Source organism: Streptomyces sp. NPDC001744 (assembly GCF_042892575.1).
In the GTDB taxonomy this organism is placed as follows: domain Bacteria; phylum Actinomycetota; class Actinomycetes; order Streptomycetales; family Streptomycetaceae; genus Streptomyces.
Genome location: NZ_JBIAUG010000004.1, coordinates 266,772 through 320,219 on the forward strand (window position 1 = coordinate 266,772; position 53,448 = coordinate 320,219).

56 protein-coding genes, 1 tRNA gene, 1 pseudogene and 2 riboswitches (1 of these 60 cut by a window edge) are annotated in these 53,448 nt (G+C 72.7%); of the genes and pseudogenes, 22 read left to right on the top strand and 36 right to left on the bottom strand.

The features are described 5' to 3' along the window. Positions 1-1,011, top strand: partial view of a DrmB family protein gene (drmB, locus tag ACFYZY_RS07365; protein WP_388690317.1) — the 3' portion only. The gene continues 852 nt to the left of window position 1, outside the view; only the last 1,011 of its 1,863 coding nucleotides appear in the window; the start codon falls outside the window, past its left edge; it ends in the stop codon at positions 1,009-1,011. A gap of 96 nt (positions 1,012-1,107) precedes the next feature. Here drmB and ACFYZY_RS07370 read toward each other — a convergent pair. Further along, positions 1,108-1,203, bottom strand: a pseudogene (locus tag ACFYZY_RS07370) (NUDIX hydrolase); the annotation flags it as partial. Positions 1,204-1,411: 208 nt separating this feature from the next. Here ACFYZY_RS07370 and ACFYZY_RS07375 point away from each other — a divergent pair. Both ACFYZY_RS07375 and ACFYZY_RS07380 read left to right on the top strand, forming a co-directional pair. Further along, positions 1,412-1,735 carry a hypothetical protein gene (locus tag ACFYZY_RS07375; protein ID WP_388690319.1) on the top strand — a complete coding sequence of 108 codons (324 nt, stop codon included), beginning with the start codon at positions 1,412-1,414 and terminating at the stop codon, positions 1,733-1,735. 49 nt (positions 1,736-1,784) lie between these two features. Beyond that, positions 1,785-2,270 (top strand): TrmO family methyltransferase, encoded by a 486-nt coding sequence (locus tag ACFYZY_RS07380; protein WP_388690321.1) that lies wholly within the window; start codon positions 1,785-1,787, stop codon positions 2,268-2,270. Positions 2,271-2,309: 39 nt separating this feature from the next. Here ACFYZY_RS07380 and ACFYZY_RS07385 read toward each other — a convergent pair whose 3' ends face one another. Beyond that, a complete protein-coding gene (locus ACFYZY_RS07385) occupies positions 2,310-2,954 on the bottom strand; it encodes a LysE family translocator (RefSeq protein ID WP_388690626.1) in 645 nt (214 codons plus the stop codon). Positions 2,955-3,300: 346 nt separating this feature from the next. Between ACFYZY_RS07385 and ACFYZY_RS07390 the strand changes: the two genes are divergently transcribed. From ACFYZY_RS07390 to ACFYZY_RS07400, 3 genes are all read left to right on the top strand, one after another. Next, positions 3,301-4,377, top strand: a complete 1,077-nt coding sequence (locus ACFYZY_RS07390; protein ID WP_388690323.1) for a hypothetical protein — start codon at positions 3,301-3,303, stop codon at positions 4,375-4,377. A gap of 70 nt (positions 4,378-4,447) precedes the next feature. Beyond that, positions 4,448-4,750 (top strand): hypothetical protein, encoded by a 303-nt coding sequence (locus ACFYZY_RS07395; protein WP_388690325.1) that lies wholly within the window; start codon positions 4,448-4,450, stop codon positions 4,748-4,750. 153 nt (positions 4,751-4,903) lie between these two features. Further along, positions 4,904-6,109, top strand: a complete 1,206-nt coding sequence (locus ACFYZY_RS07400) for a PQQ-binding-like beta-propeller repeat protein (protein ID WP_388690327.1) — start codon at positions 4,904-4,906, stop codon at positions 6,107-6,109. Positions 6,110-6,140: 31 nt separating this feature from the next. Here ACFYZY_RS07400 and ACFYZY_RS07405 read toward each other — a convergent pair whose 3' ends face one another. From ACFYZY_RS07405 to ACFYZY_RS07420, 4 genes are all read right to left on the bottom strand, one after another. After that, complete coding sequence (locus tag ACFYZY_RS07405) at positions 6,141-7,409, bottom strand: DUF445 domain-containing protein (protein ID WP_388690329.1); 1,269 nt, start codon at positions 7,407-7,409, stop codon at positions 6,141-6,143. A gap of 10 nt (positions 7,410-7,419) precedes the next feature. Continuing rightward, positions 7,420-8,409 carry an ATP-binding cassette domain-containing protein gene (locus tag ACFYZY_RS07410; RefSeq protein WP_388690331.1) on the bottom strand — a complete coding sequence of 330 codons (990 nt, stop codon included), beginning with the start codon at positions 8,407-8,409 and terminating at the stop codon, positions 7,420-7,422. A gap of 4 nt (positions 8,410-8,413) precedes the next feature. After that, on the bottom strand, positions 8,414-9,178 hold the full coding sequence (locus ACFYZY_RS07415) for an ABC transporter permease (RefSeq protein ID WP_388690333.1): 765 nt from the start codon (positions 9,176-9,178) through the stop codon (positions 8,414-8,416). A gap of 142 nt (positions 9,179-9,320) precedes the next feature. Next, entirely contained in the window at positions 9,321-10,121 is an 801-nt protein-coding gene (locus tag ACFYZY_RS07420) for an ABC transporter permease (protein ID WP_388690629.1), read from the bottom strand. Between the two features lie 187 nt (positions 10,122-10,308). On the opposite strand from ACFYZY_RS07420, the gene ACFYZY_RS07425 reads away from it, so the two are divergent. Continuing rightward, the gene (locus tag ACFYZY_RS07425) at positions 10,309-12,801 is read left to right on the top strand and encodes a transglycosylase domain-containing protein (protein ID WP_388690335.1); all 2,493 of its coding nucleotides are present in this window, start codon (positions 10,309-10,311) and stop codon (positions 12,799-12,801) included. Here ACFYZY_RS07425 and ACFYZY_RS07430 read toward each other — a convergent pair. The 3 genes from ACFYZY_RS07430 to ACFYZY_RS07440 form a co-directional block, all read right to left on the bottom strand. Beyond that, entirely contained in the window at positions 12,795-13,115 is a 321-nt protein-coding gene (locus ACFYZY_RS07430) for a DMT family transporter (RefSeq protein ID WP_388690337.1), read from the bottom strand. The two genes, ACFYZY_RS07425 and ACFYZY_RS07430, sit on opposite strands and share 7 nt — an antisense overlap. Before the next feature lie 33 nt (positions 13,116-13,148). Then, positions 13,149-13,215, bottom strand: a riboswitch (guanidine-III (ykkC-III) riboswitch). Positions 13,216-13,265: 50 nt separating this feature from the next. Beyond that, the gene (locus ACFYZY_RS07435; protein ID WP_030222196.1) at positions 13,266-13,604 is read right to left on the bottom strand and encodes a co-chaperone GroES; all 339 of its coding nucleotides are present in this window, start codon (positions 13,602-13,604) and stop codon (positions 13,266-13,268) included. A gap of 46 nt (positions 13,605-13,650) precedes the next feature. Next, entirely contained in the window at positions 13,651-13,968 is a 318-nt protein-coding gene (locus tag ACFYZY_RS07440; protein WP_388690341.1) for a DUF3618 domain-containing protein, read from the bottom strand. A 123-nt stretch (positions 13,969-14,091) separates the two neighbouring features. Here ACFYZY_RS07440 and bcp point away from each other — a divergent pair, with 123 nt between their 5' ends. From bcp to ACFYZY_RS07455, 3 genes are all read left to right on the top strand, one after another. Continuing rightward, complete coding sequence (gene bcp, locus ACFYZY_RS07445; RefSeq protein ID WP_388690344.1) at positions 14,092-14,565, top strand: thioredoxin-dependent thiol peroxidase; 474 nt, start codon at positions 14,092-14,094, stop codon at positions 14,563-14,565. 113 nt (positions 14,566-14,678) lie between these two features. Next, complete coding sequence (gene proP / locus ACFYZY_RS07450) at positions 14,679-16,175, top strand: glycine betaine/L-proline transporter ProP (protein ID WP_388690347.1); 1,497 nt, start codon at positions 14,679-14,681, stop codon at positions 16,173-16,175. A 133-nt stretch (positions 16,176-16,308) separates the two neighbouring features. Beyond that, positions 16,309-16,391 (top strand) — tRNA-Leu (locus tag ACFYZY_RS07455). Positions 16,392-16,435: 44 nt separating this feature from the next. Here the strand turns inward: ACFYZY_RS07455 and rdgB are convergent. From rdgB to ACFYZY_RS07475, 4 genes are all read right to left on the bottom strand, one after another. After that, positions 16,436-17,038, bottom strand: coding sequence for an RdgB/HAM1 family non-canonical purine NTP pyrophosphatase (rdgB, locus tag ACFYZY_RS07460; protein ID WP_388690350.1), 603 nt, complete (start codon positions 17,036-17,038; stop codon positions 16,436-16,438). Between the two features lie 50 nt (positions 17,039-17,088). Continuing rightward, a complete protein-coding gene (locus ACFYZY_RS07465) occupies positions 17,089-17,469 on the bottom strand; it encodes a hypothetical protein (RefSeq protein WP_388690353.1) in 381 nt (126 codons plus the stop codon). Between the two features lie 99 nt (positions 17,470-17,568). After that, positions 17,569-18,300, bottom strand: a complete 732-nt coding sequence (gene rph, locus ACFYZY_RS07470) for a ribonuclease PH (RefSeq protein WP_388690356.1) — start codon at positions 18,298-18,300, stop codon at positions 17,569-17,571. Between the two features lie 75 nt (positions 18,301-18,375). Next, positions 18,376-18,648: a glucose PTS transporter subunit EIIB gene (locus tag ACFYZY_RS07475; protein ID WP_388690632.1), complete on the bottom strand. Its 273-nt coding sequence runs from the start codon at positions 18,646-18,648 to the stop codon at positions 18,376-18,378. 196 nt (positions 18,649-18,844) lie between these two features. Between ACFYZY_RS07475 and ACFYZY_RS07480 the strand changes: the two genes are divergently transcribed. After that, positions 18,845-20,143 (top strand): PTS transporter subunit EIIC, encoded by a 1,299-nt coding sequence (locus tag ACFYZY_RS07480; RefSeq protein ID WP_388690359.1) that lies wholly within the window; start codon positions 18,845-18,847, stop codon positions 20,141-20,143. A 267-nt stretch (positions 20,144-20,410) separates the two neighbouring features. Continuing rightward, positions 20,411-21,664: a PTS transporter subunit EIIC gene (locus tag ACFYZY_RS07485; protein WP_388690362.1), complete on the top strand. Its 1,254-nt coding sequence runs from the start codon at positions 20,411-20,413 to the stop codon at positions 21,662-21,664. Between the two features lie 78 nt (positions 21,665-21,742). Here the strand turns inward: ACFYZY_RS07485 and ACFYZY_RS07490 are convergent, their stop codons facing one another. After that, positions 21,743-22,495 carry an MBL fold metallo-hydrolase gene (locus ACFYZY_RS07490; RefSeq protein ID WP_388690365.1) on the bottom strand — a complete coding sequence of 251 codons (753 nt, stop codon included), beginning with the start codon at positions 22,493-22,495 and terminating at the stop codon, positions 21,743-21,745. Positions 22,496-22,697: 202 nt separating this feature from the next. Between ACFYZY_RS07490 and ACFYZY_RS07495 the strand changes: the two genes are divergently transcribed. Continuing rightward, positions 22,698-23,186, top strand: a complete 489-nt coding sequence (locus ACFYZY_RS07495; RefSeq protein WP_388690368.1) for a type II toxin-antitoxin system PemK/MazF family toxin — start codon at positions 22,698-22,700, stop codon at positions 23,184-23,186. Between the two features lie 22 nt (positions 23,187-23,208). Here ACFYZY_RS07495 and ACFYZY_RS07500 read toward each other — a convergent pair whose 3' ends face one another. From ACFYZY_RS07500 to clpS, 10 genes are all read right to left on the bottom strand, one after another. Further along, positions 23,209-24,159: a PLP-dependent cysteine synthase family protein gene (locus ACFYZY_RS07500; RefSeq protein ID WP_388690371.1), complete on the bottom strand. Its 951-nt coding sequence runs from the start codon at positions 24,157-24,159 to the stop codon at positions 23,209-23,211. Positions 24,160-24,164: 5 nt separating this feature from the next. Next, entirely contained in the window at positions 24,165-24,443 is a 279-nt protein-coding gene (locus ACFYZY_RS07505; RefSeq protein WP_388690374.1) for a MoaD/ThiS family protein, read from the bottom strand. Between the two features lie 90 nt (positions 24,444-24,533). Next, the gene (locus tag ACFYZY_RS07510) at positions 24,534-24,671 is read right to left on the bottom strand and encodes a putative leader peptide (protein ID WP_388690377.1); all 138 of its coding nucleotides are present in this window, start codon (positions 24,669-24,671) and stop codon (positions 24,534-24,536) included. 44 nt (positions 24,672-24,715) lie between these two features. After that, positions 24,716-25,501, bottom strand: coding sequence for an ABC transporter ATP-binding protein (locus ACFYZY_RS07515; protein ID WP_388690380.1), 786 nt, complete (start codon positions 25,499-25,501; stop codon positions 24,716-24,718). Then, entirely contained in the window at positions 25,498-26,505 is a 1,008-nt protein-coding gene (locus tag ACFYZY_RS07520; protein WP_388690634.1) for a FecCD family ABC transporter permease, read from the bottom strand. Before ACFYZY_RS07520 ends, ACFYZY_RS07515 begins: the two co-directional genes overlap by 4 nt. Before the next feature lie 86 nt (positions 26,506-26,591). Continuing rightward, on the bottom strand, positions 26,592-27,569 hold the full coding sequence (locus tag ACFYZY_RS07525) for an ABC transporter substrate-binding protein (RefSeq protein WP_388690383.1): 978 nt from the start codon (positions 27,567-27,569) through the stop codon (positions 26,592-26,594). A gap of 60 nt (positions 27,570-27,629) precedes the next feature. After that, positions 27,630-27,701: riboswitch (cobalamin riboswitch) on the bottom strand. A 45-nt stretch (positions 27,702-27,746) separates the two neighbouring features. Next, positions 27,747-28,172 (bottom strand): Mov34/MPN/PAD-1 family protein, encoded by a 426-nt coding sequence (locus ACFYZY_RS07530; RefSeq protein WP_388690386.1) that lies wholly within the window; start codon positions 28,170-28,172, stop codon positions 27,747-27,749. Positions 28,173-28,248: 76 nt separating this feature from the next. Next, complete coding sequence (locus ACFYZY_RS07535; RefSeq protein ID WP_388690389.1) at positions 28,249-29,667, bottom strand: amino acid permease; 1,419 nt, start codon at positions 29,665-29,667, stop codon at positions 28,249-28,251. A gap of 327 nt (positions 29,668-29,994) precedes the next feature. Next, entirely contained in the window at positions 29,995-30,579 is a 585-nt protein-coding gene (locus tag ACFYZY_RS07540; protein ID WP_388690392.1) for a DUF2017 domain-containing protein, read from the bottom strand. Next, the gene (gene clpS, locus ACFYZY_RS07545) at positions 30,579-30,884 is read right to left on the bottom strand and encodes an ATP-dependent Clp protease adapter ClpS (protein ID WP_388690395.1); all 306 of its coding nucleotides are present in this window, start codon (positions 30,882-30,884) and stop codon (positions 30,579-30,581) included. Before clpS ends, ACFYZY_RS07540 begins: the two co-directional genes overlap by 1 nt. Before the next feature lie 101 nt (positions 30,885-30,985). Here clpS and ACFYZY_RS07550 point away from each other — a divergent pair, with 101 nt between their 5' ends. Beyond that, positions 30,986-32,314, top strand: coding sequence for a nicotinate phosphoribosyltransferase (locus ACFYZY_RS07550; protein ID WP_388690398.1), 1,329 nt, complete (start codon positions 30,986-30,988; stop codon positions 32,312-32,314). Positions 32,315-32,569: 255 nt separating this feature from the next. Next, entirely contained in the window at positions 32,570-33,166 is a 597-nt protein-coding gene (locus tag ACFYZY_RS07555; protein ID WP_388690401.1) for an isochorismatase family protein, read from the top strand. A 58-nt stretch (positions 33,167-33,224) separates the two neighbouring features. Here ACFYZY_RS07555 and ACFYZY_RS07560 read toward each other — a convergent pair whose 3' ends face one another. Beyond that, on the bottom strand, positions 33,225-33,536 hold the full coding sequence (locus ACFYZY_RS07560; protein ID WP_388690404.1) for a hypothetical protein: 312 nt from the start codon (positions 33,534-33,536) through the stop codon (positions 33,225-33,227). A 121-nt stretch (positions 33,537-33,657) separates the two neighbouring features. After that, entirely contained in the window at positions 33,658-36,102 is a 2,445-nt protein-coding gene (locus ACFYZY_RS07565; protein ID WP_388690407.1) for an immune inhibitor A domain-containing protein, read from the bottom strand. Positions 36,103-36,453: 351 nt separating this feature from the next. On the opposite strand from ACFYZY_RS07565, the gene ACFYZY_RS07570 reads away from it, so the two are divergent. Next, complete coding sequence (locus tag ACFYZY_RS07570) at positions 36,454-36,732, top strand: hypothetical protein (protein ID WP_388690410.1); 279 nt, start codon at positions 36,454-36,456, stop codon at positions 36,730-36,732. 37 nt (positions 36,733-36,769) lie between these two features. Here the strand turns inward: ACFYZY_RS07570 and ACFYZY_RS07575 are convergent, their stop codons facing one another. Then, positions 36,770-37,507 carry an RDD family protein gene (locus tag ACFYZY_RS07575; protein WP_388690413.1) on the bottom strand — a complete coding sequence of 246 codons (738 nt, stop codon included), beginning with the start codon at positions 37,505-37,507 and terminating at the stop codon, positions 36,770-36,772. Positions 37,508-37,599: 92 nt separating this feature from the next. Continuing rightward, positions 37,600-39,021 carry an RDD family protein gene (locus ACFYZY_RS07580; protein WP_388690416.1) on the bottom strand — a complete coding sequence of 474 codons (1,422 nt, stop codon included), beginning with the start codon at positions 39,019-39,021 and terminating at the stop codon, positions 37,600-37,602. A gap of 344 nt (positions 39,022-39,365) precedes the next feature. Here ACFYZY_RS07580 and ACFYZY_RS07585 point away from each other — a divergent pair, with 344 nt between their 5' ends. Further along, positions 39,366-39,857 carry an SsgA family sporulation/cell division regulator gene (locus ACFYZY_RS07585; RefSeq protein WP_388690419.1) on the top strand — a complete coding sequence of 164 codons (492 nt, stop codon included), beginning with the start codon at positions 39,366-39,368 and terminating at the stop codon, positions 39,855-39,857. 28 nt (positions 39,858-39,885) lie between these two features. On the opposite strand, the gene ACFYZY_RS07590 is transcribed toward ACFYZY_RS07585, so the two are convergent. After that, positions 39,886-41,289: an FAD-binding oxidoreductase gene (locus tag ACFYZY_RS07590; RefSeq protein ID WP_388690421.1), complete on the bottom strand. Its 1,404-nt coding sequence runs from the start codon at positions 41,287-41,289 to the stop codon at positions 39,886-39,888. Positions 41,290-41,387: 98 nt separating this feature from the next. Here ACFYZY_RS07590 and ACFYZY_RS07595 point away from each other — a divergent pair, with 98 nt between their 5' ends. Further along, positions 41,388-42,746, top strand: coding sequence for a hypothetical protein (locus tag ACFYZY_RS07595; protein WP_388690424.1), 1,359 nt, complete (start codon positions 41,388-41,390; stop codon positions 42,744-42,746). Positions 42,747-43,086: 340 nt separating this feature from the next. Here ACFYZY_RS07595 and hppD read toward each other — a convergent pair whose 3' ends face one another. After that, positions 43,087-44,232, bottom strand: coding sequence for a 4-hydroxyphenylpyruvate dioxygenase (gene hppD / locus ACFYZY_RS07600; protein WP_388690427.1), 1,146 nt, complete (start codon positions 44,230-44,232; stop codon positions 43,087-43,089). Between the two features lie 121 nt (positions 44,233-44,353). Between hppD and ACFYZY_RS07605 the strand changes: the two genes are divergently transcribed. From ACFYZY_RS07605 to ACFYZY_RS07620, 4 genes are all read left to right on the top strand, one after another. After that, the gene (locus ACFYZY_RS07605; RefSeq protein WP_388690430.1) at positions 44,354-44,821 is read left to right on the top strand and encodes an Lrp/AsnC family transcriptional regulator; all 468 of its coding nucleotides are present in this window, start codon (positions 44,354-44,356) and stop codon (positions 44,819-44,821) included. Between the two features lie 104 nt (positions 44,822-44,925). After that, positions 44,926-45,507: an ArsR/SmtB family transcription factor gene (locus ACFYZY_RS07610; protein ID WP_388690433.1), complete on the top strand. Its 582-nt coding sequence runs from the start codon at positions 44,926-44,928 to the stop codon at positions 45,505-45,507. A 118-nt stretch (positions 45,508-45,625) separates the two neighbouring features. Next, on the top strand, positions 45,626-45,814 hold the full coding sequence (locus tag ACFYZY_RS07615; protein ID WP_388690436.1) for a hypothetical protein: 189 nt from the start codon (positions 45,626-45,628) through the stop codon (positions 45,812-45,814). Positions 45,815-45,849: 35 nt separating this feature from the next. After that, positions 45,850-47,169, top strand: a complete 1,320-nt coding sequence (locus ACFYZY_RS07620) for an MFS transporter (RefSeq protein ID WP_388690438.1) — start codon at positions 45,850-45,852, stop codon at positions 47,167-47,169. Here the strand turns inward: ACFYZY_RS07620 and ACFYZY_RS07625 are convergent. From ACFYZY_RS07625 to ACFYZY_RS07650, 6 genes are all read right to left on the bottom strand, one after another. Then, positions 47,123-47,917 (bottom strand): S16 family serine protease, encoded by a 795-nt coding sequence (locus ACFYZY_RS07625; protein WP_388690441.1) that lies wholly within the window; start codon positions 47,915-47,917, stop codon positions 47,123-47,125. The genes ACFYZY_RS07620 and ACFYZY_RS07625 overlap by 47 nt on opposite strands. Before the next feature lie 191 nt (positions 47,918-48,108). After that, positions 48,109-48,750 (bottom strand): IclR family transcriptional regulator, encoded by a 642-nt coding sequence (locus ACFYZY_RS07630; protein ID WP_053648453.1) that lies wholly within the window; start codon positions 48,748-48,750, stop codon positions 48,109-48,111. A 495-nt stretch (positions 48,751-49,245) separates the two neighbouring features. Then, on the bottom strand, positions 49,246-51,042 hold the full coding sequence (locus ACFYZY_RS07635; protein WP_388690636.1) for a DEAD/DEAH box helicase: 1,797 nt from the start codon (positions 51,040-51,042) through the stop codon (positions 49,246-49,248). Positions 51,043-51,172: 130 nt separating this feature from the next. After that, a complete protein-coding gene (locus ACFYZY_RS07640; protein WP_388690445.1) occupies positions 51,173-51,544 on the bottom strand; it encodes a type II toxin-antitoxin system death-on-curing family toxin in 372 nt (123 codons plus the stop codon). Further along, on the bottom strand, positions 51,541-51,738 hold the full coding sequence (locus ACFYZY_RS07645) for an Arc family DNA-binding protein (RefSeq protein WP_388690448.1): 198 nt from the start codon (positions 51,736-51,738) through the stop codon (positions 51,541-51,543). Before ACFYZY_RS07645 ends, ACFYZY_RS07640 begins: the two co-directional genes overlap by 4 nt. A 32-nt stretch (positions 51,739-51,770) precedes the next feature. Further along, on the bottom strand, positions 51,771-53,279 hold the full coding sequence (locus ACFYZY_RS07650; RefSeq protein ID WP_388690451.1) for an MFS transporter: 1,509 nt from the start codon (positions 53,277-53,279) through the stop codon (positions 51,771-51,773). Between the last annotated feature and the right edge of the window lie 169 nt (positions 53,280-53,448).

A 53,448-nucleotide genomic window follows, 5' to 3' on the forward strand; every position in this document is an offset into this window, starting at 1 on the left:
AACGGGCGCAACGAGATCGAGATGTGTCTCAAGTTCGTCTTCGACGGTGAGTGCCCGGTACCCATCGACGAGGTCATGGCCCTTCTGGACGCCGAACGCGCGGAGGACCCCGAGAGCGAGGAGGCCCCGAGCTTCGACCACCGGTACCGCGCCCTGCGCCACAAGGAGTACGAGCGCCTCCGCGCCGGCAACGACGAGGGCGCCCGTTCCCACGACGAGCAGTTCGTCTGCGAGTCCCCGCTCAGTGACTCCACGGAGCTACGCCCGTTGGGGATCGCCGGTCCCATGCTGGTGAAGAAACTCCGAGAGGTCCGTGCACTCAAGGCGTTCACCCGGCTCGCCGAGCCCGACATGACGACCGAGGGCAGGGAGGCCGCGCTCTCCACGTCGAAATTGACCTGGCTGCCCGCCATGGAGGTCCGCGGCGAGGGCGTCTTCCTCCGTCTCGACCACACACGGCTCGACGAGTGGTCGCGCTCGACCGCCGTGGCGGCGCGTGCCGAGCGGATGCGCGCCGCGCACGAGAGGCTCATGGGGCAGCGCGCCGCCGATCCGTCCCTGCTTCCGCCGTCCCCGGCGTCCCCCCGCATGGTGCTGCTCCACACGCTGGCCCATGTCCTCATCAATGAATGGAGCCTCGACGCCGGTTACCCCGCCGCCGCGCTGCGCGAGCGCCTTTATGCCGATGCCGATATGGCGGGAATCCTCGTCTACACGGCGACGAGCGACTCCGCAGGGAGTCTCGGGGGCCTCGTGGCCCAGGGCGAACCGGACAGTCTCGCCCGCACGATCCGTTCCGCCGTCCGCCGCGCGGAGTGGTGTTCCTCCGACCCGCTCTGCGTCGAGACCGAGGCGTCCGGCACCGGCGGCACCAACCTCGCCGCCTGCCACGCCTGTGTGATGCTCCCGGAGACGAGCTGCGAGCACAACAACATCCTCCTGGACCGTGCGCTGCTCGTGGGCACGCCGGAGGACCCCGAGGTCGGTTTCTTCTCGCACCTGCTGCACTGATGCGAGGCCGTGGGCGGACGTGCGTCGGAATCGGACGCCCGCCCACGACCTCGACTTGTGGTCCGCCGAGGGCTGTGGAGGTGCGTCGGCGTCTCGGCCGAGGTAGGGGGAGGTGCCGGCGAGGTAGTCACCGATCTGCCGGCGCATGCTGGGGTGGATGTCGTACTGGTCGAGGACGGCGGGTTGGAAAAGAAGATCGCCACGTGTGTCGTCGCTCGGCCCTACCGCACTGCGGGGTTCGGCGACTTCCCATGGTTCCGCCAGTAGCCACGGGGGAGTCGACGGCCGGACCGCTCTTCATCAATACATCGTCGATGACGTCGCCAGGTACGTCGGCGGGGTTTTCCGCAGCGAGGAAGTACGGCGCTCGCTGTACTCGGCTGCGGCCGAAGCGGTGTACGTGGCCGGGTGGATGGGCTTCGACGCCTCCCGGCACGAGGCCGCACGACGCCACTTCACCCTCGCGCTCAAGCCGGCCGCCGAAGCCGACGACGCTCCCCTCGCCGGCTACATGGGCACGGTCCAGGCCGGGCAGGGCGATGTCGACGCGGCCTGCCGGACGTGGTCCCGTGCCCTGGACGCCATGGACGGTGTCCAGTCCGGCAGGGCGCGGGAGGCGGTCGTCACCATGCGTACGGTCCTGCCCCCGTTCCGCCACCGCGGCATCCCCTCCGCCTCGGCGGTGGACGCACGGGCCCGAGCCGTGCTCCAGCGAGTAATCTGACGTCGCCGCATCCCCAAGTGGCCCCGCCGAGAAGGAAGAAGGTCCGACCGTGACCGCGGAGTTCGTTCAGGTGCCGGTCATCGCCGACGTCGTCGGGGGGCACGCCGGGAAGCGTGACGACTTCAAGGGCGGAGTGGAGTCGGTCATCCGTCTGCGGCCGGAGTTTCCCGTCGAGACGCTGCGGGGCATCGAGGAGTTCTCCCACCTCCAGGTCACGTGGTTCTTCAACCTCGGCTCCCCGGACGACGTCGCCCTGCACGCGCGCAGTCCCCGCGACAATCCCGCCTGGCCGGCGACCGGGACCTTCGTGCACCACAACCACCGGCGCCCGGCCCGGCTCGCGACCTCTTTCCCCAGGCTCCTCAAGGTCGACGGACTCGACCTGCACGTCACGGACCTCGACGCCGACGAGGGGACCCAAGTCGTTGACCTCGTGGCCGTGTTCCGGGAGATGCTTCCCCGGGGCCCCGTCACCCAGCCGGCGTGGCCGGGCGAGATGCTGGCGGACTACTGGCGGGACGCCTCCGAGCGCTGAGGCGAGGGGGCACCGGTCTCACCGGTGCGCGTGCGCGCCTCAGGCCGAGGCAGGGGTACGGGACAGGGCCGTGCGCAGCGCGAAGACGCCGAGCAAGCCGCCTGCCGCGTACCGCTGGGCGGCCATCACGCGGGGCCGAGTGGCCAGGAACCCCGACACCCGTGCCGCGCTCAGCATGATCAGGGCGTTCACGGAGAGCCCCACGACGATCTGCACACTGCCGAGTTGCAGCAGTTGCGCCCAGGACGGGCCCGCCTGCGGGTCCATGAACTGGGGCAGGAGAGCGGCGTACAGGAGAGCGATCTTCGGGTTGAGCAGATTGGTCAGGAGACCCATCGAGAAGAGGCGGGCGTCGGAGACGGGAGGCAGGTCTCCGGCCGGAGCGAAGGGGGAGCGGCCACCGGGCCTGAGCATGTCCCAGGCCAGGTAGGCGAGGTAGGCGGCCCCCGCGAGTTTGACCACCGTGTACGCGAGCGGCACGGCGGCGAACAGCGCGGACAGGCCGGCGGCCGCGGCCACCAGGTAGCACAGGAATCCCACGGCGGTCCCGCTCAGGCTGACGAGGCCCGCCCTGCGGCCCTGGGTGATCGCGCGTGAGGCGAGGTGGATCATGTTGGGTCCCGGGGTCAGGGCCATGCCCAGTTCGACCAGGGCCACTCCCCCCACTGCGGCCAGGCTGATCACTGCCAACTCCCCATCGTCTGCCGGGAACCCGATGCCCGGCGTGGACGGCTGCGCCGCACCGGACGTGCCCGCGTTGCCCGGCTCAGGATACGGCGCTGCCGTTCGGTTCCCCCGTGCGCCCTCGCTCCAGCCCGGCCGGATGCTTCCGGGCGCCGGGCCGAGGGGCGCGTGGGCGTCCCGGTGAGGCCGGCGGCTGCGGCACGGCCCTGGTGATCACCCACATAGGTGATCTTCACTCCGTGTGTCCTACTTGACACGTTGCGTGCTGTACGGTCGTGCAAAACGGCCCTCGCCGATGACGCCAACCATCGACGAGGGCCTGAACCACTAGTGGAAGCAACCCACCGTGATCTACCGCCACGTTATCGTGCCCTCCCGCGCCTTCGGCCAGTACTCGCACGAGATCATCCGGCACCCCCGCCTCAACTCCGATGCCGTGCGCCTCCTGACCTGGCAGCTTTCGCTCCCCCGGGACGCCCGTGAATCACTCTCCCGGAGCGCCGAACGTGCCCGGATCGGAGCATGCGCGTTCACCCGCGCCAAGCGGCAGCTCAAGGCGGAGGGGTTCGTACACGAGCGGCGGGTCCAGGGGGCCGGAGGACTCTGGATCACCCAACAGCTCGTCTCCAGCTCCCCCCTGACAACCGGTGAGGCCGCCAAGATCCTCGCCCGGACACCCCTCTCCGACGGCTCGGACGAGGTGTCCCCGCAGCTCGCACCGAGTCCTCGGAAACGAGCCGTCGGTGTCCCGGCCGCCGGTGCTCCGGAGGCCCCGTCGACCGGCGGTCATCCAGAGAAAGACCTTGGGGAAGACACCTCCCACCTTCCGTCGGCCGCCGGTGAACCGACCGGCGAACCCGACGACGAACCGGCCGACGACCCCGCCGACGAGCCGACCGACGACCCCGCCGGGCCCGGCCGCCGAACCGCGCCCGCCCCCCTCCCCGCCGACGAGGCGTCCACCGGCCCGCGACAGGAGGAAGCCCGCGCCCTCGTCGGCGCGCTGCCGCTCCTCTCCCCCGCCCTGCGTCACATCCCGCCCGGCATGCGCGACGAACTCGTCCGCCTCGCCGCCCGCTGGCTCGACGCCGGGCACACCTCCGCCGACGTCCACGAGCACGTCCTGCGCGGCCTTCCCGGTGCCGGGACGCCCGTCCACCGGCCCGGCGGGCTGGTCCGGTACCTGCTCCGCGACGTGCCGCCCCGCGCGCTTCCCCGGGCGGCCCCGCCGTCCGGGCTCCGGCTGTCCCCGCGCCTCGAAGGCACGCGCGAGTGCTCCGGCGACCACGTCCAGCCGATGCTGTTCCGGCCCGTCGGGGACGAGACGCTGTGCGCCCGGTGCGCCTCCCGCGTCCCCGGCGGGTCCTCGCCGTCGCCCGGCCGGGAAGCCTCCGGCGGCACCCGCGCCCCCGCCGGACCCTGACCCCGCGCGAAGGCCCCGTACGCACCTCGTACGCTCGGAGGACGACCCGTCCGACCCGAAAGGCCCCGCCATGCCCCGCATCCCCTCCCCCGCCGTAGCCGCCGCCGGACTCGTCGGCGGGTACGCCGTCGCCCGGTGGACCGGGAAGCGACCGCTCGGCGGTGCCGTGCTCGCCGTGGCCGGCGGGGTGGCCGCGCGGGAGTGGCAGCGGACGGGCGGGACGAAGGCATCCGTGGGGCTGACCACCGCCTACGCCGCCGCGTTCGCCGGGTCGCACCCGCTCGCGAAGAGGATCGGGGCCTGGCCCGCCGTGTTCTCCGTGGCCGGGGCCGTCGCCGCCGCCTCCTGGGCCGTCACCCGCGACAAGGGCTGAGCCGCCGGGATGCCCGTCCCTCGCCGCCGTTGATCACCGACCCCTACTCTGTAGGCCATCCGAGTGGCCGGACCAGGAGTGGGGATCCGTATGGAGGAGCGAGTGGGCGGCGTGCGGAGAGACGGTGCGGCGGCTCCGCGTACATGGCGGTCCGTGCTCGGCTTCCTGGCCGCCGTCGGTGTTCTGCTGGGGATCGTCGTCGGGCTCGGCGGGTTCTTCCTCGGCCCCACGGGCTACTGGCCGGGATCGTCGATGACGACGGCCTGGGAGGCCCCGAGCGACGGCCCGGCGCCCGAGGGCGGCGTCCACCGGGCCTGGCTCGCCGGTGACACCCTCGCCCGCGCCCGGTACGACGCCGTCACCGGCTTCGACGCCGGATCGGGCGGCAGGAGCTGGGAGTTCGTGCCGCCCCGGCGGACCGACATCTGCGCCGCCGGGAAGACCTCCGACGACGACCGCGTGCTGATCGCCCACACCGGAGGGACCGGCGGGGGCTGCTCCGTCGTCGTCGCGCTCGGCCTCGCCGACGGGCGCGAGCTGTGGCGCGCCTCCCTCGCCCCGACGGACGGGGACGCCCTGGCCGTGGGCGGCGGGCTCGGCGTGGTCCTCGACGCCGGGACCGGGAAGGGCGCACCCGTCGTGCGCGCCCTCGACCTCCGCACCGGCTCCCCGCGCTGGACGGCCGCGGCGCCGGAGGGATGCGCCCCGGTCCGTACCGACGTCGCGCCGCGGCAGGTCGTCGTCGTCCTGGCGTGCGGCGAGGAGATGAAGCTGGCCGCCTTCGACCCCGCCGACGGCCGGGAACGCTGGACCACGCCCCTCGACGCCCGCGACGGCGTCTCCACCGGGGCGAACGTGGCCCTCACGGCCACCGACCCGGTCGTGCTGCGGGTCGACGAGGGCGACCGGGGCGTCGACGCCTTCCTCGTCTTCGGACCGGACGGCCGTCCCGGGGCGCGGATCCGGTCCACCGGCGACGGCTACGGCACGATCGGCCCGCACGTCGCGGTCTCCGACGGCCGGCTCTTCGCGCTCACCGACGGCGGCCCGTGGGGGCGTCTCGTCGCCTTCGACCTGACGACCGGTGGCGAGCTGTGGCAGGACGACGACATCGGCGGGGCCGCCTACGTCGTCCAGGGCCTGCGCGCGGAGGCCGGCCGGGTCATGGCGGTGTCGGGGTCCGGCAAGCACGGGGACCACCTGTACGTCTTCGACGCCGCCACCGGCGACGTGGAGGAGGAGCGGGCCTTCCGCGACGACGCCGGCTCCTTGGTCGGCCTGCTCCCGTACGAGGACCGAATCATCGCCGTCCGTTCGGGCGGTCGCGCCAGGCCCTTCAGCGCGTACGAACGCTGGTGACGCCCGGGGCCGCCCGTGGGAGCGGCGTCCCTCAGCCGCCCAGCGCGTGGCTCACCGCGTAGATCAGGAGCCCCGCGAGCGCGCCCACCACCGTGCCGTTGATGCGGATGAACTGGAGGTCGCGGCCGATGTTGGCCTCGATCTTCCGGGAGGTCTGGGTGGCGTCCCAGCTCGCGACCGTGTCCGTGATCAGGGACGTGATCTCGGTGCGGTACGTGGTGACGAGGTAGGCCGCCGCGTCCTCCGCCCAGCCGTCGACCTTCGCCTGGAGGCGGGCGTCCGACGCGAGGCGCCGGCCCAGGGAGATCAGGGAGGCGCGGGCGCGCAGGCGGAGCTGGCTGTGGTCGTCCTCGGCCGCCGCGATGATCAGCGCCCGGACCGACGCCCAGGCCGAGGCGATGACGTCCTGCACCTCGGGCCGGGCCAGCAGGTCCGACTTCAGGCGCTCGACGCGGGCCCGGGTGTCCGTGTCCGCCTGCAGTTCGGCCGCGAAGTCCGCGAGGAACCGGTCGATCGCGCCCCGCGCCGGATGCCCCGGCATGTCCCGCATCTCCGTGACGAAGCGGAGCAGTTCCTTGTAGACGCGTTCCCCGATGCGCTTGTCCACGAAGCGCGGCGTCCAGCCCGGCGCACCGCCCTGGACCGCGTCCATCACCGAGTCCCCGTGGGTGACCAGCCAGTCGTGGGCCCGGGCGCAGATCAGGTCCACCCCCCGGCGGTGCGCCCCGTCGTCGACCACCTTCTCCAGCGTCTTGCCCAGGGGCGGCGCGATCTCCATCGCCTCCGCCCGCCGGGTGATCGCCTCCCCCACGACCGCCTGCACGTCCGCGTCGCGCAGCACCGTCAGCGCGCCCCGCAGGGCCGTGGAGAGTTCCGCCACCACCCGGTCCGCGTGGGCCGGGTCCGCCAGCCAGGCGCCCAGCCGGCCGCCGACGCCCAGGGCGGTGAGCCTGCCGCGCACGACGTCCGCCGACAGGAAGTTCTCGCCGACGAAGGTGCCGAGGGACGCGCCGAGCTGGTCCTTCTTCTTCGGGATGATCGCGGTGTGCGGGATCGGCACGCCCAGCGGGTGCCGGAAGAGGGCGGTCACCGCGAACCAGTCCGCCAGCGCGCCGACCATGCCCGCCTCCGCCGCCGCGGCGACGTACCCGGCCCAGGCCCCCGCTCCCGCGTTCCGCGCCCACGTCGCCAGGGCGTAGATCACGGCCACGAGGAGCAGCAGGGACGTCGCCAGCGTCTTCATCCGCCGGACGCCCCTGCTCTTCTCCTCGTCCGCCGCCGTGTACGAGAAACTCACCATGGTCGACCTCCTACATCAGGGACTCCCGGCGCTCGTCCCGAGTTCCCCCGTACATCTTCGCGATCACCGCCTCGATGTCCGGTTCCCGCACCGAGAGGTCCACCAGGGGATGCGTCGCCGCCACCGCCGCGACCAGGGGCGCCGCCGACGCCGTGGCCGGGAAGGCGAGCCACTGGCGGGGCCCCTCCGCGCGGACGAAGCGGGCGCCGGGCACCTCGATCGGGGGCAGCTCGCGCTCCAGGTCCACCACGAGGAGCCGTTCGCTCCCGCCCACCGCGTGCAGGCCGGCCGGTCCGCCGTCGTACACCAGGCGCCCGTGGTCGATGACCATCACGCGGGAGCAGAGCCGCTCGATGTCGGTCAGGTCGTGGGTGGTGAGGAGGACCGTCGTGCCGCGCTCGCGGTTCAGGTCCCCCAGGAACTCCCGCACCCGCGCCTTGGAGACCACGTCCAGGCCGATCGTCGGCTCGTCCAGGTACAGCACCTCGGGGTCGTGCAGCAGGGCCGCCGCGATGTCGCCGCGCATCCGCTGGCCGAGCGAGAGCTGCCGTACGGGCACGTCGAGCAGGTCCCCGAGGTCCAGGAGCTCCACGCACCGGCCGAGGTTCTCGCGGTAGCGGGCGTCCGGGATGCGGTACATGCGGTGCGTCAGCTTGTACGAGTCCTTCAGGGGCAGGTCCCACCAGAGCGTGGTCCGCTGGCCGAACACCACCCCCATCCGCCGGGCCAGGCGGGTGCGTTCCCGCGCCGGGTCGATGCCGGCGACCCGCAGCCGGCCGCCGCTGGGGGTGAGGATGCCGGTCAGCATCTTGATGGTGGTGGATTTCCCGGCGCCGTTGGGGCCGATGTAGCCGACCATCTCGCCGCGCTCCACCCCGAACGAGATCCCGTCGACCGCCCGGACCTCGCGCTTCTCCCGGCGGAGCGGGCCCGTCCGGCGGCGGACCGTGAAGGTCTTCTCCACCTCGTCCAGATGGATGAAGGGTTCGGTCGGAACCATGGCCTCAGCTTCCCGTCGATCGGTACGAACGGATTCCCGCCCGCCAGGCGAGGCCCGCGGCCCCGCAGCAGGCGAGCGCCACCGGGGGCGACGCGAACGCCGCCCACTCCGGCACCCCCGGCGGGGCCGGCCGGCCGAGTACGTACAGGGCGGGCAGCCAGCTCACGAACGCCAGCGGCACGACGTACACGACGCCCCGCACCAGCTCCTGCGCGAAGACCGACGGCGGGTACTGGAGGAGGGTGTTCCCGCCGTACGTGAAGGAGTTCGTGACCTCCGCCGCGTCCTGGATCCAGAAGAGGGCGGACGCGCCGATCACCATCACGGCGCTGAAGATCACCGCTCCGCAGACCACCGCCACCGGCAGCAGCACCGCCTTCGCCGGCGTCCAGTCCACGTCGAGCAGGAGCAGGCTCCAGACCAGGACGGACAGCGCCTGCGCGACCCGGCCGAAGCGGCGCAGCGCGAACTTGTCCGCCGCGACCTGGGCGAGCAGCGGCGCCGGGCGCGTCAGGAAGACGTCGAGCGAACCGTCCCTGACCCGCTTCCCCATCCGCTGGAGCGAGCCCATCGTCAGGTCCGCGATCCCGAAGGACGTGCCGGCCGTCCCGTACAGGAGGGCGACCTCCGCGAAGGAGAAGCCGCCGAGCCCTTCCACCTGACCGAACATCAGGAGGATGACGACGAAGTCGAAGAAGGTCACGCAGAAGTTGGTGAGGAGGGTGAGGGCGAAGGAGACGCGGTACGCCGTCGTGGACCGGATCCACATGGCAGCCACCATCCGGTACGTACGGAGGGAGTCGGCGGGGCCGCGGTACGTACGGGGCGGGCCGTCCGGGCCCGTACGGGGAGGGCCGTCCGGCCCGCCGTCCGCGGGCGCGGGAGCCTCCTCCGGGAGGCCCGCCTCCGTCTCAGCCACCCTGCACCACCGCCTTCCGCGTCGCCGCCGCCTGCGCCGCCCGGCCCGCGCCGAGCAGGACCAGGGCCCAGCAGCCCTGGAAGCCGTACGCCCCCGCGAGGTCCCAGCCCTGGTACCTGCCCAGGTACACGTCGGCCGGGACCTGGAGGAGCGAGGCCCAGGGCAGCAGCCGGGCGACCTCGCCCAGGGTCCCCGGGAAGACGTTCAGCGGGAGCAGCATCCCCGAGAAGAAGAGGCCGCCCAGCCAGGCCACCTGGACCACTCCCTGGCCGTCGAGCAGCCAGAACGCGCTCATCGCCACCAGGTACCAGAGGGCGAAGCCGACCACCGAGCCCAGCGCCACCGCGAGCAGGAACGCCGCCCAGCCGCCCGGCCCCGACGGCAGGGTGAAGCCGAAGACGAGGGCACCGAGCGTCATCGGGGCGACCCCCCGGCCGAGGAACTGGAAGGCGCACCGGCCCGCGTTGGCCGAGAACCACCACGCCTGGAGGTCGGCGGGGCGGTAGAGGTCGACGGCGATGTCACCGGTCCTGATCCGTTCGATCAGCTCGTCCTCGAAGCCGCCGCCCATCAGGCCGCAGACGGTGATGAGGGCCTGTCCGATCCACACGTAGGCGAGGGCGTCGTCCGCGGAGTAGCCGCCGAGGTGGGGTCGTTCGTCCCAGAGGGCGATGTAGGTGCAGGAGAGGACGAGGCCGAAGACGCTGTTGGTGAAGACGCCCGCCGCCGTCGCCACCCGGTAGGTGGCGTAGCGCCGGAACCCGCCCGCGGCCACCGTCGCGTACAGCCGCAGCATGGGGCTCCCTTCCCTGGGTGGAGAACGGCGGGCGCGCCCCTCGCGGAGGACGGCGCACCGCCCCCGCCGGGGACGGCGAAGCGCACGACCCTAGCGGGAGCGCGGCCGCCGCCGCGACCCGTTTTCGCGTCACTTCCGGGTCGCGTTCAGATGTTTTGCCGCTTTAAGGGCAATATGCTGTTTTATGTCCGCCTCCTCTGGTTCCTCTGGTCCCTCCGGTACGAGCGGTCCGGGCGGCAACCCCCGGGCGTCCCGCCCGGGCTGGGAGCCCAGGGACCCCACCCTTCCCGCGCCGAAGACGGCCGGCGGGCCGGGCACGAAGCCCCGCCCGCCCCGCCGCGGCCCCTTCCGCCGCTTCCTGCGGGGCCTCCTCGGGCTCCTCCTGCTCGGCACGCTCCTCCTCGCCGGCGCCCTCGTCGCCGGCTACCTCCTGGTGGACGTCCCGCCCGCCAACGCCGCCGCCGTCGCCCAGACGAACGTCTACCTCTACCGGGACGGCACCCCCCTCGCCCGCGACGGCGAGGTCAACCGCGAGAACGTCCGGCTCCGCCAGATCCCGCTCTCCTTCCGGCGGGCCGTCCTCGCCGCCGAGGAGCGCGACTTCCCCACCTCGCGCGCCGTCGACCCCAAGGCGATGGTCCGCGCCGCCTGGAACACCGTCACCGGCAAGGGCCGCCAGTCCGGCTCCACCATCACCCAGCAGTACGTCAAGAACTACTACCTGGGCCAGGAACAGACCCTCACCCGCAAGGCGAAGGAGTTCTTCATCGCGCTCCGGCTCAGCCGCGAGAAGAGCAAGGACGAGATCCTCCAGGGCTACCTGAACACCAGCTACTTCGGCCGGAACGCGTACGGCGTGCAGGCCGCCGCCCGCGCCTACTACGGCAAGGACGTCGAACACCTGGACACCGCCGAGGGCGCGTACCTCGCCTCCCTCCTCAAGGCCCCCAGCGCCTACGACGTCACCACCCACCCGGAGAACCGCGCCAAGGCCGTCGCCCGCTGGCACTACGTCCTCGACGGCATGGTCACCGAGGGGTGGCTCGGCCGCGCGGAACGCGCCGCGCTCCGCTTCCCCGTCCCGCAGGCCGCCCGCAGCGCGCCCACCCTGTCCGGACAGCGCGGCTACCTCGTCCGGGCCGTCGAGGACCACCTGACCGGGCGCGGGATCGTCGACGAGAAGACCCTCGCCGCCGGCGGCTTCCGGATCACGACCACCCTCGAACCGGCCGCGCAGGACGCCCTCGTCCGGGCCGTGGAGGACCGGGTCGTGTCCCGGCTCGACCCGGCGCGCCGCCCCGCCGACCGGTACGTGCGGGTCGGGGCGGCGGCCGTCGATCCGGCGACCGGCAAGGTCCTCGCGATGTACGGCGGGGTCGACTACACCCGCCAGTACGTCAACAACGCCACCCGCCGCGACTACCAGGTGGGCTCCACCTTCAAGCCCTTCGTCCTCGCGGCGGCCGTGCAGAACGGCGCGCAGACCCAGCAGGGCCTGCCGATCACCCCGCACACGCTGTACGACGGGACCAACCGGCGCCCGGTGGAGGGCTGGAGCGGCGCCCCGTACGAACCGGCCAACGAGGACGACGCGAGTTACGGCGAGATCCCCGTCACCGCCGCCACGGACCTGTCGGTGAACGCCGTGTACGCCCAGATGGCGGTCGACGTCGGCCCCGACCGCGTACGCCGGACCGCCGTCGCCCTCGGCCTGCCCGGGTCCACGCCCGACCTCACCGCCTCCCCCTCCATCGCGCTCGGCCCGGCCACCGCCAGCGTCCTGGACATGACCACGGCGTACGCGTCGCTCGCCGCGCACGGCAGGCACGGCGGGTACTCCCTGGTCGAGGGCGTCTCCCGGGAAGGCACGGAGCTGTCGCTCCCGGCCCCCCGGCCCCGGCAGGCGGTGTCCCGGGAGGCCGCCGACACCACCACCTCGGTCCTGCGGGGCGTCATCGAGACGGGCACGGGAACGGCCGCGCGATCCGTCGGGCGCCCGGCGGCGGGCAAGACGGGCACGGCGGAGGACGACAAGGCCGCCTGGTTCGCGGGGTACACCCCGGACCTGGCGGCGGTCGTCGCGCTGATGGGCCAGGACCCGGAGACGGGACACCAGAAACCGCTGTACGGGGCCCTCGGCCAGCCCCGGGTCGCCGGGGGCGGGGCGCCCGCCGAGATCTGGGGCGCCTTCGCCCGGGAGGCGCTCGCGGAGACGTCCCCGAAGGAGTTCGACCTGCGGCTGATGCCGGGAGCGGAGGCGGAGGAGACGACGGCGCCGGACGCGTCCGGCGCACCGGCCCCGCCGAACGCGGCGAACTCCGCGAACACGGCGAACTCCTCCCGTCCCGCCAACCCTTCGAGCGCGTCGGGCTCCCCGGTCCCGCCGTCGCCGCCGGACCCGTCGCCCTCGGACCCGTCGCACCCGTCCCCGTCCCCGTCGCCCCCGTCCTCGTCGGAGGAGGACATGGCCGGGGAGTACGCACCGGGGGCGACGGGGAAGCCGGGAGCGACGGGGGCGGCAGGAGAGGCCGGGCCGGGAGCGGCCACGCGGAGCCCGGCGGCCGAACGGGCGGCCGGGGCGGACGGGCCGCCCGGCGGCACCGGCCCGGAGGCCGGACGCCCCCGCACCGCCGCCCCGGAATCCGGCCCCGCCCGTACCGCCGAACGGGGTCAGTGACCCGAGGTCGCCTTCAGCCCCACCACCGCGACCACCAGCAGACAGACGAAGAAGACGCGGGCGGCGGTCGCCGGCTCCCCCAGGACCACCATGCCGAGCACCGCCGCGCCGGCCGCGCCGATGCCGACCCACACCCCGTACGCCGTGCCGATCGGCAGCGTCCTGGCAGCCTGCGAGAGCAGCAGCATGGACGCGACGATCCCGGCACCGGTGAACACGCTGGGCCAGAGACGGGTGAACCCGTCGGTGTACTTCATCCCGACCGACCAGGCGACTTCCAGCAGACCCGCGACGACGAGCAGGACCCACGCCATGACGACAACACCTCCGTGAGACGGAACAACAGGGGTGCGTCGTCTTGTCGTGTACCCGGTACGGCGCGTCTCGTCGGGGGTTCCCACGCTAGCAAACAACGGCCGAGGGCCCCGGTGACCGTGGTCACCGGGGCCCTCGCGCACCCGTCGTCACAGATAGAGCCCGGTCGAGTCGGACGTCCCCTGGAACCGGTCCGCGGCCACCGCGTGCAGGTCGCGCTCCCGCATCAGGACGTACGCGACGCCCCGCACCTCGACCTCGGCGCGGTCCTCGGGGTCGTACAGGACCCGGTCGCCGGTCTCGACCGTACGGACGTTCTGGCCGACCGCGACCACCTCGGCCCAGGCGAGGCGACGGCCGACCGCGGCGGTCGCCGGAATCAGGATGCCCCCGCCGGAACGCCGCTCCCCCTCCGGGGAGTCGGTGCGGACCAGGACCCGGTCGTGGAGCATCCGGATGGGCAGCTTGTCGTGCGTGTTCTCGCTCACGGGGTGAACCTACCCGCCCGGGCGCGGCGCCCGTGAACGGGCGCCGTCACTTGCCCTTGCGGGTGGTGGCGGCGACCAGCCCGATCACCGCCACCACCGCGAGCGCCGCCGGCACCACGCGCTCCAGGCGGGGCGAGCCGTCCGCGTGGGTGAGATGCGCCTTCACGTCCGAGACCACCCGGTTGACGGCGACGAAGGCGCGGCCGGCGGTCTGGTCGACCGTCGACGCCACCTTGGCCTTCGCGTCTCCGATGATCGTCTTCGGGTGCACTCGAATGCCGATCTCGTCGAGAGTGACGGCGAGCTGCTCGCGCCGGCGGACGATGTCCGCCTCGATCTGCGCAGGGGTCCTGGCCTCCGACACCGCGCTGCCTCCGTAGTCGTGATCCGGTCGTTGATGGACAGTCTGTCAGTTCCGCCGCCGAAGGGACGCCCCAGACCCCCATTAGGCTCTGCACGCGTACGCGAACGTTTCCCGAGGAGAGCCATGAGCGAGCGACTGCAGCCCGGCGACACCGCCCCCGCCTTCACCCTTCCCGACGCGGACGGCAACGAGGTCTCCCTCGCGGACCACCGGGGCCGCAAGGTCATCGTCTACTTCTACCCCGCCGCCCTCACCCCCGGCTGCACCAAGCAGGCGTGCGACTTCACCGACAACCTGGAGCTGCTCGCGGGCGCGGGCTACGACGTCATCGGCGTGTCGCCCGACAAGCCGGAGAAGCTGGCGAAGTTCCGCGAGAAGGAGGACCTGAAGGTCACCCTGGTCGGGGACCCGGAGAAGAAGGTCCTGGAGGCGTACGGCGCCTTCGGCGAGAAGAAGCTGTACGGCAAGACGGTGACGGGCGTGATCCGCTCCACCGTGGTCGTGGACGAGGAGGGCGGGGTGGAGCGGGCCCTCTACAACGTGAAGGCCACCGGCCACGTCGCCAAGATCATCCGGGACCTGGGCGTCGAGGCCTGACGTCCGGGAGGGCGTGACGGAGATCGCACTTTCGGCTGATTTTCGTTTGCGAACGGCATGACCGTGCAAGAAGAGCCTCTTGTGTTCGCCCTTCCCAGAGAGGACGTACGGTCATGCCGGCCACCGACCCCGCCCCCGCGCCCGACCCCGGCGCCCTGAGACGCCACCCCCGCCTGTTCCGGGCCGCCGGCCGGCGCAAGCAGCCCCGCCTGCGGCGGACCGACATCACCGTGACGGACGAGGCGGCGGTCAGGCGGGCCGTGAAGGCGGCCTCGCTGGGCAACGCCATGGAGTGGTTCGACTTCGGCATCTACGCCTACCTCGCCGTCACCCTCGGCCACGTCTTCTTCCCCTCCGGCAACGACACCGTCCAGCTCCTCTCGTCGTTCGCGACGTTCGCGGTCGCCTTCCTCGTCCGCCCGCTCGGCGGCACGTTCTTCGGCCCGATGGGCGACCGCCTGGGCCGCAAGAAGGTCCTCGCGCTCACCATGGTCCTGATGGCGGTCGGCACCTTCGCGATCGGCCTGATCCCGTCGTACGCCTCGATCGGCTTCTGGGCGCCGGTCCTCCTCATCTGCTTCCGGATGCTCCAGGGCTTCTCGACGGGCGGCGAGTACGGCGGCGCCTCGACCTTCATCGCGGAGTACGCGCCCGACCGGCGCCGGGGCTACTTCGGCAGCTTCCTGGAGTTCGGCACCCTGGCCGGGTACGTCGCCGCGGCGGGCCTGGTCACGGCGCTCACCGCGTGGCTCGGCACCGACACGATGGAGGCGTGGGGCTGGCGCGTGCCGTTCCTGGTGGCGGGCCCCCTGGGCCTGGTCGGCCTCTACCTGCGGCTGCGCCTGGACGAGACGCCGGCCTTCCAGCGCCTGGAGTCCGACACCGCGCACGTGCCGGAGGCGGTGGACGCCCCCGAGACCACGACCAGGGGCGAACTCGCGAAGATCTTCCGACGCCAGTGGCCGACGCTGATCCTGTGCGTCGCCCTGGTCGGCGCGTACAACATCACCGACTACATGCTGCTGTCGTACATGCCGACGTACCTCTCGGACGAACTCGGCTACAGCGAGACGCACGGCCTGCTGATCCTGCTCCTGGTGATGGTCCTCCTGATGGTGCTCCTCCCCCGGGTCGGCCGGCTGAGCGACCGCCTCGGCCGCAAGCCGGTCCTGATGACGGGGATGCTGGGCTTCCTCCTGCTCTCGCTCCCCGCGTTCCTGCTGATCGGCCGGGGCGGCGTCCCGGCGGTCACCGCGGGCATGCTGATGCTCGGCCTGTCGCTGCTGTGCATGCTCGGCACCATGTCGGCGGCGCTCCCCGCCCTCTTCCCCACGGACGTCCGCTACGGCTCCCTGTCCGTGGGCTACAACCTCTCCGCGTCCCTCTTCGGCGGCACGACCCCCCTGGTCATCACGGCCCTGATCGGCGCGACCGGCAGCAACCTGATGCCGGCGTACTACGCGATGGGCGCGGCGCTCGTCGGCGTGATCGCCGTGGCCTGCATGAAGGAGACGGCCCAACAGCCCCTGGAGGGCTCGCCCCCGTCGGTGGAGACCCGCGAGGAAGCGGCGGAGATGGTGATGGCCCGGGCGCCCGAGCCGAAGTTCTGACCGTCCCGCCCCTTCCGCGCGCCGGCCGCTCGCTCCGGCGGGGAACCGGTCCGGCGCGGCCGGCGGAGCCCCTGCGGGAACTTCGGCACAGCCCACGAACGGGTGCCGGGGGACCGCTACCATGGCCGTGCGAGCGGCCGTTGCTGAATGGTATAAGCGGAGGTTTTAGGTGCCTCTGGGCTTTCGCCCATGTGGGTTCGAATCCCATCGGCCGCACCGTCGAAGAGCCGCCCTCGGGGCGGCTCTTCGCGTGCCGCCCCTCAGCCCAGCAGCTCCCTTACCACCGGCACCAGCGCCCGGAACGCCTTGCCTCGGTGGCTGATCGCGTTCTTCTGCGCCGGGGTCAGCTCCGCGCAGGTGACGTCGTACCCCTCCGGCTGGAGGATCGGGTCGTAGCCGAAGCCGTTCGTGCCGACGGGGGCGCGGCGCAGGGTGCCCGGCATCCAGCCCTCCACGACGCGTTCCGTGCCGTCCGGGAGGGCCAGGGCCGCCGCGCAGGCGAAGGAGGCGCCGCGGTGTTCGTCCGCGATGTCGGAGAGCTGGGCCAGGAGCAGGTCCAGGTTGGCGCGGTCGTCGCCGTGGGTGCCGGACCAGCGGGCGGAGAAGATGCCGGGGGCGCCGTTGAGGACGTCCACGCAGAGGCCGGAGTCGTCGGCGACGGCGGGCAGGCCGGTGGCCCGCGCCAGGGCGTGGGCCTTGAGGAGGGCGTTCTCCGCGAAGGTGACTCCGGTCTCCTTGACGTCGGGCACCTCCGGGTACGCGTCCGCGCCGACGAGTTCGAGGTCGAGGCCGGCGTCGGCGAGGATCGCGTGGAGTTCGGTGATCTTGCCCGCGTTGCGGGTGGCGAGGATCAGACGGGTCATGCGGGTGATTATCCCGGGGGCGGCCGTCCCCGGGACGACCGCCCGGGCCGTCACCCCGGGGTGCAGACCTTCGCGACCTCGCCCGCCGCGTTCGTGATCGGCGTGATGTCCGGGGTGGTGTCGCCGTTCTTCACGGCGGTGCGGACCGAGTCCACGCCCTTGGTGAGGTCGTCGACCGCCTTCGAGAGGTCGGCGTTGTCCGTCGTGTTCTTGAGGTTGCCGAGTTCGGTGGAGATCGAGTTCAGCGACTCCTCGATCTGCGTGACGTCGTTGGTGGCGTTGGAGGCGGCCTGCTGGAGTTTCTGTACGGACGTGGCGATGGCGTCGGCGGTCTTGACGCAGTCCATGGCCGTGTCGAGGGCTCCGCAGCCGCTCAGGACGGCGGTGAGCGTGACGGCCGTGGCGGCGGCGAGTGCGAGACGGCGCTTCAAGACGGGTCCTCCCCTGTACGCGTCGGTGGCGCGGGCGCACGGAACGTGTCCGTGCGCCCGTTGTCCGTCAGGACGCCGTGCGGCGCCCGGGGGTTGCGGTCAGAGGGTTCCTTCGAGGGCCTCGCGCTGGATCCGGGCGAGGTCGGCGCAGCCGCCGGAGGCCAGGTCGAGGAGGGCGTTCAGCTCCTCGCGGTCGAAGGGCTCGGCCTCGGCGGTGCCCTGGACCTCCACGAAGCGTCCGTCGCCGGTGCAGACGACGTTCATGTCGGTGTCGGCGCGCACGTCCTCCTCGTAGCAGAGGTCGAGGAGGGGGACGCCGTCGACGATGCCGACGGAGACGGCGGCGACGGTGCCGGTCAGGGGCTTGCGGCCGGCCTTGACGAGCTTCTTGGACTGGGCCCAGGCGACGGCGTCGGCGAGGGCGACGTAGGCGCCGGTGATGGCGGCGGTGCGGGTGCCGCCGTCGGCCTGGAGGACGTCGCAGTCGAGGACGACGGTGTTCTCGCCGAGCGCCTTGTAGTCGATGACGGCGCGCAGGGAGCGGCCGATGAGGCGGGAGATCTCGTGCGTGCGGCCGCCGATCTTGCCGCGGACGGATTCGCGGTCGCCGCGGGTGTTGGTGGCCCGGGGCAGCATGGAGTACTCCCCGGTGACCCAGCCCTCGCCGCTGCCCTTGCGCCAGCGCGGGACGCCCTCGGTGACGGAGGCGGTGCAGAAGACCTTGGTGTCGCCGAAGGAGACGAGGACGGAGCCCTCGGCGTGCTTGCTCCATCCGCGTTCGATGGTGACGGGGCGGAGCTGTTCGGGGGTACGGCCGTCGATGCGAGACATGCGACGAGCCTAGCGGGACATGGGGAAGGGCCCGTTCCCCTGCCGGAACGGGCCCTGCCGACGCGCGTCAGCCGCTCACATCATGTCTTCGATGTCGGCGGCGATCGGGTCCGCGTCGGTGCCGATGACGACCTGGATGGCGGTGCCCATCTTCACGACGCCGTGGGCGCCGGCGGCCTTGAGCGCGGCCTCGTCGACCAGGGCCGGGTCACGGACCTCGGTGCGCAGGCGGGTGATGCAGCCCTCGACCTCTTCGATGTTCTCGATGCCGCCGAGCCCGGCGACGATCTTCTCAGCCTTGGTGGCCATGTGTTTCTCCCTGTCCGTTCCGTTCGCGGGGACGCGAATCTCGGCGCACTTGCGGTCCGCTCGGTCACGTTAACCCACGGTTGGCCCACCTTCGCGAGCGAGTGGCACCTTTCTGCCGAATGATGACGATCACCGGCAGCCTGTCCTCGGTGGGCTCCCGGAGCCTACCGCAACTGGTCTACACCAGTGTGCGCCACGACGCGGACCCGGGCCGTTCCGGGCAGGGAGGACGCCGATGAGTACCGACAGAGCCGCGGCCACGCCGAGGAGGTCCTGGGGAAGCGGCCTCTTCCAGGGCCTTCAGAAGATGGGGCGCAGCCTCCAGCTCCCCATCGCCGTGCTCCCGGCCGCCGGCATCATCAACCGGCTCGGGCAGCCGGACGTCTTCGGCGCGGACGGCCTGGGCTGGGACAACGTCGCCAAGGTGATGGCGGGCGCGGGCGGCGCCCTGCTCGACGGCAGCCTCGGCCTGCCGCTGCTGTTCTGCATCGGCGTCGCCATCGGCATGGCGAAGAAGTCCGACGGGTCGACCGCGCTCGCGGCGGTGGTCGGCTTCCTCGTCTACTACACGGTGCTCCGGCAGTTCCCGAAGGACTGCCCGGAGGGGACGCGGGACATCACCGGCGGCTGCCTGGGCGCGGACGACGCCTTCGCCGGGTACACGTACCAGAACCCCGGCGTCTTCGGCGGCATCGTCATGGGCCTGTTCACCGCGTACCTGTGGCAGCGGTTCCACCGGACGAAGCTGGTGGACTGGCTGGGGTTCTTCAACGGGCGCCGTCTCGTCCCGATCATCATGACGGTCGTGGGGATCGCGTTCGCCGCACTCTGCCTGTGGGTCTGGCCGCCGATCGGCGACGCCCTGGAGAGCTTCAGCGACTGGCTGGTCGGGCTGGGCGCGTGGGGTTCGGGCATCTTCGGCGTGGCGAACCGGGCGCTGCTCGTCATCGGCCTCCACCAGTTCCTGAACGTGCCGATCTGGTTCCAGTTCGGCACGTACGAGAAGCCGGACGGCACGGTGGTCCACGGTGACATCCCCATGTTCCTGGCGGGCGACCCGGACGCCGGCCAGTTCCTGACGGGCTTCTTCCCGATCATGATGTTCGCGCTGCCGGCCGCCGCGCTGGCGATCACCCACTGCGCCCGGCCGCACCGGCGCAAGGAGGTCGGCGGCCTGATGCTGTCGGTGGCGCTGACCTCGTTCGTCACCGGCATCACGGAGCCGCTGGAGTACTCGTTCCTCTTCATCGCCCCGGTCCTGTACGCGATCCACGCGGTCCTCACCGGTGTCTCCATGGCGGTGACCTGGGCGTTCGGGGTGAAGGACGGCTTCAGCTTCTCGGCCGGCCTGATCGACTACGTGATCAACTGGAACCTGGCGACGAAGCCGTGGCTGATCATCCCGATCGGTCTGGCCTTCGCGGTCGTGTACTACGCGGTCTTCCGCTTCGCGATCACGAAGTTCAACCTGCCGACCCCCGGCCGCGAGCCGGAGGAGGTGGAGGCGGAGATGGAGCGGGACAACGTGAAGTAGGACAGCGGCGGCCTCGCCGCGCCTCCCTCGGCGAGCCCCGAACCAGGCCCCCGGACCCCACGGTCCGGGGGCCTTTCCGTGCCCGTCACGGAGCGTGTCCGGGCGGGTGAGAATTCACAGGTTCCTTATCTAAGTCGCGCGTGCTAAAACTGGTCTACACCACTCATTGGTGTAGACCACGCGGTCCAGACCACCGCGTTCCACGAGACGCCGCCGTCACCTCTTTCCCTGTCCTCTGGCGGCGCCTTGCCTTACTGGAGGAAGTTGATGAGTACGGCCACCGCCCCGGCCGCCGCTCCCGCGAAGAAGCGCGGGGCCGGCCTGTTCCAGGGTCTGCAGAAGGTCGGTCGCAGCCTGCAGCTCCCCGTCGCCGTCCTGCCCGCCGCCGGCATCATGGTCCGCCTCGGCGCCGACGATGTCTTCGGCAAGGACGGACTCGGCTGGAACAAGGTCGCCTCGGTCTTCGCGCACGCCGGTGACGCCATCCTGGGCCAGCTCCCCCTGCTGTTCTGCATAGGCGTGGCCATCGGCTTCGCCAAGAAGGCCGACGGTTCGACGGCGCTCGCCGCGCTGGTCGGCTTCCTGGTCTACTCCAAGGTCCTGGAGGCGTTCCCGGTCGCCGAGGCGGTCGTCAAGGCCGGCAAGGACGACCCGGCGAAGTACAACAACCCCGGCGTGCTCGGCGGCATCATCATGGGCCTGCTCGCCGCCGTGCTGTGGCAGCGGTTCTACCGCACCAAGCTGGTGGACTGGCTCGGCTTCTTCAACGGCCGTCGCCTCGTCCCGATCATCATGGCCTTCGTCGGCCTGGCCATGGGCGTCTTCTTCGGCCTGGTGTGGGAGCCCATCGGTGAGGTCATCACCCACTTCGGCGAGTGGATGACCGGCCTGGGCGCCGCCGGCGCGGGCATCTTCGGCGGCATCAACCGCGCGCTGATCCCGGTCGGCATGCACCAGTTCGTCAACACCGTCGCCTGGTTCCAGATCGGCGACTTCACCAACGCCGCCGGCGACGTCGTGCACGGCGACATCAGCCGCTACCTGGCCGGTGACCCGTCCGCCGGCATGTTCCAGTCCGGCTTCTTCCCGATCATGATGTTCGGCCTGCCGGCCGCCGCCCTGGCCATCGCGCACACCGCCCGCCCGGAGCGCCGCGCGGCCGTGACCGGCATGATGGTCTCCCTGGCGCTGACCTCGTTCGTCACCGGCGTGACCGAGCCGATCGAGTTCTCCTTCATGTTCATCGCGCCGCTGCTGTACGTGCTCCACGCGGTCCTGACGGCCGTCTCCCTGGCCGTCACCTGGGCGCTCGGCGTGCACGCCGGCTTCAACTTCTCGGCCGGCCTGATCGACTACCTGCTCAACTGGAACCTGGCGACCAAGCCCTGGCTGATCATCCCGATCGGCCTCGTCTTCGCGGCGGTCTACTACGCGGTCTTCCGCTTCGCGATCGTCAGGTTCAACCTCGCCACCCCGGGCCGCGAGCCCGAGGAGGAGGTCGAGGACCTCACCAAGGCGTGAGTCCCCGCCACGACGCCGAAGGGCCCCGGAACCGTCACGGTTCCGGGGCCCTTCCCCGTACGCGGGACCTGCCCGTCCTCAGACCTCGTACACCGCGCCCGGTCTCGCCAGCTCCGCCGGTCCCGCGTACACCGCGCGCGCGTCCGCCAGGTTCCGCCCGGCGTCCGTCCACGGCGGGATGTGCGTGAGGACCAGGCGGCCCACCCCGGCCCGGGCCGCCTGGACGCCGGCCTCGCGGCCGTTGAGGTGGAGGTCCGGGACGTCCTCCTTGCCGTGGGTGAAGGACGCCTCGCAGAGGAAGAGGTCGGCGCCCTCGGCCAGCTCGTGCAGCGCCTCGCAGGCCCCGGTGTCCCCGGAGTACGCGAGCGAACGGCCGCCGTGCCCGACCCGGATGCCGTACGCCTCGACCGGGTGGCACACCTTCTCCGTACGGACGGAGAACGGGCCCAGCTCGAAGGTGCCCGGCTTCAGCGTGCGGAAGTCGAAGACCTCGCTCATCGAGGTGGGCGAGGGCGTGTCCGCGTACGCCGCGGTCAGCCGCTGCTCGGCGCCCTCCGGCGCGTAGACGGGGATCGCGTCGCAGCGCCCGCCCTCGTGCCGGTAGTAGCGGGCGACGAAGTACCCGCACATGTCGATGCAGTGGTCGGCGTGCAGGTGGCTGAGGAAGATCGCGTCGAGGTCGTACAGACCGATGTGGCGCTGCAGCTCGCCCAGGGCGCCGTTGCCCATGTCGAGGAGCAGCCGGAAGCCGTCGGCCTCGACGAGGTAGCTCGAACAGGCCGATTCCGCGGACGGGAACGACCCGGAGCAGCCGACGACGGTGAGCTTCATGGAGCGTGAACCTCCGTGGACGGGTGCGGGAAGCGCGCTGGGGGAGGGGAGGCTGTGCGGTCTGTCGAGCGTAAGGCGCGTCCGGGCGCGTCGCTCCTCCGTGGTGGCCCGTTGTGGGCGAACTCACGGGCTCTGTCACCGGTTCGGATGGATGGCGGGGCGTCACGGCGGGGGGAACCGCGCACCGGTAACGTCGTGCGGTATGGACACGTCGTGGTGGCCCGCGCTGGCCGCGGTGGTGGTGCTCGCCCTGGTGGTGGCGGTCGTCGACGGGCGGAAGCGTTCCCCGCGCCGGCCCCCTTCCCGGCCCTCCTCCCGCCGTCCTCCGGGGCGGACCCGGCCGCCCGGACGGCCGGCGGAGCCCGGACCCCGGCGGGGGCGGGGGCCGGAACCGGCCGAGATCTGGTGGGCCGACGTGCCCTTCGAGGACGGGCCCGGGTCGAAGGACCGGCCCTGTCTGGTGCTCTCGGTACGGGGGGACCGCGCGCTCGTCGCCAAGATCACCAGCAAGCACCACGAGGAGCGGCCGGGGGTGATCGCGCTGCCGCCGGAGGCGGTGGGCGACGCGCGGGGGCGGCGCAGCTTCCTGGAGACGGACGAGCTGCGGGAGGTGTCGGTGGCGGACTTCCGCCGGAGGGTCGGAAAGGCGGACCCGGCCCTGTGGGACCGGGTCCGCCATCTGGCGCGCTGAGGCCGCCCGCCGGGGCCGGGGCTCACGCCCAGAGCTGGCCCTGGACCGTCTTGACGGCCTCTTCGGTCGTCGCGGCCGTGTAGAGGCCGGTGGACAGGTACTTCCAGCCGCCGTCGGCGACGACGAAGACGATGTCGGCGCTCTCCCCCGCCGTGACGGCCTTGTTGCCGACGCCGATGGCCGCGTGCAGGGCCGCGCCGGTGGAGACGCCCGCGAAGATGCCCTCCTCCTGGAGGAGTTCGCGGGTGCGGGTGACCGCGTCGGCGGAGCCGACGGAGAAGCGGGTGGTGAGGACGGAGGCGTCGTACAGCTCCGGCACGAAGCCCTCGTCGAGGTTGCGCAGGCCGTAGACGAGGTCGTCGTAGCGCGGTTCGGCGGCCACGATCCGCACGTCCGGCTTGTGCTCGCGCAGGTAGCGGCCGACGCCCATCAGGGTCCCGGTGGTGCCGAGCCCGGCCACGAAGTGGGTGATCGAGGGCAGGTCGGCGAGGATCTCGGGGCCCGTGCCGGCGTAGTGGGCCCCGGCGTTGTCGGGATTGCCGTACTGGTACAGCATCACCCAGGACGGGTTCTCGGCGGCCAGCTCCTTGGCGACGCGGACCGCCGTGTTGGAGCCGCCCGCCGCCGGGGAGGAAACGATCTCCGCGCCCCACATGGCGAGCAGCTGCCGCCGCTCCTCGCTGGTGTTCTCGGGCATGACGCAGACGATGCGGTAGCCCTTGAGCCTGGCGGCCATGGCGAGGGAGATGCCGGTGTTGCCGCTGGTCGGCTCCAGGATGGTGCAGCCGGGGGTGAGCCGGCCGTCCTTCTCCGCCCGCTCGATCATGTGGAGCGCGGGGCGGTCCTTGACCGATCCGGTGGGGTTGCGGTCCTCCAGCTTCGCCCAGATGCGGACGGAGTCCGAGGGCGAGAGCCGGGGGAGGCGGACCAGCGGCGTGTTGCCGACCGCCGCGAGCGGGGAGTCGTAGCGCATGTGGATCAGACCGCGCCGCCGGCGACGGCCGGCAGGATCGTGACGTTGTCGCCGTCGGAGAGCTTGGTGTCGATGCCGTCGAGGAAGCGCACGTCCTCGTCGTTCAGGTAGACGTTGACGAAGCGGCGGAGCTTGCCGTCGTCCACGATGCGGGCCTCGATCCCGGTGTGGCGGGTCTCCAGGTCGGCGAAGAGCTCGGCGAGGGTGCCGCCGGAGCCCTCGACGGACTTGGCGCCGTCGGTGTAGGTGCGGAGGATGGTCGGGATGCGGACCTCGATGGCCATGGCGTGGGCTCCTGTCGGAAGGGGCGTGAGGGGCGCGCTGCTGGCCCCCGCGCGGAGGGGTGGTGCGGTGAGGGGCGCTCGGCCGGTCGTTCAGAGCGCGGCGCGGGCCGGGCGGACCGCGGCCCGGCCGGGACAGATCGCGCTGGCGAGGCGGCCCAGGTCGACGTGCAGGCGCGCCACGAGCAGGAGGGTGCCCGGAGTCTCTTCGCTCACGTCGTGGGAAACCATGGGCTCATCGTATCGATTCCCGGTCCGGGTTCCGGAATGTGATCTCACATGATGGAAGGTTCCTGACCGCCTGCCGGACCGTGCAGGTAGACGACGGTCGGGCTGCCGGTCCTGGGGTGCGGGATCACGTCCGCCCCGACCCCGTAGACGGCGTCCAGGAGGGCGGGGGTGAGGACCTCGGCGGGGGTGCCGCCGGTGACGACCCGGCCCCGTTCCAGGACGTAGATCCGGTCGCAGTACGCCCCCGCCAGGTTGAGGTCGTGGAGGGCGAGCAGGTTGGTGGTGCCCAGGGCGCGGACGAGGGCGAGGACGTCGAGCTGGTGGCGGACGTCCAGGTGGTTGGTCGGCTCGTCCAGGACGAGCAGGGCCGGGTCCTGGACGAGGGCGCGGGCGACCAGGGCGCGCTGGCGCTCGCCGCCGGAGAGGGTGGGGTACGCGCGGTCGGCGAGGTCCGTGAGGCCGACGCGGGCGAGGGCGGCGGCGGTGCGTTCGTGGTCGGGGGCGGTGTCGCCCTCCCAGAAGCGCTTGTGCGGGGAGCGGCCCAGGGCGACCAGTTCGCGGACGGTCAGCTCGAACTCGGCGGCGCTGTCCTGGGGAACGGTGGCGACGCGGCGGGCGCGGGCCCGGGGGCCGAGGGCGCGCAGGTCGTCGCCGTCGAGGAGGGCGCGTCCGGCGGTGGGGGCGAGGGTGCCGTAGACGCAGCGCAGGAGGGTGGTCTTGCCGCTGCCGTTGGGGCCGATGAGGCCGACGGTCTCGCCGGGGCGGACGGTGAGGTCGACGGAGCGGAGGCGTTCCCCGTACGAGAGGCCCTCCAGGCGCAGGCCGGTCACAGGAGCGCTCCTTCCGGGCGGCGGCGCATCAGCCAGAGGAAGAACGGGCCGCCGGTGAGGGCGGTGAGGACGCCGACGGGGAGGTCCTGGGGCGCGGTGACGGTCCGGGCGCCGAGGTCGGCGAGGACCAGGGCGAGCGCGCCGCCGAGCGCGGCGACGGGCAGGAGGCGGCGGTGCGGGGCGCCGACGGCGAGCCGGGCGGCGTGCGGGGCCATGAGGCCGATGAAGCCGACGGCTCCGCTGGCGGCGACCATGACGGCGGTGAGGAGGGAGACGAGGACGAAGACGGCGGCGCGGAAGCGGGCCGTGTCGAGGCCGAGGACGGTGGCGTCCTCCTCGCCGACGAGGAGCAGGTCGAGCGGGCGGGCCAGGGCGAGCAGGGCGCCGGTGCCGAGGAGCAGGACGGCGGCGGGCAGGACGAGGGTGTCCCAGCGGGCGCTGCCGAGGCCGCCGAGGGACCAGTACAGCGCTTCGCGGAAGTGCTCGGGGCGGCCGGCGGCGGCCAGGATCAGGGTGGTGAGGGCGGAGAGGACGTAGGAGACGGCGACCCCGGCGAGGACGAGCCGGGGGCCGGTCATGGTGCCGCCGCGCCGGGCGAGTCCGTAGACGAGGACGAGGGCGGCCAGGGCGCCGGCGAAGGCTCCGGCGGGCAGGGCGAGGGTGGTGGTGACCCCTCCCCCGACGCCGACGACGAGGACGAGGACGGCCCCGGCGGAGGCACCGGAGGAGATGCCGAGGAGGAAGGGGTCGGCGAGCCGGTTGCGGACGAGGGCCTGGAGGACGGCCCCGGCGACGGCGAGCCCGGCGCCGACGACGAGGCCGAGCAGGACCCGGGGCAGCCGTACGTCGAGGACGATCGTCCGGTACGGGGAGGGGCCCGACCGTCCGGTCAGGGCGTCGAGGACCTGTCCGGGCGGGACGGCGACGGAGCCGAGGGCCAGGGAGGCGAGGCAGGCGGCGGCCAGGGCGAGCAGGAGGCCGGTGACGACGGCCGGGAGGCGCATCCGTCCGGGGGCCGGGGCGCCGGGGCGCGGGGCCCGCGCCGGGGCGGCCGGTTCCTCCGCCGTGCTCACGGCGCGGGTCCCGGCGCTCATCGGGCGGCGGCCGGGTGGAGCTGGGCGGCCAGCTTGCCGACGGCGGCGGGGACGCGGACGCCGAGGACCGTGTCGGAGAGGGGCAGGACGGCGAACCGGCGGTTCCTGATCGCGGGGACGTCCCGGAGGGCGGGGTCGTCGAGGAGCCGCTTCTTCTTCTGCTCGACGGTGGTGGAGCCGTAGTCGTAGAGGACGACGACCTCGGGCCGGCGGGCGACGACCTGTTCCCAGGTGGCGTCGCCGAACGCCTTGTCGAGGTCGGCGAAGACGTTGCGGCCGCCGGCGCGGGTGATCATCTCGTTGCCGATGCCCTTGCCGCCGGCGGTGAACGCGGTCTTGTCGCCGCTGTCGTAGACGAAGACGGAGACGGGCTCGACGCCCTCGATCCGCTTCTCGGCGGCGGCGAGGGCGGCGCGGGCCCCGCCGATCCACTTCTCGGCGCGGTCGGGGACCCCGAAGGTCCTGCCGACCTCGCGGACCTCGCGGTAGAGGTCGTCCACGGAGGGCGAACCGGAGGGGCAGTACTCGGTGTTGAGGCGGGTGGCGATGCCGGAGCGTCCGAGGTCGTCGCGGCCGCGCCCGTCCTTGGCGTCGAAGGCGGAGCCGTAGCCGCCGTAGACGAAGTCCGGGGCGGCGGCGAGCAGGGCCTCCCTGGAGGGGTACTCCTTCGCGAGGACGGGGACGGAGTCGTACGCCTTCCGGTAGGCGGGCAGGACCGCGTCGTCCAGGTAGGCGGTGCCGACGAGGGACTTCTCCAGGCCGAGGGCGAGCATGATCTCGGTGACGTGCTGGTTCATGGTGACCACGCGCTTCGGCGGGGCCCGGAAGGTGTGCTCCACACCGCAGTTGGCGACGGTGTACGGGAATCCCGGCGCGGCCTTCGCGGGCGGGCCGGCGGGTCCGGGGGCGGCCGAGCAGGCGGTGAGGAGCGGGAGCAGGACGGCGGCGAGTGCGAGCGGGCGGCGCCAGGACATGACGGAACGTTCCTCCTCCGGGGATTTCCACGTCCCCGTTCGGTGGTGCGGGCGGCAGGTCAGTTCCTGGCTTCCGCCTCCGGGGAGGCGGTCACAGTGGCGGGACCGTGCCGGATTCGCACCGGCTTCCTGGGTCCTGCCGCCCGTTGGGTTTCCGTCAGTGTCTCATCGGCCGCGTCACGCGTGGCTCTCGACGACCTTCACGTCCTCCTCGGTCACCACGCCGTCCACGATGGAGAAGGAGCGGAACTGGAAGGGGCCGGCGCCGTCGGTGTCGGCGGTGGAGACGAGGACGTAGTGGGCGTGCGGCTCGTTGGCGTACGTGATGTCCGTGCGGGACGGGTACGCCTCGGTGGCGGTGTGCGAGTGGTAGATGACCACGGGCTCCTCGTCCCGGTCGTCCATCTCGCGGTAGAGCCGGAGCAGGTCCGCGGAGTCGAACTCGTAGAAGGTGGGCGAGCGGGCCGCGTTCAGCATGGGGACGAACCGCTCGGGGCGGCCGCTGCCGGCCGGGCCCGCGACCACGCCGCACGCCTCGTCCGGGTGGTCCGCGCGGGCGTGGTCCACGATCTGGTCGTACAGGGTCCGGGTGATGGTCAGCATGGCGACAGGATAGACAGAAGGACCGTCCCGTACCGAGGGGTGGTACGGGACGGTCCGCAGGATGGGACGGGGCCGGTCAGGACCGCTTGGCGAAGGCGGCACCCTCGGGGTCGCGGGACTTCAGGACCAGGTAGGAGACGCCCAGGACCAGGGCCCAGACCGGCGCGCAGTAGAGGGAGACGCGGGCGCCCTCGTCGATGCCCATCATCACGACGACCATGCCGATGAAGAGGAGCGCGAACCAGCTGGTGTACGGGGCGCCCGGCGCCCTGAAGGAGGACTGCGGGAGCTCGCCGCGGTCCGCCTTGCGGCGGTAGCGGATCTGGCAGACCAGGATCATGATCCAGGCCCACATGCCGGAGATGGTGGCGAAGGAGACGACGTACTCGAACGCCTTGCCGGGGGCGACGTAGTTGATCCAGACGCCGACCAGCATGAGCGCGGCGGAGAAGGTGGTGCCGAGCAGCGGGATGCCGCTCTTCGTGAGCCGGGTGAAGAGCTTGGGGCCCTGGCCGTTGAGCGCGAGGTCGCGCAGCATGCGGCCGGTGGAGTACATGCCCGAGTTGCAGGAGGAGAGGGCCGCGGTGAGGACCACGAAGTTGACGACGGCGGCGCCGACGCCGAGGCCCATCTTCTCGAAGGCGGCGACGAACGGGGAGACGCCCGGCTGGAACTCGGTCCACGGGACGACCGAGAGGATCATGATCAGGGCGCCGACGTAGAAGACGGCGATGCGCCACGGCACGGTGTTGATGGCCTTGGGCAGGACGGTCTTCGGGTCCTTGGACTCGCCGGCGGTGACGCCGACCAGCTCGACGGCGAGGAAGGCGAACATCACGATCTGGAGCGTCATCAGGGTGCTGCCGACGCCGTTCGGGAAGAAGCCGCCCTGGTTCCACAGGTGGGCGACCGTGGCGGTGTCCCCGGCGTCGGAGAAGCCGACGGTGAGGATGCCGGCGCAGATCAGGATCATGCCGATGATGGCGGTGACCTTGACCATGGAGAACCAGAACTCCAGCTCGCCGAAGAGCTTCACGGAGATCAGGTTGGCGCCGTAGAGGACCACGGTGAAGACGAGGGCGGAGATCCACTGCGGGATGTCCCACCAGTACGTCATGTAGGTGGCGGCGGCGGTGACCTCGGTGATCCCGGTGACGACCCAGAAGAGCCAGTACGTCCAGCCGGTCACGAAGCCCGCGAAGGGGCCGACGAACTCCCGGGCGTACTCCGAGAAGGAGCCGGACACCGGGCGGTACATGAGGAGCTCGCCCAGGGCCCGCATGATGAAGAAGATCACCAGGCCCGCGATGGCGTACGCGAGGATGAGGCTGGGGCCGGCCTTGTGGATGGCCTTGCCCGCGCCGAGGAAGAGGCCGGTGCCGATGGCGCCGCCGATCGCGATCATCTGGATCTGCCGGGCGCCGAGGCCGCGCTGGTAGCCCTCGCCGCCGCCCACGGCCCCGTCGTGCTGCTTGTCGACCTGCACAGAGGTCATGGTGGTGCGCCTTTCTCCATGCTGATCCGCGCGACCACGAGTGCGTCGGTCACGGATCAGATCCTGATCCCCCCGGATGTGGATGGAGTGCCGCCGGCGGTCAGCCGGCCGAAGCGCCCTCGGGAACAGGGGTGGCGTCCCCGAGCGGTCGTGAAGGTGTATCACGCACCCGGAGGCGGCCTCCGGGTGCGCGGGTGGCGCGCACCACAGGGAAAGGGGAATCCGGCGCACCCAAGAGGACAAAGCGGACACTCCGATAACGTATTCGTTATCCGGATTTGAGCGTCCGCTGAGCGAACGGTCCCCGATGTCACCCCTACGGCCCCCTCAGGAGGGCATCAGGGTCTCCACCAGGGACTCCTGGAGCATCCCCAGCCAGAGGTACGCCATCACCATCGGCTTGCGCGGGTCGGAGTCCGGCAGCCGGTACAGCCGCTCGCTCTCCTCGTCGTCCGCGATCTCCAGGCGGGCCGCGATGGTCAGCCGGAGGTCGTTCAGCGTGCCGAGCCAGGCCCGGGACTCGTCCGGGGCGAGCTTCAGGACCCCGCCGCCCTCCTCCGCCCCGGCCGGGAGGGAGTCCAGGGCGCGCACCACCACGAGGGCGTCCTCGCGCTTGCGGGCCCGCAGGTCGTTCTCGGTGTAGCGGCGGAAGTCGGAGGCGGCCTCCCGCAGCTCCTCGGTGTCGTCCCCGTACGCGTCGGGGAAGAGGCGCCGCAGGGCGGGGTCGGACGGCGGCTCGCCGGGCCCCTCGGAGAAGAGCGCGGCCAGCGGGTCCGCGTCGGCCGCCGGCTCGTCGCCGGGGCCGATCAGCTCCAGGAGCTGGACGGCGAGGGAGCGGAGGATGGAGATCTCGACCTCGTCGAGGGCCACGGCCGCGCCGCCGCCGGGCAGCGCCTCGAAGCGGCCGGCCATCAGCCGCGGTCCTGGGTGAGGGTCGCCCAGAGCCCGTAGCCGTGCATCGCCTGCACGTCCCGTTCCATCTCCTCGCGGGTACCGCTGGAGACCACCGCGCGGCCCTTGTTGTGCACGTCGAGCATCAGCTTGTGCGCCTTGTCCTTGGAGTATCCGAAGTACGACTGGAAGACGTAGGACACATAGCTCATCAGGTTGACCGGATCGTTGTGCACGAGGGTCACCCAGGGCACGTCCGGTTCGACGACCGCCGTGACCCCTTCGGCCGGCTCCGTACGTTCGATCTCAATAGGCGCGACGCTCACTCACCCCATGCTGCCACTCCCGGGCCCCCCTCGCACAAACGGGCCACGGCCTCCCGAACAGAAATCGTCACTCTGACGATTTCTGGGTTAGCATCGCCGGCATGAACGCTGCGGACCTTGGGCTGCCGGTGGACGTTCCCTCCACCGCGCTCTTCACCGATCAGTACGAGCTGACCATGCTCCAGGCGGCCCTGCGGGGCGGCACCGCCGACCGGCACTCCGTCTTCGAGGTCTTCACCCGGCGGCTGCCCGAGGGGCGGCGCTACGGAGTCCTCGCGGGCGTCGGACGGGTCCTGGACGCCGTCGAGAACTTCCGCTTCGACCCGGCCGTCCTGGAGTTCCTGCGCGAGCGCGCCGTCGTGGACGAGCCGACCCTGGAGTGGCTGGCCCGCTACCGCTTCTCCGGCGACATCTGGGGCTATCCCGAGGGCGAGGCGTACTTCCCCGGCTCCCCCGTCCTGCGCGTCGAGGGCTCCTTCGCGGAGTGCGTGCTCCTGGAGACCGTGATCCTCTCGATCCTCAACCACGACTCGGCCATCGCGGCCGCCGCCTCCCGCATGTCGGCCGCGGCCGGCGGGCGGGACCTGATCGAGATGGGCGCCCGGCGCACCCACGAGCTGGCGGCCGTCGCCGCCTCCCGCGCCGCGTACGTCGGTGGCTTCGACTCCACCTCGGACCTGGCCGCGGGCTTCCGCTACGGCATCCCGACCGTCGGCACCTCCGCCCACGCCTTCACCCTGCTCCACGACAGCGAGCGGGACGCCTTCCGGGCGCAGGTCGAGACCCTGGGACGCGGCACGACCCTGCTCGTGGACACCTACGACGTGACCGAGGCCGTGCGGATCGCCGTCGAGGTGGCCGGGCCCGAGCTGGGCGCGGTCCGGATCGACTCCGGCGACCTGCTGCTCGTCGCCCACCGGGTGCGGGCGCAGCTGGACGAGCTGGGCGCCCGGGACACCCGGATCGTCGTCACCTCGGACCTCGACGAGTACGCCATCGCCTCGCTCGCGGCGGCCCCGGTCGACGCGTACGGGGTGGGCACGCAGCTGGTCACCGGCAGCGGCCACCCGACCTGCTCCATGGTCTACAAGCTGGTGGCGCGGGCCGCGTCGGCCGACCCGAAGGCGCCCCTCGTGCCGGTGGCCAAGAAGTCCCTGGGCGGCAAGGCGTCGGTCGGCGGGCGCAAGTGGGCGGCCCGCAGGCCCGACGCGGCCGGGATCGCCGAGGCCGAGGTCGTGGGCACCGGGCCCGTCCCTCCGGCGCTGGCCGGCCACCAGCTCCTGGTCGAGCTGGTCAGGGGCGGCGAGGTGGTGGGCCGCGAGCCGCTGGAGGCCGCCAGGGCCCGGCACATCGCGTCCCGTGCCGGACTGCCGATGTCGGCGATGCAGCTCTCGCGGGGCGAGGCCGTCCTGCCGACCGAGTACGTGTGAGAACCGCGTACGTGTGAGAACCGCGTACGGGGGAGACACGTGTCCGCGTGGGGACGCGCGCGTGCGCCGCGCGCGAGGGTCCGCGCGCGGCGGCCCGGACGGCGCCCGCCCCCTCCCGGCGTCCCGGTGACCGGCCGGGCCGCCGCCGGGCCGTCCGGCCGCCGGGGCCGTCCCCCTCCCCCGGGGGTGGGGAAGTCTCTAGGCTCGAACCCGTCCCCCTTCCCACCCCCCTCCGACGCGCTAAGGACACCCCCCATGCACCGGGCTTTGATCGTTGTGGACGTGCAGAACGACTTCTGCGAGGGCGGCAGCCTCGCGGTGACGGGCGGCGCGGACGTCGCCGCCGCCGTCACCGACCTGATCGGCCAGACGGCGGGCACCTCCTACCGGCACGTCGTGGCCACCCGTGACCACCACGTGGACCCGGGCGCGCACTTCGCCGCGCCCGGCGAGGAGCCGGACTACGTCAGCTCGTGGCCGGTGCACTGCGTGGCGGGGACGGAGGGCGTCGGCTTCCACCCGAACTTCGCGCCCGCCGTCGCCAGCGGGGCGATCGACGCCGTCTTCGACAAGGGCGCGTACGACGCCGCGTACAGCGGCTTCGAGGGGCGGGACGAGAACGGCCTGACGCTCGCGGAGTGGCTGCGCGCGCGGGACGTCACCGAGGTGGACGTGGTGGGGATCGCCACCGACCACTGCGTCCGGGCGACCGCCCTGGACGCGGCCCGGGAGGGCTTCCGGACCCATGTGCTGCTCGGCCTGACGGCGGGCGTGGCGCGGGAGACGACCGAGCGGGCCCTGGAGGAGCTGCGGGCGGCGGGCGTGGAGCTGACCGGCACGCCGGTGGTCTGAGGCCCCGCCGCGAGAGGAGCCGCCGGAGCCGTCTCCGCGCGGTCCCGGGCGCCGGGCGCTACGCCGCCGGCGCCTTCGGCAGCGACCGCACCGGGTGCCAGAGCTCCTGGTCGGCGCCCGGCGCGGACCTCCACAGCAGGCCGTCCGGATGGTGCAGGACGGCGGTGACCTCGTCCGGCGTGGGCGGTTCGCTGTTCCCCCGGAGGTAGACCGCGCGCAGCCCCAGGTTCCGCAGCCGGGTCAGGGCGCGGGCGCGGTTCGCGGCGTGGACCAGGAAGCGGACCTTGCCGCCGTCGCCGGCCGGGCTGGGCAGCCCTATGGCGACGACCACGCTGCCCCCCGGCAGCTTGCAGAACCCTCCGTTGGGCATGCGGAACCACTCCCCCGTGGGTCGGTGTCAAGAGGAAACGCGTCAGACGCACCTAAACACGATCGGCCGCCGCCCGCTAGAGGGCGACGGCCGATCATGCTTTGACCTGCGGTTTTACGGGTTACTTCGTGGACGGACCCACGCGGACCGTGATCGTCTCGCCGTTCTTCGGCTCCTTGACGACCTCGATCTTGGTGTTGGTGTCAGTTACCTGGACACCGGCGCGGGCGGTCTCCTGGAACCAGTAGGTGCCCTTGCGGTCGTCGAAGACCGGGTTGCCCGGCAGGGACGGCACGAAGGTCGCGACGTCCGCCTTGTGGAGCTGGAGGGCGTCGGTCCGGTAGGTGCCGAAGGTGGAGTCGTACGCCTGGACGCGGTTGCGCATCAGGGTGCCGTCCTTCCACTTCAGCGGGGCCGGGTGGGCGTCGACCGGGAGGATCAGGCCCTGGCCCGGGTGGACCGCGGTGTTGTTGTCCTTCTGGGACAGGTCCCACTTCCAGACGAGCAGGCCGTTCTGGTACGGGTAGTGCTCGACCCAGGTCGACTTGTCACCGGTGAACCCGAAGTTGTACGGGCCGACCTTCAGGGTCTCGTCGTACGAGGTGTACTGCCGGTTCTCGGCGATGTAGTACTGCTCGTACGCCTTGGTGAAGCCCTTGCCGACGCGGGAGAAGCCCTTGGCGGCCCAGCCGTTGTCACCGTTCTCGACGTTGTCGGAGAGGACGGCGGCACCGTCGGCGGTCACGGTGACGGCGTCGGCCGTGAAGCCCTTGCCGCCCGCGCCGCCGTCCGTCTGGTAGCGGAAGCGGAGGTCGACCTTCTTGCCCGCGTAGGCGGACAGGTCGTAGGCCAGCTTCTTGTGGGTCTCCGAGACGCCGGTCAGCGCCGGGGCGCCGGCCGCGTCGCGCGGGAGCGCCTTGCCGTCGGCGGTGCCGTCCAGGGCGGTCCAGTTGGCGCCGCCGTCGGTCGAGACCTCGGCGTACAGGTAGTCGTAGTCGAGCTCGATGTCGTACCAGCCCTGGAGCTCCAGGGAGGCGGACGACTTGCCGGTGAGGTCGACGGAACGGGTCAGGGTGTTCTTGAGGTCGTCACCCATCCCGCTCCACCACTGCGTGTTGCCCTCGGCGGGCGCGACGATGTCGGTGGTGACCTGCTTCTTCGGCAGCTCGACGATGAGCGCCTGCGGGTTCTTGGTGTTGTACTCGGCGACGCCCAGCTTGTGGGTGGAGTTCCACTTGCGGGCCTCGTCGGCGACCTTGGTGTAGTTCAGCCAGCCGAGCTGGAGCTTGTCCCAGGCGTTCATGTCGCCGGGCAGGTCGCCGATGGCGTCCTTGCCGCGGCCGAGCCAGGAGCCGGAGGACATGAGCGACCAGAAGCCGGTCGAGTTCTCGGCGCCCTTGAGGCCGGAGGTGTCGTACAGGTCCGGCAGACCGAGGTCGTGGCCGTACTCGTGCGCGAAGACGCCGAGGCCGCCGTTCTCCGGCTGCATCGTGTAGTCGCCGACCCAGATGCCGGTGTTGCCGATCTGCGTGCCGCCGGACTTGTTGTTCTCCGGGCCGGTCTTGCCCGCGCTGGTGCCGTACGCGTACCAGCGGTGGGCCCACAGGGCGTCGCCGCCCTGGGCGCCGCCGCCCGCCGACTCGTCCTCGCCCGCGTGGACGATCTGGAAGTGGTCGATGTAGCCGTCGGCCTCGTTGAAGTTGCCGTCGCCGTCGAAGTCGTAGCGGTCCCACTGGTCGTACTGCGCCAGGTCGGCCTTGATCTGGGCGTCGGTGCGGCCCTTGGCCTTCTGGTCCGCGGTCCACGCAGTGACACCGTCGCGGACGGCGTCCCAGACGTTGGAGCAGTTGCTGTTGCCGCAGTAGTTCGAGCCGTAACGGGCCTCGTTGTACTCGACCTTGACCCAGTCGGAGACCGCGCCGTCGACCGAGTAACGGCCGGAGGAGGTGCGCTCGTAGTAGGTCTTCAGCGACTGCTTGGGCTGGCCCTTGGCGTCCTTGCCGGTCCCGAAGTACAGGTCCTGGAAGTGCGCCTGGTTGTAGTCCGCCTGCCAGGCCGTGGAGTTGTCGTTCTTCCGGTCGGGCTGGGCTATGCGGTTGTGCAGCGGGCCGGGCGTGCCGCCGTACTTCGGCTTCGGCTCGGCCGTGTCGTCGTCGGCGCGGTCGACGAGGGTGGTGTTGTCCACCTTGTCGCCGAACTCGACGAGGATCGTGAAGATCTTGTCGGTCTTCTCGCGGCCCAGCTCGACGTACTTCTTGGCACCGAGCTTGACGACCTGGGAGCCACCGCGGCGCTCGACCTTCGCCTCGCCGCTCAGGACCTGCTCCAGGGCGGCCTTGCGCTGCTGCTCCTGCTGCTTGCTGTAGGGACCCTCGAGGTCGTGGTCGACCGCCGTCTTGTCGGCGTCCTGCCCGTGGCCGGGGGCCGGGTCGTGGCGGACGTCGGCCGGCGTCACGTTTCCGTGGTTGTCGGCCCAGGCGGTGGTGAACGTCGAGGCGGTGGCGGCGGTGGCCGCGAGCGCCACGACAACTGCGGACGCTCTGATCGCCCGTCGTCTGTTGGTCACTTGAAGTATGTCCTCCCCGGCGTCCGCGCCGGCGGACCGAAAGGTGGGGTGCCCGTCCGGCGGGTCGCGCGTCACAAGTGACGACATTCGACCGGAGTGAGGAGAGAAAAGACAGATCTTGACTTGGACATACCAACTGCACTATGCAGGAGCGATTTTCCGATAATCGAACATCAGATGGGCGCACGGCGAAGAATTCTTGACGATCACGTGACCCTGTGCGCCCCCCTGTGCACCGGCACCGGACGGGACCGGGCATACCCCGCGCCCCGTCCGGGCATCCACGGTCGTAGGGTCGGAGCGACGTCGCGAAGGCTTGGGGACTTGGGGACTCGAGGGGCGGTACTCGTCATGCAGCGTCCGGACACCGCGCGGCTCACCTGGGGTTCGGCCACCGTCGTCCTCGCGACCGTCGCCCTGCTGCTGCTCTCCGGCACGACGACCACTCCCGGCATCGCGGCGGCCTGTGCCGCCGGCCTGCTGCTCGGCGTTCTCGTGGCGGTGACGATGCCGGTGCGCGCGGGACGCGTCAAGACCTCCGGGGCCGTTCCGCCGGACCCCGGGAACGAGGAGGTCCGGGCCGCGGTCCCGCGCGTGCGCGCGGGGACCGGGACCCGGACCGGTTCGTAACGTTCCGTCCGTTCCGCCCGTTCCGGCGGAGGACCCCTCATCGCGGGACGGAGACCACCACCGTCTTCGCGGCCTTGTCGTGCAGACCCTGCTTGTAGGGCTTGTCGACCAGGATCAGGATCAGCAGGAGCAGCGGCCACAGACAGGCGCAGCAGATCAGCGCGGGCAGCCACAGCACCACGGCGCGCAGCAGCGACTGGTTCATCGGGGGCGTCGAACCGTCGTTGAGCATCGCGACGCGCAGCTTCATCAGCTTCTTGCCGACGGTCTGGCCGTTCCTGGCCGTCAGGACCGTGTCGTACGCGACGTACGCGACGATCGTGATGAGCTGGAAGACGAGCTGCCCGCCCCCGTCGAAGCCGCCGACCGCGTCCCCGAAGTCGTCGTCGGACGTCACCCGGTCGTAGATCCTGAACGGGATGCCGATGAGCGCGAGCGGCACCGCGACGATCACCCAGTCGATGAGCCGGGCGAGGACGCGCCGGCCGGTCTCGGCGAGCGGCGGCATTCCGGAGAGCGGATCGGTCCCGCCGTAACCGCCACCGTAGCCGTTCCCGTACGGGGGCGGGGGCGGGCCGCCGTACGGGGAGCCGTAGGGGTCACCGGGCGGGGTCCCGTACGGGTTCCCCGGCGGAGGGCCTCCGGGGGGCGGTCCTCCGGGGGGCGGTCCTCCGGGCGGGGGCTGGCCTCCGGAGGGCGGCGGGGGCTCCTGCGGCCTCTTGAGGAACGGGTCCTCCTCGGGCGGCTGGCCGGACGGCGGCTGGTCGGTGCTCATGGGGGCAGTGCATCCCGGGCGGAACGGCCCCGCAAGGAATCACCGCCCGTTCGGGGGACCGGCCGCCCCGCCGCCCGGCCCCGGCCGTTCCCTCAGCGGGCCACGAAGGTGCGGGCGGCCTTGTCGTGCCAGCACTGGCGCCACGGGCGGTCGAAGAGGCACCACAGGACGTTGAGGAGACCGACGGCCAGAAGGCCCAGGACGCTGTAGACGAGCCAGCGCCGCAGGGCCGCGCCGAACCCCGGCGGCTCGTGCGCCTCGATGTCCCGCACCTCGATCCCGCAGAGCTTCTTGCCCAGGGTGCGGCCCCACTTGGCGGTGGGCAGCGCCTCGTACAGGGCGCCGATGACGAACAGCGCGGCCAGCGCCAGGCCGAACTGGACGGAGGTGGTCGAGTCCACCAGCCAGACCTGGACGGTGGTGCCGGACCGCCGGGCCGCCTCGATCTTGGCCTCGATGTGGTCGAGGGCGGCGGTCACGAGCGGGAGGGCGGCCGCGCCGACGAGCCCGCCCAGGACGACGGAGTCGATCAGCCGCGCGAGCAGACGCCTGCCGAGCCCGGCGGGACGCGCGGACGCCTGCGCGCGGGCCGCCCGGAGGAAGGGGTCCTCGACCGGAGGCTTCCAGGGGATGACCGGCTGCGGCTGAGGCTGCGGCTGCTCCTGGGCGGGGGGCAGGGGCTGGAGCCCCGCCTGCGGCGGTTGCTGCTGTGCCCAGGGGGCGGGGGCGGGGGCCTGCGCCCGGGTGGGCGCGGGGGCCGGGGCCGCCGGCGTGGGCTGCGGGGCCGGTGCGGGGGTGGGGACCGGTGCGGGGCCGGGGGCCGGGGTGACGGGCATGCCGCCGAGGCGGGCGGCTCCGCCGGCCGCGCGGGGGTCTGCCGTCCGCTCCGGGACGCCGGCGGGCGCCTCCTCGGGCCCGTTCCCGCCCGCGACCGGCCACTCCGCCGGGCTGCGCGGATCGGCGGCGCGGGGCGCGCCCCAGGAGACCTTCCGGTCGCGGTCACCGCCGAACCCGGTCTGCCGGGAGGCGTCCGCCTGCCACGCCGGGGCGGGCTCCGGCACGGCCGGCTCCTCGTCGAGGAAGACGGGCCCGGTCTCCTCGACCGCGGGGACGGCGGCGGGAGCCGGGACCTGGGCCGGGGTCGGGGAGGGCGCCCGCCCCTGGTCGGGCACGTGCACGGGGGCCCGGGACGCGGGGGGCTGGGACCGGGCCGGTGTCCGGTCCGGCACCTGCGCCCGGTCCGGCGACTCCACCCGGTCCGGCGCCTGCCCCTGCGCCGGCACCGGGGCGGCCGGCCGCGCGGGGGCGGAGACCTGTGCGGGGGCGGGCGCGGCGGCCGGGCCGCCCTGGGCCACCGGGGCGGGCGAACGGGTCCCGTCCTCCGGCGGGGCGGGGCGGCTCGTGCCGGGAACCCAGGCGCTCCCGTTCCAGTACCGGATGTACCCGGGAATGGACGGGTCCGGGTAGTACCCCGCCTGCGGTACCTCTCCGCCGCCTCCAGGAGGAGTAGCCACTGCCCCGACTCCGTTCAGTCACAACGCCTTTGATCCGCACGGCAGCACGCCGGGCGTGCCGCGCCCAGGGACGACAGTAACGAAGAACACCGCCGGGGGGAGAAAGAGCCCGCGAAGAAAGCCCGTCTTCGGGCGACGGACCCCGGAATCGGTCACTCACGGTCACGCTGGGGCCGATGCATCCGGTCCGTTCGGCCCCGGGAGCATGCCCGGAACGCGGCAGGGCACACGGGGGCGGAAAAACTTCCCCGAAAAAACTTCCCGAAGTCGCGTAATGAGCCGCGGGGACCCCGCTCTCTCCTGGTGAAGGCCCGTCCGGGGCCACCGCGAGAAGGAGTACGACCATGCAGAACACCGGCCACACCACCGTCGAGCGCGAGCTGGAGCTGAAGTTGGTGCTCTCCCCCGAACGCGCCGTCCCCGTGCCCGCCCGCCTCGCCTACCGCACCGGTGACCCGTACGCGGTCCACATCACCTTCCACATCGGCACGGACCACCCGGTCCACTGGACCTTCGCGCGCGAACTGCTCGTGGAGGGCGTCTTCCGGCCCTGCGGCCACGGGGACGTCCGCGTCTGGCCCACCAAGGTGGACGGCCGCGGGCTCGTCCTCATGGCGCTCTCCTCCCCCGACGGCGACGCCCTCCTCGAAGCCCCGTCCGCGCAGGTGTCCGCCTGGCTGGAGCGGACCCTGCGCGCCGTGCCGCCGGGCACCGAGTCCGAGCGGCTCGGCATCGACGACGGGCTCGCCGAACTCCTGGCGGCCACCGTGGCCGCCGACGACCTGTGGCTGCGCGACCCGTGGCCGTCGGACGAGTCGCGGGACGGCGAGCTGTGACCTCCGTACGGAGACGCGCCGGGGGGCCTCAGAAGAGCTTTCCGGGGTTGAGGAGGCCGAGCGGGTCGAAGGCCGCCTTGATCCCGCGCTGGAGTTCCAGGCCGACCGGCCCCAGCTCCCGGGCCAGCCACTCCTTCTTGAGGACGCCCACGCCGTGCTCGCCGGTGATCGTGCCGCCGAGGGCGAGCCCGAGCGCCATGATCGCGTCGAAGGACTCGCGGGCCCGCCGCGACTCGTCCTCGTCGGCGGGGTCGAAGCAGACGACGGGGTGGGTGTTGCCGTCGCCCGCGTGCGCGCAGACGCCGATGGTCAGGCCGTACTCCTCCGCGACGGCCGCCGTGCCGGCGAGCATCTCAGCGAGCCGGGTCCGGGGCACGCACACGTCGTCGATCATCGTCGCGGGCCTGAGCGTCTCCAGGGCGGTGAGGGAGAGCCGGCGGGCCTGGAGGAGGAGTTCGGACTCGGCGGCGTCGGCGGCCGGGACGACCTCGGTGGCGCCCGCCGCCGCGCACAGCTCCCCCACGGCGGCCAGGTCGGCGGCCGGGTCCGGGGTGTCGAAGGCACACAGGAGCAGCGCCTCGGTGGTGTCGGGCAGGCCCATGCGCGCCATCGCGTTGACGGCCCGGACGGTCGTACGGTCCATCAGTTCGAGGAGCGAGGGGGTGTGGCCGCGCTCCATGATCGCGCAGACGGCCGCGCAGGCGGCGGCGGTCGAGGGGAACTCCGCGGCGAGCGCGAGCTGGGCCGGGGGCCGCGGCCTGAGCGCGAGGACGGCCCGCACGACGATGCCGAGACTGCCCTCCGAGCCGACGAAAAGCCGGGTCAGGTCGTACCCGGCGACGCCCTTGGCGGTGCGCCGGCCGGTGCGCAGGAGCCGGCCGTCGGCGAGGACGACGTCGAGGCCGAGGACGTATTCGGCGGTGACCCCGTACTTCACGCAGCACAGGCCGCCGGAGGCGGTGCCGATGTTCCCGCCGATGGTGCACATCTCCCAACTGGACGGGTCCGGCGGGTAGTACAGGCCCCGTTCGGCGACGGCGCGGGACAGGACGGCGTTGATCACGCCCGGTTCGACGACGGCGATCCGGTCGACCGGGTCGATCTCCAGGATGCGGTCCATCTTCACCAGGGAGAGCACGACGCAGCCGTCGGAGGCGTTGGCGCCGCCGGACAGGCCGGTGCGGGCACCCTGCGGGACGACGGGGACGCGCAGTTCGGTGGCGGTCCGCATGACGTGCCGGACCTGTTCCACGGTGCGCGGGAGCACGACGGCCGCGGGGGTGCCGGCCGTGCAGAAGCCCGCCATGTCGTGGGCGTAGGAGGCCGTCACGTCCGGATCGGTGAGCAGGGCCTCGGGGGGCAGTCCGGTGCGCAGGCGCTCGTGGAGCCGTGACCGGAGGTCGTCCTTCTGCTGCGTCGGAAGATCGTCCATGCGTCCAGCGTGGCACCCGGGGCCATCGGTGTGAACCCGCCGGAGGGAGCGCTTCGGGCGTTCTTCGCGGCGGCGGGCGCGGGCGCACAGTGGGCGCCATGGAGAACCGGAACGCGTGGAGGACGGTCCTGGTGGCCGGAGCGGGCGCGACGCTCGCGGCGACGGCGCTGCTGTGCGCCGCGGAGTTCGCCGGCCAGGAGCCGCCGCCCCCGCCGGGGCCGGTGGAGCGGGCGGTGGCCGCGGCCCGCGCGGGCGCGCAGGCGGCGCTCCCGGATCTGGCCGCGCTGATCGCGGACCGGGAGGAGCGGCTGCGCGCCCGCCCGGACGACGGGGCGGCCTGGGCGGAGCTGGGCGCGGCGTACACGGAGCGCGGGACGCGCCTCGGGGACGTACGGGACTACGCGCGCGCCGGGGAGGCGCTGCGCCGCTCCCTCGGCGGACGTCCCGCCGCGCGCGGCGGGACGGCGGCGCGGCTGGGCCTCGGGGTGCTCGCCGGGGCGCGGGGCGACTGGCGGACGGCCGGGGAGTGGGGCGAGCGGGTGCGGAAGGCGGAGCCGGGGCACTGGCGGGCGTACCCGCTCCTGATCGACGCGTACAACGGCCTGGGGCGGTACGAGGAGGCCCGGAAGGCCATGGAGCGGCTGGAGGAGCTGCACACGGGCGCGGTGGTGCGGGGGCGGGCCGCGCAGTCGTACCGCGACCGGGGCTGGCGCGAGGACGCCGACGCGGCGGCCCTCGACGCGGCGGCCCTCGCGGAGACGGACGCGGAGGGGACGGCGGCGCTGGCGCGGGCCGGGGACCTGGCGTGGGAGCGGGGGGAGCCGGAGGAGGCCCTCGGCCGGTACGGGGCGGCGCTGCGGCTCGACCGGGACCACGGGCCCTCGCTCGCGGGCCGGGCGCGGGCCCTCGCGGCCCTGGGGCGCACGGACGAGGCGGTGCGGGACTGGCGGGCGGCCCTGGCCCGGCTGCCGCTGCCGGAGTACGTCCTGGAGGCGGGCGAGCTGTACGAGGCGCTGGGCCGGGAGGAGGAGGCGCGGGCCCTGTACGAGCGGCTGCGGACGGGGACGTGGGCGCGGGCGGAGGCGGCCCTGGGGCTGCTCGGCGCGGACCACGGCGACCCGGCGGGCGCGGTCGCCGCGCTGAGGGCGCAGTGGGCGCGCGGGCACCGCTCGGTGGAGGTGGCGGACGCGCTGGGGTGGGCGCTGTTCCGGTCGGGGCGGGCGGAAGAGGCCCTGGGGTACGCGAAGCGGGCCACGGACGAGGGGCGGCGCAGCGCGCTCTTCTCGTACCACCGGGGCGAGATCGAGCGGGCCCTGGGGCTGACCGGCCCGGCCCGCCGCCGTCTGGCGGAGGCCCTGCGGATCAGCCCGGTGTTCTCGCCCCTGCACGCGCCGAGGGCGGCGGAGGCCCTGGCGGCGCTGGGCGAACCGCCGGACGAGCTGCCGGAGGGGCTGTGACCGGCGGGGCCGCGACCGGGGCCGTGGCCGGCGGGAGACGTGGCCGGGGCCGTGGCCGGCGGGAGACGTGGCCGGGGCCGTGGCCGGCGGGAGCCGTGGCCGACGGGGCCGCTACCGGTGAGGGCCGTGGCCGACGGGGGCCGCTACCGGCAGGGGCCGTGGCCCGCAGAGGCCGCTACCGGCGGGGCGGGCACGCGCGCGTGGCGTCCGAGACGCGCCGGGAGGCGCGGGAGCCCCGTCGTCTCCCGCGACCCCGGCCGGCGGGGCGGGCACGCGCGCGTGGAGGGGCGCGGGGGTCCGGGGTGCTGCCCCGGGCCCCCGCGCCGCGCGGAGGCGGGCCTCAGAGGTTGCCGCGCTTCTCCTGCTCGCGCTCGATCGCCTCGAACAGGGCCTTGAAGTTGCCCTTGCCGAAGCCCATCGAGCCGTGGCGCTCGATCATCTCGAAGAAGACGGTCGGGCGGTCCTGGACCGGCTTGGTGAAGATCTGGAGCAGGTAGCCGTCCTCGTCGCGGTCCACCAGGATCTTCAGCTCGCGCAGGGTCTCGACCGGGACGCGGGTCTCGCCCGCCCACTCGCCGAGGGTGTCGTAGTACGAGTCGGGGGTGTCGAGGAACTGGACGCCGGCGGCCCGCATGGTGCGGACGGTGGCGACGATGTCGTTCGTGGCGAGCGCGATGTGCTGGACGCCGGCGCCGCCGTAGAACTCCAGGTACTCGTCGATCTGCGACTTCTTCTTCGCGATCGCGGGCTCGTTGATCGGGAACTTCACCTTGAGGGTGCCGTCCGCGACGACCTTGGACATCAGCGCCGAGTACTCGGTCGCGATGTCGTCGCCCACGAACTCCTTCATGTTCGTGAAGCCCATGACCTCGTTGTAGAAGCCGACCCACTCGTTCATCCGGCCGAGTTCGACGTTGCCGACGCAGTGGTCGATGGCCTGGAAGGTGCGCTTGGCCGGGGGCTCCACGATCGGGTTCGCGGAGACGAAGCCCGGCAGGTACGGGCCGTCGTAGTGGGAGCGCTCGACCAGGGTGTGGCGGGTCTTGCCGTAGGTGGCGATGGCGGCGAGGACGACCTTGCCGTGCTCGTCCTCGACCTCGTACGGCTCGGCGACGCCGGTGGCGCCGTGCTCGACGGCGTACGCGTAGGCGGCGCGGGCGTCCGGGACCTCGATCGCCAGGTCCACGACGCCGTCGCCGTGCTCGGCGACGTGCTCGGCGAGGAAGCGGCCCCGGTCGGTGGACGCCTTGATGACGGAGGTGAACACGAAGCGCGCGGCACCGTTGGTGAGGACGTAGCTCGCGGTCTCGCGGCTGCCGTTCTCCGGTCCGGAGTAGGCGACCAGCTTCATGCCGAAGGCCGTGGAGTAGTAGTGGGCGGCCTGCTTGGCGTTGCCGACGGCGAAGACGACCGCGTCCATTCCCTTCACGGGGAAGGGATCGGCCTGCCGCGCCGTGGAGGGGGTGTGATCGATGGTCTCAGTCATGGGAGAAGCGTCCCGCCGGTTCGCAAGGTGCGCAATAGTTCGCTGATCCTCTGGTCAATGTGTACAGCGATCCGCCAAGGTGGCCGTGCGACTTGTACATCCTGACCACGGGGAGGCCGCTGTGGCGATCGATCATCTGGACGGACGGCTGATCGCGCTCCTCGCGCGCGAGCCGCGCATCGGCGTCCTGGAGGCGTCCCGGCGGCTGGGGGTGGCGCGCGGGACGGTGCAGGCGCGCCTGGACCGGCTCCAGTCGGCCGGGGTGATCCGGGGGTTCGGCCCGCAGGTGGACCCGGCGGCGCTGGGCTATCCGGTGACGGCCTTCGCGACCCTGGAGATCAAGCAGGGGCAGGGCGCGGACGTGCGGGGGCACCTGGCGACGGTGCCGGAGGTCCTGGAGCTGCACACGACCACGGGCCACGGCGACATGCTCTGCCGCCTGGTCGCCCGCTCCAACGCGGACCTCCAGCGGGTGATCGACAAGGTGGTGGCCTTCGAGGGGATCGTGCGGGCGTCCACGGCGATCGTGATGGAGAACCCGGTGCCGCTGCGGATCATCCCGCTGGTGGAGCAGGCGGCGGGCGGGTAGGCACGAGGGGCCGACGCGGAGGAGTCAATGCAAAAAGGACTCTGCAAAGAAGAGGATGCAAAGAACCCCTTGCAACTCTTTCTTTGCAACTCTACGATTCAGGCATGTCCGAGCCCGAAGAGCACCTGAGCCGTACCTTGAACCCGCGTTCCCTGCGCGGGCTCGCCCACCCGCTCCGGATCCAGCTGCTGCGCATCCTTCGCCGGAGCGGTCCCGCCACCGCCTCCCAACTGGCCGAGCGGCTCGGCGAGTCCAGCGGCGCGACCAGCTACCACCTGCGCCAGCTCGCGGCCCACGGCTTCGTCGAGGACGACCCGGCGCTCGGCAAGGGCCGGGAGCGCTGGTGGAAGGCGACCCTGCAGAGCACGACCTTCGACGAGTCGCTCTACAAGAACCCGGACCCGGAGGTTCGGGGCGCCATCGCGGTCTACACCCACGAGATCGCCAACATCCACACCCAGGAGCTGAACACCTACCTCGGCACCCGGCACGACTGGCACGAGAGCTGGCTCGGTGCCTCCGACATGAGCGACTTCACGCTGCGCCTTCCGGCCGAGAAGCTGCGCGAGCTGGACGAGCGGATACACGCGCTCATCGAGTCGTACCAGGACGTCGAGGAGAAGGACGCACCGGACGCCGAGCGCGTGCGGATCCACTTCCACGCGTTCCCGCAGCGCGAGGACTGATCCGAGCCCCGCCCCGCGCGTCCGTCGGCTACTGCGCCGCCCGCCCCTCGCCCCACCGCCCTCACCGCAGCGCTCCATCCTCACCGTCACCGCCCGCACCCACGGAAGGACCCGCATCATGCATCCCGACATCCACCTCCAGCTGCACGCGCTGACCGCCGAGGAGCTCCGGCACGCGGCCGCCGTCACCCGACCGGTCTCCCCCGCGCGCGTCCCGGCCCTCCGCACCCAACTGGGCTGGAAACTCGTCGAGCTGGGCCTGCGGCTGGTCACCCCCGCCCACCACCCGGCCGCCTTGGCCGCGTGAGCGAACCGGGGGGAGCGGGGCCGGGGGGACACCACATGACGACAAAAGCAAAACAGAACGGCCGCACTCCGCTGGTCGGCGTCCTGGCCTCCAACACCGTGTCGGTCACCGGCAATTCACTCACGCTCATCGGCGTCCCGTGGTTCGCGCTGGAGACCACGGGAAGCCCCGGCAAGGCCGGACTGGTCGCCTTCTGCGCGGCCGTCCCCGTCGTGCTCGCCGCCGTCGCCGGCGGACCGGTCATCGACCGCCTCGGCCGCCGTCGAGTCAGCATCACCTCCGACCTGGTCTGCGGCCTCGCGCTCACCGCGATCCCGCTCCTGCACCAGACAGGGCTCCTCCGGTTCTGGATGCTCTGCGCGCTGATGGCGGTCACGGGCCTGTTCCACGCGCCCGGCGAGATGGCCCGGCACGTTCTCGTCCCCGACCTGGCCGGGCAGGCCGGGACCTCACTCACCCGGGCCGCCAGCCTGTACGACGCGGTGGCGCGCGGGGCCCGGATGACGGGCGCCGCGATCGCCGGTCTGCTCGTCGCGTTCATGGGCCCCGGCACCGTGCTGTACGTCGACGCGGCCACCTTCGCCGTCTCCGCGCTGCTCGTCACGGCGACCCTGCGCGGGGTGCCGTCGGCGGAACCCCTGCGCGCCGGACCCCGGCTCTCCGTCGCCCGCTATCGCGCCGATCTGCGCGAGGGGTACTCCTTCCTGTTCCGCGCCCGGCTCATGCTCGGGATCACGGCCATGGTGATGGTGACCAACGGACTCAGTCAGAGCTGGAGTTCGGTGCTGCTGCCGGTCCACTCCCGGGAGAATCTCGATGGACCCGCCGCGCAGGGCCTGCTCGTCTCGGTCTTCGCCGGCTGCGCCCTGGCGGGCGCCCTGCTCTACGGGGCGATCGGGGAGCGTTTCCCGCGCCGGGCCGTGTTCACGGCGGGCTTCCTGATAGGCGGCGCCCCGCCATATGTGGTGGCCGCCCTTACCGACACCACCGCGCCGCTCCTGGTGACCCTCGCGGCGTCGGGGCTCGGCGTCGGGGTCCTCAATCCGATCCTGACCACCGTTGCCTACGAGCAGGTGCCCGACGAGCTGCGCAGCCGGGTCATGGGCGCGAGTACGGCGGGCGTGCTGCTCACGAACCCACTGGGCGCGCTCGTGGCGGGTCTCCTGGTCGAGCGGGGCGGGCTGACGGCGACGCTGCTCGGGATCGGGACGCTCTACTTCCTCGTGACGCTCTCGCCGATGCTCTTCCCGGCCTGGCGCGGCATGGACGCCCCGCCGAAGGCCGGCCCCACCGGCCCCGCCGAGGACGTCAGCAGGACGGGACCTTCGACTCCTGCCCCTGCCCCAGGGCCCTGAGGGAGGCCACCGCGTCGTCGAGGGCGGTGACGGGAACCAGCCGCAGCCCCTTCGGCAGCTCGGCCTCCGCGTCCGAGCACTCCGCCTTCGGCACCAGGAAGACGGTGGCGCCGTCCCGGGCGGCGGCCTGCGTCTTGAGGGAGACGCCGCCGACGGCGCCGACCTTCCCGTCCGGGGCGATCGTGCCCGTACCGGCGACGGTCCGGCCGCCGGTGAGGTCGCCGCCGGCGCCGTTCCCGTCGAGCTTGTCGACGATGCCGAGGGAGAAGAGGAGACCGGCGCTGGGGCCGCCGATGTCCGCGAGGTGCAGGGTCACCTTCACCTTCGCGGGGTCCTTCTTCAGGTGGCCGAGGGCGGCGAGCGCGGCGGCGTCCTGCGACTCCTTCATCTGGCCGAGGTTGTGCTCCTCGACCTCCGCGTCCGACTTCCCCGAGGGGTAGACGGAACTCTTCGGCAGGACGGCCCGGTCGGTGCGGAACCAGGCGTCGGCCACGTCCGTGAAGCGGATGTCCGCGGACGGCCCGGTCGCGAGGATCGTCGTCATCCTCAGCTGCCCGCCGGTCTTCCGGACCGGGGCGCCGGTGATGGTGATGACCTCCTGCCCCCTGTCCGCGCCGAGCACGTCGGCGGTCGAACCGGGCTGCGCGATCGCGTACGGCAGCGGCGCGAGCCCGACGGCGGCGAAGAGCGCGACGACGGGCAGCGCGCAGAGCGCGAGGGCGCGGGGACGGGAGAGGCTGGAGAACACGCCCCCAATCTACTGGGGCGCGCACCGGGGCGGGGGCGGGGGCGCACGCCGGGGCGGGGCCGGGCGCGGACCGCTCCTCGTCACGGCCGTGTTCCAGGTCCGGGGGCGCCGGCGCCCCCGGAGAGCGCCGGAGGTACCGTGCCCCGCATGACGTCCGACGCCACGCCGGGCTGACGGCACCGTCCCGCGCCTCAGCGGAGCGCGTCCGCGACCTCCCGGGCCGCGTCCACCACGCGGGGTCCCACCCGCTCCGGCACCGCGTCCGCGAGCATGACGACGCCGACGCTGCCCTCGACGCCGGTGACGCCGACCAGCGGGGCGGCCGCGCCGCTCGCGCCGGCCTCCAGTTCGCCGTGGGTGAGGGTGTAGCCGGGTTCGGTCAGGCCGCCCTGGCGGGCGGCGAGGATCGCGCGGCCGGCCGCGCCCCGGTCCAGCGGGTGGCGGAAGCCGGCCCGGTAGGCCACGTGGTAGTCCGTCCAGGTCGGTTCGACGACCGCGACCGCCAGCGCCTCCGCCCCGTCGACCAGGGTGAGGTGGGCCGTCGCCCCTATGTCCTCGGCGAGCGAGCGCAGCGCGGGCAGCGCCGCCTCCCGCACCAGGGGGTGGACCTGGCGCCCGAGCCGCAGCACGCCCAGGCCGACGCGGGCGCGCCCGCCGAGGTCGCGCCGGACGAGGGCGTGCTGTTCGAGCGTGGCGAGGAGGCGGTAGACCACGGTCCGGTTGACGCCGAGTTTGTTGGACAACTCGGTGACGGTCAGACCGTGGTCGGTGTCGGCGAGCAGCTTGAGGACTCTGAGTCCCCGGTCGAGCGTCTGGGAGGTCTCCGCGGTCACGACGCCCTCTCCTTCGGAGTGAGTGGAGGCGGGACTCTCACGGGGGTTGCCTCGCCGGTCCCGCGGCGACGCACGTCAGAGGCCGCCGGCAGGAAGGGGTACACCGGCTGCGCTCCGCGGCGGCGCTGCCACGGGGCGATTGCTTTTGAGCCGGGACAGTAGCGACCCGCTCCGCTCAGCGGAAGACCTCGTCCAGAATCCGGTCATGGGCGACCGGATGAAGGCGGTTCGGGACTTTTACCGGTCCGACGAGGGACTTCGGCGGACAAGATCGGCTTTGTCGCGCGGGGGCGCGGGGCGGTCCGCGGACCGGCCGGGAGGGTGGTCGGGAGGGGGGCGAGGGGGCTCGGGAGGTCGGTCACGGGATCGCCGCCCGGGCCCCGCTCAGGTCCCCGCCCGGGCCCCCGCCCAGACCCCCGCCCCGGTCCGCGAGCGACGCGGCCGGGGCCCGTACGCGTCTCCGCGCACGGGCCCCGGCCGGCCGTTCACAGGGGGTCACCGCATACGGGTGGCCCACTCCTGCACCTTCTTGATCCGTTCCCGGATCTGCCCGGCGGTGGCCTCCGCGCTCGGCGGGCCGCCGCACACCCGGCGCAGCTCGGTGTGGATGACGCCGTGCGGTTTGCCGCTCTGGTGGACGTACGCGCCGACCATCGTGTTGAGCTGCTTGCGCAGTTCGAGCAGCTCCTTGTGGGAGACGACGGGCCGCCGCTCGGCGGGCAGTTCCAGCAGGTCCGCCTCGGTGTCCGGCTTCTTGCGGCTGTGCGCGATCTGCCGGGCCTGCCGCTTCTGGAGGAGGAGCTGGACCTGGTCGGGTTCGAGGAGTCCGGGGATGCCGAGGTAGTCCTGCTCCTCCTCGCTCCCGGGGTGGGCCTGCATGCCGAACTCGGCGCTGTTGTAGAGGACGCGGTCGAAGACGGCGTCGGACTCCAGGGCCTCGAAGGGCAGCATGTCCTGCTCGCCGGTGTCCTCGTCCTGCTGCTTCTCGGCCTCCGCCATCTCCTTCTCGGACTCGGCGTACGGGTCCTCGTCCTCGCCCGCCTTCTTCGGCCGGTCGAGCATGTGGTCGCGCTCGACCTCCATCTCGTTGGCGAAGCCGAGGAGGCTGGGGATCGTGGGGAGGAACACCGAGGCGGTCTCGCCGCGCCTGCGGGAACGCACGAAGCGGCCGACGGCCTGGGCGAAGAAGAGCGGGGTCGAGATCGTCGTCGCGTACACCCCGACCGCGAGGCGCGGGACGTCGACGCCCTCGGAGACCATGCGGACCGCGACCATCCAGCGGTCGTCGCTCTCGCTGAACTCGTCGATGCGGCCGGAGGCGCCCGCGTCGTCGGAGAGGACCAGGGTGGCGCGGTGGCCGGTGATCTCGCGGATCAGCTTGGCGTACGCGCGGGCCGACTCCTGGTCGGAGGCGATCACGAGGCCGCCCGCGTCGGGGATGGACTTGCGGACCTCGGTGAGGCGCCGGTCGGCGGCGCGCAGCACGTTCGGCATCCAGTCGCCGCGCGGGTCCAGGGCGGTGCGCCACGCCTGCGAGACGGCGTCCTTGGTCATCGGCTCGCCGAGGCGGGCGGCGATCTCGTCGCCCGCCTTGGTGCGCCAGCGCATGTTGCCGCTGTAGGAGAGGAAGATGACCGGCCGCACGACCCCGTCGCCGAGGGCGTTGCCGTAGCCGTACGTGTAGTCCGCGGACGACCGGCGGATGCCGTCGTTCCCCTCCTCGTACGTGACGAAGGGGATGGGGTTGGTGTCGGAGCGGAAGGGGGTGCCGGTGAGCGCGAGGCGGCGCGTGGCGGGCTCGAACGCCTCCAGGCACGCCTCGCCCCAGGACTTGGAGTCACCGGCGTGGTGGATCTCGTCCAGGATGACGAGGGTCTTGCGCTGCTCGCAGCGGTTGCGGTGGAGCATGGGCCGGACGCCGACGCCCGCGTAGGTGAGGGCGACGCCGTCGTACTCCTTGCTGAGCGGCCCCGCGCTGTACTCCGGGTCCAGCTTGATCCCTATCCGCGCGGCGGCGGCGGCCCACTGCTTCTTGAGGTGCTCGGTGGGCGCGATCACGGTGATCTGCTGCACGACGTGGTGGTGCAGGAGCCACGAGGCGAGGGTCAGCGCGAAGGTGGTCTTGCCGGCTCCGGGGGTGGCGACCGCGAGGAAGTCGCGGGGCTGCTCCTGGATGTACTTCTCCATCGCTCCCTGCTGCCAGGCTCGCAGCTTTCCGGCGGTGCCCCAGGGGGCGCGGCCGGGGAAGGCGGGAGAGAGGTGGTGTGAGGAGGTGGCGGTGGTAGTCACGATCTCCGGTTCGGCGCTCGTCCAGATATGACAACCGGGCCACCTTACCGGCGGCCGGGCCCGGTCCTCGTACCCGGCGGGAGGTCTGCCACCCGGGTGCGGCAAGCGTCACACTTCACGTCGCGGTCCCGGTTCAGCGCGCGAACCGGGGCAGTTGTGCGGCGATCTTGGGGACGTCGAGGGCGCCCTGGCAGACGTCCAGGACGAACGCCTCCGCTTCGTCGACGTCGAAGGCCGAGTCCAGGGGATGTCCGTTCAGGTGGAGGAAGACCCAGGTCGCGTACCAGGCGATGCGCTTGTTCCCGTCCACCAGCCCGTGGTTCCGGGCGAGCGATTCCATGAGCGCCGCCGCCTTCTGCCAGACGTCCGGGTAGGCGTCCTGGCCGAACACGCTCGACTTCGGACGCGCCAGGGCGGAGTCGAGGAGACCGTAGTCCCGCACGTCGTCCGCACCGAGCCGCCGCGCGAGGTTCAGGAGCTCGGGAAGCGTGAGGTAGTACGTCACGCGAGCCTCCGGTTCAGCTCCTCACTGGCCTTCAGCACGTGTTCGGCCGCCTCGTCGAAGAGGCGCGCGTGCTCGTTCACGGCCCGGATCACGGCGTCGTGCGCGAAGGACTGCATACTGCGCCCCTCCGCCTCGGCCCGCTCGCGCAGGGCGTCCAGCTCTTCCTCGGTGAACCTGACGTTGAGACCGGCCATGACGTCATGGTACCGCGCGGTACCACGTGGTGTCAGGAAGCTTTCGGGCCCCCGGGCCGTCCCGGCTCCCCGTGCAACCGCGTGGCGACCCACGCCCCCGCCGCCGCCACCGCGGCCATCGGCAGGAAGACCGCCGCGAAGGCTCCCGGGTGGGAGCCGGTGGCGGCCGTGGAGGAGGTCACGGCGTGGCCCACCGCGCCGCCGCCGAGGGCCGCGAAGGCCGCGCCGCCGATCGCGAGCAGCAGGACGTTGGAGAGGCCGTCGGAGATCTGGAGGGCGGCGGAGTTCGTCCCCGCCTCCTCGGGCGCGGAGAGCTTCAGGAGGAGCACGCTCGTGGAGGAGATCACGGCGCCCATGCCGAGGCACCCGAAGGCCCAGGCGACCGCGACGGTCCACACCGGGACGGCGGTGATCAGGACGCTCGGCGCCGTCAGGATCGCGAGCGCGACCAGGACCATGCCGAGGACGACGAGGCGTTCCCGGTACGGCTCCGTCCACGGCCGGGACTGGATCCAGGAGCCCAGCGCCCAGGTGAGGCCGCCGACGGCCAGGGAGAGGCCGGCGAGGGTGGGGCTCAGGCCCCGCTGGGTGACCAGCATCAGGGGTACGAAGGACTCGGCGGCGATGAAGGACCCGGCGGCGACCCCGCGCAGCAGGACGACCGAGGGCAGCCCCCGGGCGGCCCGGTAGGTGCCGTGCGGCAGCAGGCCGCGCACGGCGGGCACGAGGAGCGCGGCGCCCGCGGCGGCGGGGACCAGGGACAGCCAGCGCAGCTCCTGCCCGGCGTACTGGAGGAGCCCGGCGCCCGCGGAGATGCCGAGGGCGAGCCGGACGCGGCGCCGGTTCCAGGGGACGGGCGGCGCGGACGGGTCGGCGGGTCCCGAGGCGGTCCGGCGTATCGCGGGGAGCGCGAGGGCGAGCGGCAGGACGACGAGGACGGGGATGCCGGTGAAGACCCAGCGCCAGCCCAGGTGCTCGGTGATCGTGCCGGAGGCGAGCGGGCCGACGACCGAGGGGACGACCCAGCTCGCGGCGAAGGCGGCCATGATCGCGGGCCTGAGGTGTTCGGCGTAGGCGCGGCTGACGACCACGTACAGGGCGACGATGACCAGGCCGCCGCCGAGGCCCTGCACGGCCCGCCCGAGGACGAACAGCCACATGGAGCCGGCGGTCCCGGAGAGGAGCAGTCCGGCGGCGAAGGCGGAGATGCCGGTGGTGAGGGGTGCCAGCGGCCCGTTCCGGTCGGACCACTGGCCGGCCAGGACCATGGCGAAGAGGCTGGTGGTGAAGTACGCGGAGAAGGCGAAGGCATAGACGGAGACGCCGTTCAGCTCGCGGGCGGCGACGGGCATGGCCGTGCCGACGGCGGTCGCCTCGAAGGCGATGAGCAGGACGACGGAGACGATGCCGATGCTGAGCGCCCGGTGGGCCGGGTCGAGGACGGACCCCGGGGCGTCGGGGCGGTCGGTACGGGGGCCGGTCCGGGGACTTCCGGCGGTGGCGGCGCCGGTGTCGGCGTCGCGGGGTTCGAGGGCGCTCATCACCCCAGGGTAAGAGGTGTAGACCTGAATGACCCCTGTCGGAGGACCGGTGCCCGCTCGGTCCTCCGACGTACGACCGCGAACGGAGTGTTGCGGGCGTGTGGCAGTCGCGTGGCACGGCCCCGCACGCCCTTGAGCCCCCGCGGACCGCCCGCCTACGGTCGTACCA

Excerpts from the sequence above, each read along its gene's own strand:
- hppD (WP_388690427.1), bottom strand. The coding sequence starts at position 44,232 with ATGACTGAGACCATCGATCACACCCCCTCCACGGCGCGGCAGGCCGAT.
- ACFYZY_RS07430 (WP_388690337.1), bottom strand. The coding sequence starts at position 13,115 with ATGGCGTGGGTCCTGCTCGTCGTCGCGGGTCTGCTGGAAGTCGCCTGG.
- ACFYZY_RS07405 (WP_388690329.1), bottom strand. The coding sequence starts at position 7,409 with ATGGTGAGTTTCTCGTACACGGCGGCGGACGAGGAGAAGAGCAGGGGC.
- ACFYZY_RS07500 (WP_388690371.1), bottom strand. The coding sequence starts at position 24,159 with ATGCGCTACGACTCCCCGCTCGCGGCGGTCGGCAACACGCCGCTGGTC.
- bcp (WP_388690344.1), top strand. The coding sequence starts at position 14,092 with ATGAGCGAGCGACTGCAGCCCGGCGACACCGCCCCCGCCTTCACCCTT.
- ACFYZY_RS07590 (WP_388690421.1), bottom strand. The coding sequence starts at position 41,289 with ATGGACGATCTTCCGACGCAGCAGAAGGACGACCTCCGGTCACGGCTC.
- ACFYZY_RS07650 (WP_388690451.1), bottom strand. The coding sequence starts at position 53,279 with ATGAGCGCCCTCGAACCCCGCGACGCCGACACCGGCGCCGCCACCGCC.
- ACFYZY_RS07610 (WP_388690433.1), top strand. The coding sequence starts at position 44,926 with ATGTCCGAGCCCGAAGAGCACCTGAGCCGTACCTTGAACCCGCGTTCC.
- ACFYZY_RS07520 (WP_388690634.1), bottom strand. The coding sequence starts at position 26,505 with ATGCGCCTCCCGGCCGTCGTCACCGGCCTCCTGCTCGCCCTGGCCGCC.
- ACFYZY_RS07415 (WP_388690333.1), bottom strand. The coding sequence starts at position 9,178 with ATGTGGATCCGGTCCACGACGGCGTACCGCGTCTCCTTCGCCCTCACC.
- ACFYZY_RS07410 (WP_388690331.1), bottom strand. The coding sequence starts at position 8,409 with ATGGTTCCGACCGAACCCTTCATCCATCTGGACGAGGTGGAGAAGACC.
- ACFYZY_RS07395 (WP_388690325.1), top strand. The coding sequence starts at position 4,448 with ATGCCCCGCATCCCCTCCCCCGCCGTAGCCGCCGCCGGACTCGTCGGC.
- ACFYZY_RS07575 (WP_388690413.1), bottom strand. The coding sequence starts at position 37,507 with ATGAGCACCGACCAGCCGCCGTCCGGCCAGCCGCCCGAGGAGGACCCG.
- ACFYZY_RS07570 (WP_388690410.1), top strand. The coding sequence starts at position 36,454 with ATGCAGCGTCCGGACACCGCGCGGCTCACCTGGGGTTCGGCCACCGTC.
- ACFYZY_RS07480 (WP_388690359.1), top strand. The coding sequence starts at position 18,845 with ATGAGTACCGACAGAGCCGCGGCCACGCCGAGGAGGTCCTGGGGAAGC.
- ACFYZY_RS07485 (WP_388690362.1), top strand. The coding sequence starts at position 20,411 with ATGAGTACGGCCACCGCCCCGGCCGCCGCTCCCGCGAAGAAGCGCGGG.
- ACFYZY_RS07615 (WP_388690436.1), top strand. The coding sequence starts at position 45,626 with ATGCATCCCGACATCCACCTCCAGCTGCACGCGCTGACCGCCGAGGAG.
- rph (WP_388690356.1), bottom strand. The coding sequence starts at position 18,300 with ATGTCTCGCATCGACGGCCGTACCCCCGAACAGCTCCGCCCCGTCACC.
- ACFYZY_RS07550 (WP_388690398.1), top strand. The coding sequence starts at position 30,986 with ATGAACGCTGCGGACCTTGGGCTGCCGGTGGACGTTCCCTCCACCGCG.
- proP (WP_388690347.1), top strand. The coding sequence starts at position 14,679 with ATGCCGGCCACCGACCCCGCCCCCGCGCCCGACCCCGGCGCCCTGAGA.
- ACFYZY_RS07425 (WP_388690335.1), top strand. The coding sequence starts at position 10,309 with ATGTCCGCCTCCTCTGGTTCCTCTGGTCCCTCCGGTACGAGCGGTCCG.
- ACFYZY_RS07555 (WP_388690401.1), top strand. The coding sequence starts at position 32,570 with ATGCACCGGGCTTTGATCGTTGTGGACGTGCAGAACGACTTCTGCGAG.
- ACFYZY_RS07560 (WP_388690404.1), bottom strand. The coding sequence starts at position 33,536 with ATGCCCAACGGAGGGTTCTGCAAGCTGCCGGGGGGCAGCGTGGTCGTC.
- ACFYZY_RS07645 (WP_388690448.1), bottom strand. The coding sequence starts at position 51,738 with ATGGCCGGTCTCAACGTCAGGTTCACCGAGGAAGAGCTGGACGCCCTG.
- ACFYZY_RS07595 (WP_388690424.1), top strand. The coding sequence starts at position 41,388 with ATGGAGAACCGGAACGCGTGGAGGACGGTCCTGGTGGCCGGAGCGGGC.
- ACFYZY_RS07530 (WP_388690386.1), bottom strand. The coding sequence starts at position 28,172 with ATGCTGACCATCACCCGGACCCTGTACGACCAGATCGTGGACCACGCC.
- ACFYZY_RS07490 (WP_388690365.1), bottom strand. The coding sequence starts at position 22,495 with ATGAAGCTCACCGTCGTCGGCTGCTCCGGGTCGTTCCCGTCCGCGGAA.
- ACFYZY_RS07540 (WP_388690392.1), bottom strand. The coding sequence starts at position 30,579 with ATGGCCGGCCGCTTCGAGGCGCTGCCCGGCGGCGGCGCGGCCGTGGCC.
- ACFYZY_RS07510 (WP_388690377.1), bottom strand. The coding sequence starts at position 24,671 with ATGGTTTCCCACGACGTGAGCGAAGAGACTCCGGGCACCCTCCTGCTC.
- ACFYZY_RS07505 (WP_388690374.1), bottom strand. The coding sequence starts at position 24,443 with ATGGCCATCGAGGTCCGCATCCCGACCATCCTCCGCACCTACACCGAC.
- ACFYZY_RS07620 (WP_388690438.1), top strand. The coding sequence starts at position 45,850 with ATGACGACAAAAGCAAAACAGAACGGCCGCACTCCGCTGGTCGGCGTC.
- ACFYZY_RS07495 (WP_388690368.1), top strand. The coding sequence starts at position 22,698 with ATGGACACGTCGTGGTGGCCCGCGCTGGCCGCGGTGGTGGTGCTCGCC.
- ACFYZY_RS07585 (WP_388690419.1), top strand. The coding sequence starts at position 39,366 with ATGCAGAACACCGGCCACACCACCGTCGAGCGCGAGCTGGAGCTGAAG.
- ACFYZY_RS07535 (WP_388690389.1), bottom strand. The coding sequence starts at position 29,667 with ATGACCTCTGTGCAGGTCGACAAGCAGCACGACGGGGCCGTGGGCGGC.
- rdgB (WP_388690350.1), bottom strand. The coding sequence starts at position 17,038 with ATGACCCGTCTGATCCTCGCCACCCGCAACGCGGGCAAGATCACCGAA.
- ACFYZY_RS07525 (WP_388690383.1), bottom strand. The coding sequence starts at position 27,569 with ATGTCCTGGCGCCGCCCGCTCGCACTCGCCGCCGTCCTGCTCCCGCTC.